The 55,991-nt window shown below is 72.9% G+C and carries 53 protein-coding genes and 1 riboswitch (2 of these 54 only partly in view); of the genes, 29 read left to right on the top strand and 24 right to left on the bottom strand.

The annotated features are described in order from the left end of the window. Positions 1–115: the 5' end (the start) of a sterol desaturase family protein gene (locus IF17_RS0121015; RefSeq protein WP_030568183.1), read on the bottom strand. Its footprint begins 800 nt before the window's first position; the window shows 115 of its 915 coding nt (coding positions 1–115); it begins with the start codon at positions 113–115; its stop codon lies beyond the left edge, outside the window. 272 nt (positions 116–387) lie between these two features. Here IF17_RS0121015 and IF17_RS0121010 point away from each other — a divergent pair, with 272 nt between their 5' ends. From IF17_RS0121010 to IF17_RS0120985, 6 genes are all read left to right on the top strand, one after another. Next, positions 388–2,976 carry an MXAN_6230/SCO0854 family RING domain-containing protein gene (locus tag IF17_RS0121010; RefSeq protein WP_030568181.1) on the top strand — a complete coding sequence of 863 codons (2,589 nt, stop codon included), beginning with the start codon at positions 388–390 and terminating at the stop codon, positions 2,974–2,976. A gap of 106 nt (positions 2,977–3,082) precedes the next feature. Further along, positions 3,083–4,114, top strand: a complete 1,032-nt coding sequence (locus IF17_RS0121005; protein ID WP_030568179.1) for a DEDDh family exonuclease — start codon at positions 3,083–3,085, stop codon at positions 4,112–4,114. A 63-nt stretch (positions 4,115–4,177) separates the two neighbouring features. Next, positions 4,178–4,411 (top strand): hypothetical protein, encoded by a 234-nt coding sequence (locus tag IF17_RS0121000; protein WP_076967598.1) that lies wholly within the window; start codon positions 4,178–4,180, stop codon positions 4,409–4,411. A 78-nt stretch (positions 4,412–4,489) separates the two neighbouring features. Then, entirely contained in the window at positions 4,490–5,296 is an 807-nt protein-coding gene (locus IF17_RS0120995) for an SURF1 family cytochrome oxidase biogenesis protein (RefSeq protein WP_030568175.1), read from the top strand. Between the two features lie 59 nt (positions 5,297–5,355). Next, the gene (locus IF17_RS0120990; RefSeq protein ID WP_030568173.1) at positions 5,356–7,149 is read left to right on the top strand and encodes a glycoside hydrolase family 15 protein; all 1,794 of its coding nucleotides are present in this window, start codon (positions 5,356–5,358) and stop codon (positions 7,147–7,149) included. Between the two features lie 4 nt (positions 7,150–7,153). Then, positions 7,154–7,909 carry an SDR family oxidoreductase gene (locus IF17_RS0120985; protein ID WP_030568171.1) on the top strand — a complete coding sequence of 252 codons (756 nt, stop codon included), beginning with the start codon at positions 7,154–7,156 and terminating at the stop codon, positions 7,907–7,909. A 92-nt stretch (positions 7,910–8,001) separates the two neighbouring features. Here the strand turns inward: IF17_RS0120985 and amaP are convergent, their stop codons facing one another. From amaP to IF17_RS0120960, 5 genes are read right to left on the bottom strand one after another with little or no spacing between them, the layout of a single operon-like run. Continuing rightward, positions 8,002–8,589 carry an alkaline shock response membrane anchor protein AmaP gene (amaP, locus tag IF17_RS0120980; RefSeq protein ID WP_030568169.1) on the bottom strand — a complete coding sequence of 196 codons (588 nt, stop codon included), beginning with the start codon at positions 8,587–8,589 and terminating at the stop codon, positions 8,002–8,004. Continuing rightward, positions 8,586–9,275, bottom strand: a complete 690-nt coding sequence (locus tag IF17_RS0120975) for a DUF6286 domain-containing protein (protein WP_030568167.1) — start codon at positions 9,273–9,275, stop codon at positions 8,586–8,588. The genes amaP and IF17_RS0120975 overlap by 4 nt, the downstream gene beginning before the upstream one ends. Then, positions 9,272–9,619: an Asp23/Gls24 family envelope stress response protein gene (locus IF17_RS0120970; RefSeq protein WP_030568165.1), complete on the bottom strand. Its 348-nt coding sequence runs from the start codon at positions 9,617–9,619 to the stop codon at positions 9,272–9,274. Before IF17_RS0120970 ends, IF17_RS0120975 begins: the two co-directional genes overlap by 4 nt. After that, the gene (locus IF17_RS0120965; protein WP_012381448.1) at positions 9,616–9,807 is read right to left on the bottom strand and encodes a hypothetical protein; all 192 of its coding nucleotides are present in this window, start codon (positions 9,805–9,807) and stop codon (positions 9,616–9,618) included. Before IF17_RS0120965 ends, IF17_RS0120970 begins: the two co-directional genes overlap by 4 nt. A 56-nt stretch (positions 9,808–9,863) precedes the next feature. After that, a complete protein-coding gene (locus tag IF17_RS0120960; protein WP_030568163.1) occupies positions 9,864–10,337 on the bottom strand; it encodes an Asp23/Gls24 family envelope stress response protein in 474 nt (157 codons plus the stop codon). A 95-nt stretch (positions 10,338–10,432) separates the two neighbouring features. On the opposite strand from IF17_RS0120960, the gene IF17_RS0120955 reads away from it, so the two are divergent. Further along, positions 10,433–11,245 carry a hypothetical protein gene (locus tag IF17_RS0120955; RefSeq protein ID WP_030568161.1) on the top strand — a complete coding sequence of 271 codons (813 nt, stop codon included), beginning with the start codon at positions 10,433–10,435 and terminating at the stop codon, positions 11,243–11,245. 36 nt (positions 11,246–11,281) lie between these two features. Here IF17_RS0120955 and IF17_RS0120950 read toward each other — a convergent pair whose 3' ends face one another. The 3 genes from IF17_RS0120950 to IF17_RS0120940 form a co-directional block, all read right to left on the bottom strand. After that, positions 11,282–12,073, bottom strand: coding sequence for an enoyl-CoA hydratase/isomerase family protein (locus IF17_RS0120950; RefSeq protein WP_030568160.1), 792 nt, complete (start codon positions 12,071–12,073; stop codon positions 11,282–11,284). 129 nt (positions 12,074–12,202) lie between these two features. Further along, positions 12,203–12,424, bottom strand: coding sequence for a helix-turn-helix domain-containing protein (locus tag IF17_RS0120945; protein WP_006123601.1), 222 nt, complete (start codon positions 12,422–12,424; stop codon positions 12,203–12,205). 342 nt (positions 12,425–12,766) lie between these two features. Beyond that, positions 12,767–14,365 carry an ABC-F family ATP-binding cassette domain-containing protein gene (locus IF17_RS0120940; RefSeq protein ID WP_030568158.1) on the bottom strand — a complete coding sequence of 533 codons (1,599 nt, stop codon included), beginning with the start codon at positions 14,363–14,365 and terminating at the stop codon, positions 12,767–12,769. Between the two features lie 202 nt (positions 14,366–14,567). Between IF17_RS0120940 and ypfJ the strand changes: the two genes are divergently transcribed. Together ypfJ and IF17_RS0120930 are read left to right on the top strand one after the other, a co-directional pair. After that, the gene (gene ypfJ / locus IF17_RS0120935) at positions 14,568–15,458 is read left to right on the top strand and encodes a KPN_02809 family neutral zinc metallopeptidase (RefSeq protein ID WP_030568156.1); all 891 of its coding nucleotides are present in this window, start codon (positions 14,568–14,570) and stop codon (positions 15,456–15,458) included. Positions 15,459–15,554: 96 nt separating this feature from the next. Next, positions 15,555–15,968 carry a VOC family protein gene (locus IF17_RS0120930; protein WP_030568154.1) on the top strand — a complete coding sequence of 138 codons (414 nt, stop codon included), beginning with the start codon at positions 15,555–15,557 and terminating at the stop codon, positions 15,966–15,968. Positions 15,969–15,999: 31 nt separating this feature from the next. Here the strand turns inward: IF17_RS0120930 and IF17_RS0120925 are convergent, their stop codons facing one another. From IF17_RS0120925 to IF17_RS0120915, 3 genes are all read right to left on the bottom strand, one after another. Continuing rightward, positions 16,000–17,334 carry a hypothetical protein gene (locus IF17_RS0120925; protein WP_030568152.1) on the bottom strand — a complete coding sequence of 445 codons (1,335 nt, stop codon included), beginning with the start codon at positions 17,332–17,334 and terminating at the stop codon, positions 16,000–16,002. Between the two features lie 185 nt (positions 17,335–17,519). Next, a complete protein-coding gene (locus IF17_RS0120920; RefSeq protein WP_030568150.1) occupies positions 17,520–18,647 on the bottom strand; it encodes an alpha/beta hydrolase in 1,128 nt (375 codons plus the stop codon). A gap of 77 nt (positions 18,648–18,724) precedes the next feature. Further along, on the bottom strand, positions 18,725–19,408 hold the full coding sequence (locus tag IF17_RS0120915; RefSeq protein ID WP_030568148.1) for a class II aldolase/adducin family protein: 684 nt from the start codon (positions 19,406–19,408) through the stop codon (positions 18,725–18,727). A gap of 276 nt (positions 19,409–19,684) precedes the next feature. Between IF17_RS0120915 and IF17_RS0120910 the strand changes: the two genes are divergently transcribed. The 7 genes from IF17_RS0120910 to IF17_RS0120880 all read left to right on the top strand — a co-directional run bounded on the left by IF17_RS0120910 (position 19,685) and on the right by IF17_RS0120880 (position 28,259). Then, the gene (locus tag IF17_RS0120910; RefSeq protein ID WP_030568146.1) at positions 19,685–20,950 is read left to right on the top strand and encodes an inorganic phosphate transporter; all 1,266 of its coding nucleotides are present in this window, start codon (positions 19,685–19,687) and stop codon (positions 20,948–20,950) included. Between the two features lie 12 nt (positions 20,951–20,962). Next, the gene (locus tag IF17_RS0120905; protein ID WP_030568144.1) at positions 20,963–21,193 is read left to right on the top strand and encodes a hypothetical protein; all 231 of its coding nucleotides are present in this window, start codon (positions 20,963–20,965) and stop codon (positions 21,191–21,193) included. 129 nt (positions 21,194–21,322) lie between these two features. After that, a riboswitch (cobalamin riboswitch) is annotated at positions 21,323–21,504 on the top strand. Between the two features lie 144 nt (positions 21,505–21,648). Continuing rightward, entirely contained in the window at positions 21,649–22,629 is a 981-nt protein-coding gene (locus IF17_RS0120900; RefSeq protein ID WP_030568142.1) for a cobalamin biosynthesis protein, read from the top strand. Next, a complete protein-coding gene (locus IF17_RS0120895) occupies positions 22,626–24,284 on the top strand; it encodes a cobyric acid synthase (protein WP_030568140.1) in 1,659 nt (552 codons plus the stop codon). The genes IF17_RS0120900 and IF17_RS0120895 overlap by 4 nt, the downstream gene beginning before the upstream one ends. Further along, positions 24,281–26,317, top strand: coding sequence for a putative cobaltochelatase (locus tag IF17_RS0120890; protein ID WP_030568138.1), 2,037 nt, complete (start codon positions 24,281–24,283; stop codon positions 26,315–26,317). The genes IF17_RS0120895 and IF17_RS0120890 overlap by 4 nt, the downstream gene beginning before the upstream one ends. Beyond that, a complete protein-coding gene (gene cobO, locus IF17_RS0120885) occupies positions 26,317–26,916 on the top strand; it encodes a cob(I)yrinic acid a,c-diamide adenosyltransferase (protein ID WP_018512216.1) in 600 nt (199 codons plus the stop codon). The genes IF17_RS0120890 and cobO overlap by 1 nt, the downstream gene beginning before the upstream one ends. Continuing rightward, a complete protein-coding gene (locus IF17_RS0120880) occupies positions 26,910–28,259 on the top strand; it encodes a cobyrinic acid a,c-diamide synthase CobB (protein WP_030568137.1) in 1,350 nt (449 codons plus the stop codon). The genes cobO and IF17_RS0120880 overlap by 7 nt, the downstream gene beginning before the upstream one ends. A gap of 34 nt (positions 28,260–28,293) precedes the next feature. Here the strand turns inward: IF17_RS0120880 and IF17_RS0120875 are convergent, their stop codons facing one another. After that, entirely contained in the window at positions 28,294–29,016 is a 723-nt protein-coding gene (locus IF17_RS0120875) for a ZIP family metal transporter (RefSeq protein WP_018512214.1), read from the bottom strand. Between the two features lie 209 nt (positions 29,017–29,225). Here IF17_RS0120875 and cobC point away from each other — a divergent pair, with 209 nt between their 5' ends. Next, entirely contained in the window at positions 29,226–30,806 is a 1,581-nt protein-coding gene (gene cobC / locus IF17_RS0120870) for an Rv2231c family histidinol phosphate aminotransferase CobC (RefSeq protein WP_078615978.1), read from the top strand. A 100-nt stretch (positions 30,807–30,906) separates the two neighbouring features. Here the strand turns inward: cobC and IF17_RS1000000139500 are convergent, their stop codons facing one another. Then, entirely contained in the window at positions 30,907–31,962 is a 1,056-nt protein-coding gene (locus IF17_RS1000000139500; RefSeq protein WP_030568135.1) for an SCO1860 family LAETG-anchored protein, read from the bottom strand. A 302-nt stretch (positions 31,963–32,264) separates the two neighbouring features. Further along, positions 32,265–33,341 carry an amidohydrolase family protein gene (locus tag IF17_RS0120860; RefSeq protein ID WP_030568134.1) on the bottom strand — a complete coding sequence of 359 codons (1,077 nt, stop codon included), beginning with the start codon at positions 33,339–33,341 and terminating at the stop codon, positions 32,265–32,267. 113 nt (positions 33,342–33,454) lie between these two features. Between IF17_RS0120860 and IF17_RS0120855 the strand changes: the two genes are divergently transcribed. The 6 genes from IF17_RS0120855 to IF17_RS0120830 all read left to right on the top strand — a co-directional run bounded on the left by IF17_RS0120855 (position 33,455) and on the right by IF17_RS0120830 (position 39,351). Beyond that, positions 33,455–34,561 carry a pyridoxal-phosphate-dependent aminotransferase family protein gene (locus tag IF17_RS0120855; protein WP_030568133.1) on the top strand — a complete coding sequence of 369 codons (1,107 nt, stop codon included), beginning with the start codon at positions 33,455–33,457 and terminating at the stop codon, positions 34,559–34,561. A 308-nt stretch (positions 34,562–34,869) separates the two neighbouring features. Continuing rightward, entirely contained in the window at positions 34,870–35,400 is a 531-nt protein-coding gene (ectA, locus tag IF17_RS0120850; RefSeq protein ID WP_076967583.1) for a diaminobutyrate acetyltransferase, read from the top strand. A gap of 168 nt (positions 35,401–35,568) precedes the next feature. Continuing rightward, positions 35,569–36,831 (top strand): diaminobutyrate--2-oxoglutarate transaminase, encoded by a 1,263-nt coding sequence (ectB, locus tag IF17_RS0120845; protein WP_030568131.1) that lies wholly within the window; start codon positions 35,569–35,571, stop codon positions 36,829–36,831. Positions 36,832–36,915: 84 nt separating this feature from the next. Next, complete coding sequence (locus tag IF17_RS0120840) at positions 36,916–37,314, top strand: ectoine synthase (RefSeq protein WP_018488170.1); 399 nt, start codon at positions 36,916–36,918, stop codon at positions 37,312–37,314. Positions 37,315–37,320: 6 nt separating this feature from the next. Beyond that, positions 37,321–38,214: an ectoine hydroxylase gene (gene thpD, locus IF17_RS0120835; RefSeq protein ID WP_030568129.1), complete on the top strand. Its 894-nt coding sequence runs from the start codon at positions 37,321–37,323 to the stop codon at positions 38,212–38,214. Between the two features lie 102 nt (positions 38,215–38,316). Next, positions 38,317–39,351 carry a VOC family protein gene (locus IF17_RS0120830; RefSeq protein WP_030568127.1) on the top strand — a complete coding sequence of 345 codons (1,035 nt, stop codon included), beginning with the start codon at positions 38,317–38,319 and terminating at the stop codon, positions 39,349–39,351. A gap of 10 nt (positions 39,352–39,361) precedes the next feature. Here IF17_RS0120830 and IF17_RS0120825 read toward each other — a convergent pair whose 3' ends face one another. After that, positions 39,362–40,432, bottom strand: coding sequence for an alkene reductase (locus IF17_RS0120825; RefSeq protein WP_030568125.1), 1,071 nt, complete (start codon positions 40,430–40,432; stop codon positions 39,362–39,364). 191 nt (positions 40,433–40,623) lie between these two features. On the opposite strand from IF17_RS0120825, the gene IF17_RS0120820 reads away from it, so the two are divergent. Continuing rightward, positions 40,624–41,130: a MarR family winged helix-turn-helix transcriptional regulator gene (locus tag IF17_RS0120820; protein WP_030568122.1), complete on the top strand. Its 507-nt coding sequence runs from the start codon at positions 40,624–40,626 to the stop codon at positions 41,128–41,130. Positions 41,131–41,146: 16 nt separating this feature from the next. Here the strand turns inward: IF17_RS0120820 and IF17_RS0120815 are convergent, their stop codons facing one another. From IF17_RS0120815 to IF17_RS0120795, 5 genes are all read right to left on the bottom strand, one after another. Continuing rightward, on the bottom strand, positions 41,147–42,214 hold the full coding sequence (locus IF17_RS0120815; protein ID WP_030568120.1) for an aminotransferase class V-fold PLP-dependent enzyme: 1,068 nt from the start codon (positions 42,212–42,214) through the stop codon (positions 41,147–41,149). An 88-nt stretch (positions 42,215–42,302) separates the two neighbouring features. Continuing rightward, positions 42,303–43,019, bottom strand: coding sequence for a DsbA family oxidoreductase (locus IF17_RS0120810; RefSeq protein ID WP_030568118.1), 717 nt, complete (start codon positions 43,017–43,019; stop codon positions 42,303–42,305). A gap of 234 nt (positions 43,020–43,253) precedes the next feature. Next, on the bottom strand, positions 43,254–43,526 hold the full coding sequence (locus IF17_RS0120805) for a chitin binding peritrophin-A domain-containing protein (protein ID WP_030568116.1): 273 nt from the start codon (positions 43,524–43,526) through the stop codon (positions 43,254–43,256). Positions 43,527–43,603: 77 nt separating this feature from the next. Next, complete coding sequence (locus IF17_RS0120800; protein WP_030568114.1) at positions 43,604–44,215, bottom strand: DUF1349 domain-containing protein; 612 nt, start codon at positions 44,213–44,215, stop codon at positions 43,604–43,606. Between the two features lie 101 nt (positions 44,216–44,316). Beyond that, the gene (locus tag IF17_RS0120795; protein WP_078615982.1) at positions 44,317–45,837 is read right to left on the bottom strand and encodes an aldehyde dehydrogenase (NADP(+)); all 1,521 of its coding nucleotides are present in this window, start codon (positions 45,835–45,837) and stop codon (positions 44,317–44,319) included. Positions 45,838–45,979: 142 nt separating this feature from the next. On the opposite strand from IF17_RS0120795, the gene IF17_RS0120790 reads away from it, so the two are divergent. The 5 genes from IF17_RS0120790 to IF17_RS0120770 all read left to right on the top strand — a co-directional run bounded on the left by IF17_RS0120790 (position 45,980) and on the right by IF17_RS0120770 (position 51,399). After that, positions 45,980–46,750, top strand: a complete 771-nt coding sequence (locus IF17_RS0120790; protein ID WP_030568110.1) for an IclR family transcriptional regulator — start codon at positions 45,980–45,982, stop codon at positions 46,748–46,750. Between the two features lie 87 nt (positions 46,751–46,837). Beyond that, positions 46,838–47,872 (top strand): hypothetical protein, encoded by a 1,035-nt coding sequence (locus IF17_RS0120785; RefSeq protein ID WP_209437773.1) that lies wholly within the window; start codon positions 46,838–46,840, stop codon positions 47,870–47,872. Next, complete coding sequence (locus IF17_RS0120780; protein ID WP_030568107.1) at positions 47,869–49,167, top strand: sensor histidine kinase; 1,299 nt, start codon at positions 47,869–47,871, stop codon at positions 49,165–49,167. Before IF17_RS0120785 ends, IF17_RS0120780 begins: the two co-directional genes overlap by 4 nt. Next, positions 49,167–49,835, top strand: a complete 669-nt coding sequence (locus IF17_RS0120775; protein ID WP_030568104.1) for a response regulator transcription factor — start codon at positions 49,167–49,169, stop codon at positions 49,833–49,835. Before IF17_RS0120780 ends, IF17_RS0120775 begins: the two co-directional genes overlap by 1 nt. A 112-nt stretch (positions 49,836–49,947) precedes the next feature. After that, positions 49,948–51,399: a peptidoglycan D,D-transpeptidase FtsI family protein gene (locus IF17_RS0120770; protein WP_030568102.1), complete on the top strand. Its 1,452-nt coding sequence runs from the start codon at positions 49,948–49,950 to the stop codon at positions 51,397–51,399. A gap of 63 nt (positions 51,400–51,462) precedes the next feature. On the opposite strand, the gene IF17_RS0120765 is transcribed toward IF17_RS0120770, so the two are convergent. The 3 genes from IF17_RS0120765 to IF17_RS0120750 all read right to left on the bottom strand — a co-directional run. Then, a complete protein-coding gene (locus IF17_RS0120765; RefSeq protein ID WP_030568100.1) occupies positions 51,463–52,950 on the bottom strand; it encodes an NCS2 family permease in 1,488 nt (495 codons plus the stop codon). Between the two features lie 786 nt (positions 52,951–53,736). Then, the gene (locus IF17_RS0120755) at positions 53,737–54,891 is read right to left on the bottom strand and encodes an LLM class flavin-dependent oxidoreductase (RefSeq protein ID WP_030568096.1); all 1,155 of its coding nucleotides are present in this window, start codon (positions 54,889–54,891) and stop codon (positions 53,737–53,739) included. A 23-nt stretch (positions 54,892–54,914) separates the two neighbouring features. Continuing rightward, positions 54,915–55,991 carry the 3' portion of an SfnB family sulfur acquisition oxidoreductase gene (locus IF17_RS0120750; protein WP_030568095.1) on the bottom strand. 96 nt of this gene lie beyond the right edge of the window, so only the last 1,077 of its 1,173 coding nucleotides appear in the window; its start codon lies beyond the right edge, outside the window — the gene reads right to left on this strand; it ends in the stop codon at positions 54,915–54,917.

The raw sequence follows: 55,991 nt of genomic DNA, 5'->3' as shown, positions 1-55,991 counted from the left end.
CGTATCCGGCCGCGTCCTCGTCCGGATGGAAGCGGTAGCTGACCATCTCGATCACGGTGAGCAGCACGAAGGCCGGTATTGACCACAGCACGACATCGGGCAGGTTCGGCTCCATGCGAGCACCGTAGGGCCGCCCGTCGGCGAGGGCTAGATGTTGTTACCCACAAGTATGCGAGATCTGGTGTCAGCAGCCTTTGGCACCTTCTGCCAAGGGACGGCGGGCCGATAAATCCATGGCGCGCCCCAACACACCCCCCTAAGCTCCCTCTTGCGCGGGGGCGGCTCCGTGGTGTGCTTCCTTCTCCACCTCTCCGAATCCCGTAGCGCGCCCACTCTCCGCCCCCGCCCCACACCTCCTCCCTCTCCTCCCCTGGGGCTTGTTTGTCCGTGTCGCCGTCGCTGTCGTCCGTGCTGCTCCGCCGTCTTCGGACGGTGTACGTCGGGGAGGCCGGGCACCGGCCCGGTGATCCGCCGACCACGACCGGGCTGGTGGCCCTGGAGGCCGAGCTCCTGGATCGCGGGTTCGTCCTCACACCGGCTCTGCACGCCGCCCTCGCGTGGCTCGGGCCCGCCGGGCTGGCCGATGCGGGGAAGCAGTTGGTGGGGCACATCGACGCCGAGCTCGGCGCGGACCGTACGCACATGCCGCTCTTCCGCAGCTTCCCGGCCTCCGTGCCGGACGACACGCTCCAGCTGTACGTGGACCGGGTGTTCACCCTGCTGCTCCAGTGGCCGCATCAGCCGTGCGTGCTCTGTTCCACGGTCGGCAGCGTGCACCCGGTCGCCCCCTGCGCCCACCTCGTGTGCCGGGAGTGCTGGGACGGCGCCGACTACTCCGGCTGTCCGATCTGCCACCGCCGCACCGCCGACGACGACCCGTTCCTGAAGCCCGCGCCGCCGCGCCGGCAGGTGGAGACGGCGGCCGGGCCGGTGCAGCCGTTGGTCCTCGGCACCGACGCGGCGGCAGACGCGGTCACGGCGCTGGGGCGGCTGCTCGCGCGGCGCACCCCGTTGCCTCCGCAGGACCGGGACGACGTCGTGGCGCTGCTGGCCCACACCCCGGCGGGGCTCGGCTGGCTGCCCGAGGAGATTCCCGTACGGGAGACGAAGGCGCTGGTCCTGGGCACGCTGCTGCGGGACCGGCGGACCCGGGACGCCGTGCGGGCGGTCCTGCCCGTCCGGCTGACCACCGCCACCGATGTGCTGCGGCTCCTCGCGGTCTGGTCGGGCGGCGGGGCGGACCTGCTGGACACGCCCCGGCACCGGTCCCTGCCGCGCGGGCTGCGGCGCGAACTCCTCGCCGTACTGGACGCGCTGGACCCCTCCTCGCTGGTCGAGGACGTCCTGCGGCGCCCCGAGCGGTGGAAGCGGGCGGCCGAGACGCTGCACCCGAACGAGCAGCACGCCCGCCACCCCCGGGCCGCCCTGGCCTTCGCGGTACTGCGGGCGACGCATGTGTCCACGGTGTCGGAGCCTCTCGCGGCGACCCTGGTGCGTACGGCGGCCGAGAACCCGCTCGCCGTACGGGCGGACGGGGCACTGTTCAAGGCCAACACCTGGACCGGGCGGGTCGAGCAGGCGTTCGCGGCGGGCGAGACCGGCACCGTGATCGCTCTCCTCGCCCAGCGCCCGGGCACCCTGCTGCGCCGGCTCGACCAGGTGCTGCGGATGGAGGGGGACGGGGTGCCTCCGGACGCGTTGCTGCACGTGCTGGAGCACGGGCTCGACGGTGCCGGGCCCGGTCCGCTGCTGGCCGCGCTGGGGCGGCTGAGGATCCGTGACGTTCCCGGCGGGCGGCGGGTCTTCTTCCCCCGGGGCCAGGTGACGCACTCGTACACCCTCGACGACACCCGTCCCCCGCTGCCCGCCCCGACCGTGGAGCGGGTCTGCGCGCTGCTGGAGCGCGAGGTGCTGCGGCGGCTCTCCACCTCCTCCCGCTTCGATCTGGCGGTGCTCGACGAGGGGCTGGCCGCGCTCGCCGTGCCCTCCGCCGAGAGCGCGGCGGCCAAAGCGCTGGTCGCGGTTCCCCGGGGCAGTACGCAGCCGTTGCCCGAGGGCGAGGTGCTGCGGATGTTCCTGCACTGGATGCAGCCGCCCGCCGAGATCGTCGACCTCGACCTGTCGGTGGCCTTCTTCGACGCCGAGTGGACCTACCTCGGGCTCTGCGACTACACGAACCTGGTGTACCGGAACCGGGTGGCCGTGCACTCCGGCGACCTGACCTCCGCGCCCGCACCTAGGGGCGCCAGTGAGTACGCCGACCTGGACCTGGACGGACTCACCCGGGCCGGGGTGCGGTTCGCGATGCCGGTGGTGTTCAGCTACAACAACGTGCCCTTCGAGCTGCTGCCCGACGCCTTCGCCGGGTTCATGGCGCTGCCGTCGGTGGACGGGCGCGTCGCGCACTTCGACCCGCGGACCGTCCGCCAGCGCTACGACCTGATCGGCCACTCCCGGGTCCATGTGCCGATGGTGGCGGACGTGGAGCGGCGCACCTTCCTCTGGACCGATCTGCATCTGCCGCCGTCGGAGGGCCACCACAGCGTGAGCCGGCACATCGACGAGCTGGGCCGGGCGGGCAGGGACCTGTACCAGTACTTCTCGGCGGGGCGTACGACGCTGTGGGACCTGGCGGTGTGGCACGCGGCGGCCCGGACCGACGAGGTGGCGGTCTCCCGCCGGGACGGGCTGATGCGCTACCGGCGCGGGGCCGGGGAGGACACGGCCGCCTTCGCGAGGCGGATACGCACGCTCCGCACCCCGGACACGGAGGAGCCGCACGGTACGGGGCCCGCAGACAGGGTCGCCGCGATGGAGCGGGCGGCGGCCGGGAAGCGAGTGTTCCTCGCGGTGGTGAACGGGGACGCGGCCCCGGAGAAGGTGAGCGGCACGGTCTACCGGCTGCTGCCCGGTCCGGTGGACGGCTGCGGGCTCGACCGGGTGGCCGCGGGCGACCTGGTGGCCGCGCTCGGCTGACCCGAAGGCGGCGCGCGGGGAACGGAGTTGAGGGTTCCGGTGCGGCACTCCGGGCCCTGCCCCGCCCGGCCGAATAGGGGTCTGTCAGTCCCGGCCCGTATTCTCTGTGACCATGCTCGACGACCGCCAGACAGCCGCACCGTGGCCGACCGCCTACCCCCAGGGGTACGCGGTCGTCGACGTGGAGACCACCGGCCTCGCCCGCGACGACCGGATAGTGTCCGCCGCCGTCTACCGGCTCGACGCCCTGGGCAATGTCGAGGACCACTGGTACACGCTGGTGAATCCGGAGCGGGACCCCGGTCCCGTCTGGATCCACGGGCTGACGAGCGACGTGCTGGAAGGCGCGCCGCTCTTCCCCGAGGTCGCCGCCGAGCTGTCGGCTCGGCTCGCGGACCGGGTGCTCGTCGCGCACAACGCGGCGTTCGACTGGTCGATGATCGCGCGGGAGTACGCGCGCGCCTCGGTGGTCGCCCCGGTCGAGCAGCGGCTCTGCACGATCGCGCTCGCCAAGGAGCTGCGGCTGCCGCTGCCCAACCACAAGCTGGCCTCGCTCGCCGCCCACTTCGGCGTCGTACAGCAGCACGCCCACCACGCCCTGGACGACGCCCGGGTGCTGGCCGAGGCGTTCCGGCCGAGTCTGCACGCGGCGGCACGGGGCGGGGTGCGGCTGCCGTTGCTGGAGTGCCGGCCGCTGACCGAGTGGTCGGACTCCCCCGTCGCCCCGCGCGTCGGGTATCAGCCCGCGCGGCAGCCGAACAGCTGGCGGCCCTCGCGGAAGCGGCCGGCCTGCCCGTATCCCAATCCGGGGCGGTACGAGAAGGAGAAGCCGCTCAAGCAGGGGATGCGGGTGGCGTTCTCCGGGGACACCTCGATCGACCGGGAGCTGCTGGAGGACCGGGCGGTGGAGGCAGGGCTGCATGTGGCGACCAGCGTGTCGCGGCTGACCAGTCTGCTGGTGACCAACGACCCGGACGCGGCGACGTCCAAGACGCAGAAGGCGAAGTCGTTCGGCACACCGATCCTGGAGGAGAGCGCCTTCACCCATCTGCTGCGCGATGTGGCGCCCGCCGAAGGCGCTGTGCTGCCGCACCAGGCACCGCCGCCACCGTCGGAGGCCACCCCGTCATCGGAGTGAACCGGGCGCGACTCGCCCGGCGTCCGCTCGCCCGTCGCCGCCCGGCGTCCCACCCTGTGGCGCATGGCACGTTGTGAGGTTTGCGGAAACGACTACGGCATGTCCTTCGAGGTGCACGCGCAGGGTGCGGTGCACGTCTTCGACTGCTTCTCCTGCGCCATCCACCGCATGGCGCCGATCTGCGAGCACTGCCGGGTCCAGGTGATCGGGCAGGGCGTCGAGGTGGAAGGGCACTGGTACTGCGGTGCCCACTGCGCCCGCGCCGAGGGAAAGGTAGGCATCGTGGACAAAGTGTGAGAGAAGATCTCATTGCCGGGCCTCCCCGGCGCCACCCCTGAGTGCCGCACCCCATGACCCCGGTTGTACGGTCATGGGGTGTACCGCTTCCTGTTGACCCGGCAGTGGGTTCTCCTCACCCTCCTCGCTCTTGTCCTGATGCCGACCATGGTCGAGCTGGGTTTCTGGCAGTTCCACCGCCATCAGCACCGGGTCGCGCAGAACGAGCTGATCTCGCGGAACCTGAAGGCCGATCCGCTCCCGGTCACCGATCTCACCTCCCCCGGGCACACCGTCCCGCGCGCCGACTACTGGCGGGCGGTGACCGCGACGGGCACGTTCGACAGCGAGCACGAGGTCGTGGTCCGTCGGCGCACGTCGGAGGACGACAAGATCGGCGTGCATGTGCTGACCCCGCTGGACCTCAGGGACGGGGGCACCGTCCTGGTCAACCGGGGCTGGGTGCCCGCCGCCCCGAACCAGACGTCGTACCCGGACGTGCCGCCCGCTCCCCGCGGCGAAGTGACCGTCACCGGGCGGCTCAAGGCGGACGAGACGACCGGCAGCAGCGGCATCAAGGACCTGGCGGGGCTGCCGGACCGGCAGGTGATGCTGATCAACAGCGAGCAGCAAGCGCATCTGCTCTCCCGCGAGGTCCTCGGCGGGTACATCGAACAGACCGCCCCGCAGACCGCGGGCGGGCTTCCCGAGCAGATCCCCGACCCCGACGACAGCTCGATCGGCGCGCACATGGCGTACGCCGTCCAGTGGTGGCTGTTCGTCGCCGCCGTTCCGGTCGGCTGGATCATCCTCGTACGGCGGGAGAAGCGGGACCGCGAGGAGGCCGCCGCGAAGGGTGAGCCGGCCGGTACCGCCGCCGGGCAGCCGGAGACCGCGAGCGCCTGAGAGCTCCGGCACACCGGTCGGCTGGTTGACGAGGGTCCTGTTCGGGAACACGCCAGAGCGTGACCCCACGCATCGAGGACTACGCCCTGATCGGCGATCTCCAGACCGCCGCGCTCGTCGGCAGGAACGGTTCGATCGACTGGCTCTGCCTGCCCCGCTTCGACTCCGGCGCCTGCTTCGCCGCTCTGCTCGGCACCGAGGAGAACGGCCACTGGCGCATCGCGCCTCAGGGCACGGACCCATCGGACACTTGTACCCGGCGCGGCTATGCGGGTGATTCGCTGGTCCTGGAGACGTACTGGGAGACCCGGACCGGCACGGTCAAGGTCATCGACTTCATGCCGCAGCGCGACAAGTCGCCCGATGTGATGCGGATCGTCGAAGGTGTCAGCGGGACCGTCGACATGAGCTCCGTGCTGCGGCTGCGGTTCGACTTCGGGTCCGTGGTGCCGTGGGTGCGCCGGTCGCACGGCCACCGGGTCGCGGTCGCCGGGCCCGACTCCGTATGGCTGCGCAGCGAGCCGCCGGTCAAGACGTGGGGCCAGCAGTTCTCCACCTGCTCCTCGTTCACCGTCGCCGAGGGCGAGAGCGTGGCGTTCGTCCTCACCTGGCACCCCTCGCACTCGCCACGCCCGAAGCTGATCGACCCGCACAAGGCGCTGAAGCACACGCTGCACGACTGGGCGAAGTGGACCGAGCGGTGTACGTACAAGGGGCCGTACCGCGAGGCCGTGCTGCGTTCGCTGATCGTCCTGAAGGCGCTGACGTACGCCCCGACGGGCGGCATCGTCGCGGCCCCGACCACCTCGTTGCCGGAGGAGATCGGGGGCGTACGGAACTGGGACTACCGCTTCTGCTGGCTGCGGGACGCCACCCTGACCCTCGGCGCGATGGTCTCGGCCGGTTATCTGGAGGAGGCGGCGGCCTGGCGCGACTGGCTGCTGCGGGCCGTGGCCGGGGATCCGGCGGACCTCCAGATCATGTACGGGCTCGCGGGCGAGCGCCGGCTCCCCGAGATGGAGCTGCCCTGGCTCGGCGGGTACGAGAACTCCCGCCCCGTACGTATCGGCAACGCGGCCGTCCGCCAGCGTCAGCTGGATGTGTACGGCGAGGTCATCGACGCGCTCCGGCTCGCCAAGGTCGCCGGTCTGGACGACAAACCGCACGCCTGGAACCTCCAGCTCAGCCTGCTCGGCTTCCTGGAGTCGTCGTGGCGGGAGCCGGACGAGGGGCTGTGGGAGATCCGCGGCGCGCGGCGCCACTTCGTGCACTCCAAGGTGATGGCCTGGGTCGCCGCCGACCGGGCGGTGTGCTCGCTGGAGGAGAACCCCGAGCTGCCCGGGGACGCGGACCGCTGGCGGGCGATGCGGGACGCCGTGCACGCCGAGGTGTGCGAGAAGGGGTACGACCCCGTGCGGAACACCTTCACCCAGTCCTACGGGTCCAAGGAGCTGGACGCGGCGACGCTGCTCATCGTGCGGACCGGGTTCCTGCCGCCCGACGACCCCCGGGTCATCGGCACGGTCGACGCGGTCCGCGACGAGCTGGGCAGCGACGGGCTGGTCCGCCGCTACAGCACCGAGGGGGTCTCCGTCGACGGGCTGCCCGGCGACGAGGGGGCGTTCCTCGCCTGTTCGTTCTGGCTGGTGGACGCCTTGCAGCGGATCGGCAGGCACGACGAGGCGCGGGAGCTGTTCGAGCATCTGCTGGAGCTCCGCAGCGATGTGGGGCTGCTGGCCGAGGAGTACGACGTCGCGGCCGGGCGGCAGCTGGGCAACTTCCCCCAGGCGTTCAGCCATATCGGACTGGTGAACTCCGCTGTCGACCTCGCGGGGGACGACCCGGCAGGATAGGGCCATGGATCTTGGACTGAAGGACCGCGTGTACATCGTCACCGGCGCGACCCGGGGCCTCGGCAACGCCACGGCCCGGGCCCTGGCCGCCGACGGCGCGAAGGTGATCATCACCGGCCGGGACGAGAAGGGCGCCGAGGAGGCCGCCGCCGAGCTGGGGCCGGACGCCGTGGGTCTCGCCGCCGACAACGCCGACCCGAGCGCCGCCCAGCGGCTGGTGGACACGGCCCGGGAGCGGTTCGGGCGGCTCGACGGGGTGCTGATCAGTGTCGGCGGGCCCGCACCCGGCTTCGTCGCCGACAACACCGACGACCAGTGGCAGACGGCGTTCGAGACGGTGTTCCTCGGTGCGGTCCGGCTGGCCAGGACGACCGCCGCCGCGCTGGGCGAGGACGGCGTCATCGGCTTCGTACTGTCCGGGTCGGTGCACGAGCCGATCGGCGGACTGACCATCTCCAACGGGCTGCGCCCCGGCCTCGCCGGTTTCGCCAAGTCGCTCGCCGACGAGCTGGGGCCGCGCGGCATCCGGGTCGTCGGGGTGCTGCCCGCCCGGATCGACACCGACCGGGTCCGCGAGCTGGACGCGCTGTCCGGGGACGCCGAGGCGGCCCGTACGGCCAACGAGGCGCGCATCCCGCTGCGACGCTACGGGACGCCGGAGGAGTTCGGGAAGACCGCGGCCTTCCTGCTCTCCCCCGCCGCCTCGTATCTGACGGGGATCATGGTGCCGGTCGACGGCGGGTCGCGGCGCGGTTTCTGAACCGCTGCCGTCTGTCCCGTACGCCCCAGGGCAGCTCTGAACCCCTGCTCTCTGTCCCGTACGTGCTCTCTGTCCCGTACGCTCACGGGCCGTCAGGACACCCGCTCCGCGCGGTGCTTGACGGCCCGCAGCCGTACCTCGGCCGGGAGCTCGTCCAGGCCCGCCGACTCGCGGGCGTGGGCCAGCGCTCCGTCGGCCACCGCGTTCAGCGCCTGCTCGGGGGCGGCGTGCGGCTCCATCAGCAGCCGGATGCGGGCCTGCGGGGCGGTCCGGCGGCCGGTCAGGGCCGCCTGGGCGCGGGCCACTCCGTCCACCTGGCCCGCCTCGTCGGCGAGCACGCCCTCCAGCGCCTTGCCCCGCACCTGCGCGCCCTCACCGTCGCCGCTGTCGACCAGCACGTCGGAGAGGCGGCCGCGCCGGAGCTGGGCGAGGAGCCACCACAGGGCGAGGACGACCAGGACGGCGAGGACCGCGATCACGGTCGGCCACCACCAGCCCTCGTCGCGCCAGCGGCCCCGGTCGGACGCGCTGAGCAGCACGTCGTTCTTGCCGTCCCAGGGCCACCAGGACGGCAAGGAGGCACCGAGGCCGACGGCGAGCGCCCCGCCGCCGACGACGATCAGGACGAGCCCGGCGAGGGCCAGCAGGACCCGGTTGACGGTGGAGCGCATGCCGCTCATCCCTTCTTCGCCGGCCGGTGCACCTGGACGGAGAGACCGGGCGGCTTCGCCAGGCCCAGTTCCCGGACGGCCGTGGTCAGTACGGAGTTCAGGTCGCCGCGTACGTCGTCGAGTTCCCGGAAGTGCGAGAGGGCGCGCACCTTGGCCTTGCGCCGTCCCATCCGGACCCGGACGGACTGCACCCCGGGCACCCGCACGGCCCGGTCCCGCAGGACGAGTGCGGCGGCGGTCCGGTCGAGTCCGGCGCGTACGCCGGCGCGGTCGCGGCGCATCGGCAGCAGGTCGCGCAGCCCGGGGGTGAGGGCGAGCAGGAGCAGCCAGAGGCCGATCAGTGCGGCGACCCCGGCACCGATGAGCACCGCGACGTCGTCGAGCTGCCGCTCCGCGAGGCCGTCGGCCAGCGAGCGCCGCCACTGCATGGCCGGGTGCCCGGCCCGTACGGCGGCGATGTCGTAGAGCAGCAGCCCGGCCGCGCCCAGGAGCACCAGGGCCAGCAGGGCGGCCGGGATCCGGCGCGCGGACCAGAAGCGGCCGGCCCGGCCGCCGCCCTGCTCCAGGGTGGGGACCCGGTCGTGGTCGGCGGGCGTGCCGGGGCCGGGGGTGTGCGTCCCGCCACCGTCCTGGTCCACCGTGGGCATCCGCCGGGTGGAGCCGGCGGGGTCGCCGTGGTCGCCGGGTTCGGTCATCGGATCCTCCCCTGTGCTCCGCTCGTGGCCGGGTGCAGCCGCTCGACCTGGACGGCCACTTCGGGCACCTCCATGCCCGCCAGCGTCTTGACCCGCTGGGCGACCCTGCTCCGTACGGCACCGCATTGGCGGCCGATGTCGCAGGGGTAGCCGAGCTCCAGGCTGACCCGTACGCGGGCGGCGTCGCCGTGGACGGTGACCGTGGCGCGCGGGGAGGCCCCGTCCGGGGGCGGATCGTCGACGGCTTCCTTCGCCGCCTGAGCGGCGATCTTGGCGACGACCCGGTCGGCGATCCGGGTCTCACCCCGTTCGGCGGCGGCGACCCGCCCGGTCACCGCCGTCACCGTCGCCGGTCGCCGCGCTCGCGACTCCGGAAGAAGTCGCCGGGTTCCAGGTCACCGTCCAGGAATCGGCCGGCGATGAAGCCGACCGCGCCCAGCGCGGCCACCAGTACGAAGGCTCCGAACCCGCCGAAATATCCGGCGAACCCGAGCGCCATGCCGGCCAGAAGACCGGCCACAGCCATGCTCATCGTCTCTCCTCAACTGCCTTGCGGCGCCAACTGTCCTTCGGCGGGGAACCCGGAACCTACTGGACGCGCTGCGACTCGCCGTCGTCCTCGTCGTCGTCCTCGTCGGGCAGCTTGACGTCGCTGACCGCGATGTTGACCTCGACGACTTCGAGGCCGGTCATGCGCTCCACCGCCGCGACGACGTTCTGGCGGACGTCGCGGGCCACGTCGGCGATGGCCACGCCGTAGTCGACGACGATCTCCAGGTCGAGGGCGGCCTGGGACTCGCCGACCTCGGCCTTCACACCGCGGGTGACGGACTTGCCGCCGCCGGGGACCCGGTCGCGGACCGCGCCGAAGGTCCGGGACAGGCCGCTGCCCATGGCGTGGACGCCGACCACATCGCGTGCGGCCATTCCCGCGATCTTCTCGACGACGCCGTCGGCGATGGTGGTGCGGCCGCGGGTGCCGGGATCGCCTCCGCCGCGCTTGCTCAGGGGGGACTTGCCCGAACCGCTGTCGGGACTGTTGCGCTGGGGTGTCTCAGTCATCGCCGCTCTTCCCTTCGGGGCGGGGTGGGGACTTCCTTCGCCCACGTTAAGTGCGCTTGCCCGGTCCCGCGCCGTGGATACGGCAGGCTGGGGCGATGACGACGGAGCGGAGCCCGCAGAGGGCCGACGGATGGACAGCCGCGGTACGGCAACGCCTGGGCCTCGGCAGACTGCTCCCCCTGGGTGGCGCGGTGGACGGCGCCTGGATCGCGGAGACGGCGGCGGCCTCGGTGCTGCGCGGGGCGGCCGTGGAGGGCGCGGTGCTGGGGACGCTGAGGATCGGGCCGGCCCGGGAGGCCACCGGTGTGGATACGGGGGCGGAGACGGGTCGTTCGGCGGGGGCCGGGGGCCCGGCGGGGGCAGGCGTCGTGGCGGAGACGGGCCTCGCCCTGCCTCCGGCGCCGCCGAGCGGTCTGCCGCCCGGGCCGCTGAGGATCGAGGCGGAGTTCCGGGCGGCCGGGGACCGCCCGCTGCCCGACTCGGCGGCCGCCCTGCGCGCGGCGCTCGTCACGGCGGCCGCAGCCCGGCTCGGCCTGGAGATCGCGGAGGTGGATCTGCGGGTGACGGCATTGCTCGACGACGCTGCGCCCGATCAGGTGACGGACCCGGCCGACGCACCCTCCCCGCCGGCCCCGGCCCCGGCCGCGAAGACGGATACGAAGGCGGAGGGGCCTGCGGGAGAGGCGGCTGCGGCGGTCCCCGGTGTCGTCTCGCTGACCCGCGTCCTCGGCGGTGCGGTGCACACCGCCGAGGACCACATCCGGGTCGAGGTGGCGACGGCCGGGGACCACCGGGCCCTCGATGTGGCCCGGTCGGTGCGCACGGCGGTGTCGGCGGCCACGGCGGACCGGCTGCCGGTGTCGGTGCTGGTCACCGACGTGGTCGAGGCATCCGGTGATACCCGTTAGCGCCCGGTGACACCCGCTGGTGTCCGGTGAGACGCGCTAGTCGGTGATGCCCGCGAGGTCGCGCAGCCTGCGGCCCTGGGCGGCCCGCTCGGCGGTGCGCTGCTCCTCGTAGTCACGGGAGAGGGCGCCGGCCAGCAGGGCCTTGGTCTCCACGACGGCGTCGCGGGGGGCGGAGACCAGGGCGGCGGCCAGGTCGCGGGCGGCCGCGTCCAGCTGGTCGGCGGGGACCACGAGGTTGGCGAGGCCGGTGCGCTCGGCCTCCTCGGCGTGGACGAACCGCCCGGTGGCGCAGATCTCGAGCGCGCGGGCGTACCCCACGAGGTTCACCAGGGGGTGGGTGCCCGTGAGGTCGGGGACGAGGCCGAGGCTGGTCTCGCGCATGGCGAACTGCACGTCCTCGGCGACGATCCGCAGATCGCAGGCGAGGGCGAGCTGGAAGCCGGCGCCGATGGCGTGGCCCTGGACCGTCGCGATCGACACGAGGTCGTTGCGGCGCCACCAGGTGAACGCCTCCTGGTACTCGGCGATGGTCGCGTCGAGCTCGGCCTCCGGGCCGCGCGCCATGTCGAGGAAGGACGGCTCGCCGTCGAACCCCTCGGGGGTGAACGCCTGCCGGTCGAGGCCCGCGGAGAAGGACTTGCCCTCGCCGCGGAGCACCACGACGCGGACATCGCCGGGCAGCACCCGTCCGGCCTCGGTCAACGCCCGCCACAGAGCGGGAGACTGGGCGTTGCGCTTGGCCGGGTTGGTGAGCGTCACCGTGGCAACCGCGTCTTCGACGGTGAGCCGTACGCCGTCCTTGTCGAGCACAGGGTCGAGCGAGGTCATGGGGCGCCTCCGGATCGGGTGCAGTCAGCACTCAGAAACTAAGTGACTGAACAGTAACCACCCGGACGACCTCGCGGTCAGCCGGGTGGCCACCCCGAATTCCGATGAGCCCTCACGCCTCCGGGGCACTCAGGCCGAAGCGGCCTTCTTGCCTCGTGTGGCTCCGCCGCGTCCCCGCAGCGTCACTCCGGACTCACTGAGCATCCGGTGGACGAACCCGTAGGAGCGGCCGGTTTCCTCGGCCAGCGCCCTGATGCTCGCACCGGAGTCGTACTTCTTCTTCAGGTCTGCCGCGAGCTTGTCACGCGCGGCGCCGGTCACCCGGCTGCCCTTCTTCAGAGTCTCGGCCACCCGTGCCTCCTCTATGGGAAGTGCGCTCTGGACTCTCATGATCACCCCTCCCGCGCTTCCTGGCCACCCATTCGGCAAGGTCGGTACGACCGGATTCCGGACCGGAGAGCGCCCGGACACGATCGGAATCCCGTATTCCGGCGGGCCACAGGGGCATACGGCCCCTACCGGCGAAAGAACCGGCAGGTCAGAGCCGTACGGGGAGCAAGACCCCGGAAAGGGGCGCGCGGCGGGTGAGCGCCGGGCGCACCACCGGGGTACGAGACGCCCTCACGCAGATGGTGGATCACGCGTAGGCCGAATGATCTATCCGGAGGGGGCCGGGGATCTGTCCGGAGGGGATCAGGCGAGGGCGACCAGGTCCCGGTAGTCGGCACCCCAGAGGTCCTCGACACCGTCCGGGAGCAGGATGATCCGCTCCGGCTGGAGCGCCTCGACGGCGCCCTCGTCGTGGGTGACCAGGACGACGGCGCCCTTGTAGGTGCGCAGCGCGCCGAGGATCTCCTCGCGGCTGGCCGGGTCGAGGTTGTTCGTCGGCTCGTCGAGCAGGAGCACGTTGGCCGAGGAGACGACCAGGGTCGCGAGCGCGAGCCGGGTCTTCTCGCCGCCGGAGAGCACCCCGGCCGGCTTGTCGACGTCGTCGCCGGAGAAGAGGAACGAGCCGAGCGTCTTGCGGACCTGGACGAGGTCGAGGTCGGGCGCGGCGGAGCGCATGTTCTCCAGGACCGTGCGGTCCGGGTCGAGGGTCTCGTGCTCCTGGGCGTAGTAGCCGAGCTTGAGGCCGTGGCCCTCGATGATCTGGCCGGTGTCGGGCTTCTCCGCGCCGCCGAGCAGCCGCAGCAGCGTGGTCTTGCCCGCGCCGTTGAGGCCGAGGATGACGACGCGGGAGCCCTTGTCGATGGCCAGGTCGACGTCGGTGAAGATCTCCAGCGAGCCGTAGGACTTGGAGAGGCCCTCCGCCATCAGCGGGGTCTTGCCGCAGGGCGAGGGGTCGGGGAAGCGCAGCTTGGCGACCTTGTCGGAGACCCGTACGGCCTCCAGGCCCGAGAGCAGGCGGTCGGCGCGCTTGGCCATGTTCTGGGCGGCGACGGTCTTGGTGGCCTTGGCGCGCATCTTGTCGGCCTGCGCGTTGAGCGTCGCGGCCTTCTTCTCGGCGTTCTGGCGCTCGCGCTTGCGGCGCTTCTCGTCGGCCTCGCGCTGCTGCTGGTAGAGCTTCCAGCCCATGTTGTAGATGTCGATCTGCGAGCGGTTGGCGTCGAGGTAGAACACCTTGTTGACCACGGTCTCGACGAGCTCGACGTCGTGGGAGATCACGACGAAGCCGCCGCGGTAGTTCTTCAGGTAGTCGCGCAGCCAGACGATCGAGTCCGCGTCGAGGTGGTTGGTGGGCTCGTCGAGGAGCAGGGTGTCGGCGTCCGAGAAGAGGATCCGGGCCAGCTCGACTCGGCGGCGCTGACCACCGGAGAGCGTGTGCAGGGGCTGTCCGAGCACCCGGTCGGGCAGGCTGAGCGCGGCGGCGATGGTGGCGGCCTCGGCCTCGGCGGCGTACCCGCCCTTGGTGAGGAACTCCGTCTCCAGGCGCTCGTACTTCTTCATCGCCTTCTCACGGGTGGCACCCTTGCCGTTCGCCATCCGCTCCTCGTTCTCGCGCATCTTGCGCAGGATCTCGTCGAGACCCCGGGCGGAGAGGATGCGGTCGCGGGCGAGGATCTCCAGGTCGCCGGTGCGCGGGTCCTGCGGGAGGTAGCCGACCTCGCCGGAGCGGGTGATGGTGCCGCCCGCGGGGGTGCCCTCGCCCGCGAGGCACTTGGTGAGGGTGGTCTTGCCCGCGCCGTTGCGGCCGACCAGGCCGATGCGGTCGCCCTTGGCGATACGGAAGGAGGCGGACTCGATGAGGATGCGGGCGCCGGCGCGCAGCTCGATGCCGGAGGCGGTGATCACGGAAAAACTCCAGGGCAGGATGGACGGCGGAGGGACGAGGGCGGAGGTCTCTCGACGCCGCTAATGCGCAAGGAGAATGGCCATAGGCCCCATTCTACTGGCGGTGTGCAACTGCTTTTCCGCGTGCCCGCCGGGGGTAACCGTCCGATACTCGGCGCAGGGTGCCACCCCGGTCCCCGCCCGAGCCGACGGAGGTGCGCCCGTGCAGTTCGACGACGACGCCGATCTGGACACATCCGAGGTCCAGGACGTGCGGGGCAGCCGGATCCCGGGCGGGCGGGCCACCGTGGGCGGCGGCATCGTGGGGGTGATCGCGCTGATCCTGGGGCTGCTGTTCGGCGTCGGCCCCGATCAGCTCGGCCTCTCGTCCGGCGATACGGAGCCCGGGGCGGCCTCCTCGTCGGCGGCGCAGGTGCAGGAGAGCTGCCTGAAGGGCCAGGACGCCAACAGCCGGGACGACTGCCGGACGGTGGCGGTGGTCAACAGCGTGCAGGACTTCTGGCGTCAGGAGTTCGAGCGGCGGCGCGGTAGTTACGGGGCCGCCCCGACGGTCCTGTTCAGCGAGCGGGTCGGTACCGCCTGCGGGGCGGCGACCTCGGCGGTGGGGCCGTTCTACTGCCCCGGTGACCGGAAGGTCTATCTGGACCTGGGCTTCTTCGACGAGCTGCGGACGAAGTTCGGCTCCAGCGGCGGGCCGTTCGCCCAGGCGTATGTGATCGCGCACGAGTACGGCCACCATGTGCAGAACCAGACGGGCACGCTGAGCCGGTCGCAGGACGGGCGGCAGGGGGCGGACAGCAACGCGGTGAAGGTGGAGCTGCAGGCCGACTGCTACGCCGGGGTCTGGGCGCACCACGCGACGACGACACCGGACGAGTCGACGGGCCGGCCGCTGATCACGGAGCTGACCCGGGCGGACATCCGGGACGGTCTGGACGCGGCGGCGGCGGTCGGCGACGACCGGATCCAGGAGCGGTTCCAGGGCCGGGTGACCCCGGAGTCCTGGACGCACGGCTCGTCCGCGCAGCGCCAGCAGTGGTTCTCCACCGGGTTCCGCAGCGGCGACATGGGGCGGTGCGACACCTTCGCCTGAGCCGTCCCCTGCCTGACCTGCGGGGATCTGCTCCAGGAAGGCATTGTCAGTACCCGGTGGAAGACTGAGACGCAGATCACAGGAGAGGTGAGGGCGATGGCAGGTGTGGCGGAGGGTGTCCCGACGATCTACCCGACGGTCCTCTACGACGACGCGAAGGCCGCGATCAGGACGCTGACGGAGGGCCTCGGCTTCACCGAGGAGGCGGTCTACGAGGGCGAGAACGGCAGCGTGGTGCACGCCGAGCTGTCCTGCGGCAACGGCAGGGTGATGCTCGGCTCCAAGGGCGGGGACGGCGCGTTCGCCCGGGCGATGGCGGGGGCGGGCCCGGCGGGGGTGTACGTGGTGGTGGACGAGGTCGACGAGCACTTCGCGCGGGCCCGGGATTTCGGGGTGGAGATCCTGATGGAGCCGACGGACCAGGACTACGGCTCGCGGGACTACATGGCGCGGGACGCCGAGGGCAACGTCTGGAGCTTCGGGACGTACGCCCCGGGGTCCGCCGGCTAGGGATGCCCGGCGGACCCCGGGCGCGCGGGGCTCAGGCTCCGCCGGTGTGGACCTGGAAGGCGGCCCGGCGGACCGCTTTGGCCAGGGCCGGGTCGGGGTGGGCGGCGGCCAGGGCGACCAGGACCTGGACCGTGCGCGGGTGGCCGACGGCTCTGACCTCGTCGAGGAGCGCCGGGACGGTGCCCTGGACGGCGGAGTCGAGGTGGCGCACCAGCAGGCCGGTCTCGCCGTGGTCGGCGACGGCGGCCGCGGTGTCGACCCAGAGCCAGGTGGCCTCCTCGCGGCTGAGGATCTCCTGCGCGTCGTCCGGGTCGGCCCCTTCGTACTCGGCGAGCCAGAGCAGCGCGTAGGGCCGCAGCGACGGGTGGGTGACCACCGCGCGGACCTCGGGCTCGGCGGGGGCGCCGACGACGCGGAGCGCCTCGAAGGCCAGGCCCCGCAGCAGCGCGTCCTCGCCCCGGGCGACGGCGAGGAGTTCGGCGACGGCGCTGCCGACCGTACGGGCAGCGAGCCAGGCGCGGTATTCGGCGCGGGCCGGTCCGGGGGTGAGCCGGGCGCAGCCGAGCAGCATGTCGGCGGCGGACTGCTCGATGTTCCCGGCCGGGCTCTGGGCGGCGACGCAGATCTGTTCCAGCTTGACCCAGACCGCCCAGTTGCCGAGCGGGGTGAGGGTGGCGTGCCCTTTGCCGAGGGTCAGGGCGCCGACGGCCGCGAGCCCCTCCAGGGCCCAGTCGAGCAGCAGGGCGTCGAGGTCGGCGCCGCGGTCGGGGGCGGGTGCGGGGCGTCCGGTGGTGGCCGGAGCGCTCTCGGCGGCCGAGCGGCCGGCCCCGTACGGCACTTCGCAGCGCTCCTCCTGGAGCTCGGCGATGCGCTGGGCGAGGAGGTCCAGGAGGGCGGGTACGGCGACGGGGCCCGCGGAGAGCTGGAGGAGGGAGAGCACCTGGGGCACGGCCTCGACGGCTTCGGCGACCGCTCCGGCCTCGATGCCCTCGGGGGCGGCGTGGACGAGCGACCAGGCGTCGAAGAGCGCGACCCAGCCGCGCAGGACGGCCGAGTCGTCCCGGTCCCAGGCACGCAGCCGCCAGCCGGGGCGGGCGGTGTCGCCGTGCAGCTCGATCAGGCCGGCCAGCCGGGCCCGGTCCCAGCCCGCACGGACCTGTGCCGGGGAGAGTTCCAGGGCCGTCGCGGCCCGTTCGAGGGCCTGGGTGGCGAGGGGTGCGGCGCTGCCGGGGGCGGGGGCGCCGGCGGCCCAGTGGGCGATGCGTACGGCGTCGGCGAGGACCGCCCTGGCCTGCCGGGCCAGTTCGGTGCGGGGCGGGGTGCCCTCGGGGGGCCGGGGGGCCGGCCGGGTGCGCCGGGTGGACACCGCCCTGCGGGCGGTGGCGAGGGGTCGCGGGCGGACAAGTCGCAGCCTGGAGTCGCGCGGGGTACGGGACGTCACGGGAGCAGTCTTGCCTCTGACGGCCCGAAAGCCCAAACGGAAGGCGTTTCCCCGGTCCCCGCCCGGTTGCCGGGGGTGCGGTGACCAAAGGGACCGATCCCCGCATCACCTCACATCAGGGGCGTGAGGAAGCGCCGGAGCGTCTCTTCGTAGCGGCCGGGATCCGCGTTCCACATCGACGCATGCGGAGCCTGCTGTACGGCGTGGAGGCTGACCAGGTCCGGGCGGCGGGCGGCGAGCGCCCGCGACCGGCCCCAGGGGGCGATCGTGTCGTCCGGGCCGTGCACGATCAGCGTCGGGGCGGGCAGCGCGTCGGCCAGGGAGGCGTCCAGGAGCGGGGCCGAGGTCATCCCGGTCCGGCCCTGGGCGGCGCGGACGGCCAGCGGCAGCAGGGCGGCGGGGACGCCGCGGGCGGCGGCCAGGGCGCGCAGGGTGGTCGGCCAGTCCAGGACCGGGGAGTCCAGGACGAGGCCGCCGACGCGCTCGCGCAGCGGGGAGTTGACGGCGGCGTGCAGGGCCATGGAGGCGCCGGTGGACCAGCCGTACAGGATCACGTTCCGGGCGCCGTAGCGGACGGCGAAGCGCATCGCGGCGTCCAGGTCGCGCCACTCGGAGGCGCCGAGGTGGCCGAGGCCGTCGGCGGGGCGGGGGGCTCCGGCGTCGCCCCGGTAGGCGAGGTCCAGCACGGGGAGCTGCTGGTCGCTCAGGAAGCCCATCAGGTTCATGGGGTGCTCGCGGGTGGTGCCGAGGCCGTGCGCGGTGATGACCCAGGTGTCGCGGTCGCCGGGGACCCACCAGGCGGGCAGTCCGCCGAGCTCGCCGGGGATCTCGACCTCCCGGTACTCCAGGCCGAGGGCGGCGCCGGGGTCCCCCCGGTACACCTCGGGGGTGAGCCGGACCTTGTCGCCCGGCTCCAGGATGCCGTGGGTGACCCGCTCCAGGGTGCGGACGACGGTGTCGGCGGTGGACTCGGCCCCTTCGACGACGGGGCCGACCACGGCGTGGACGCCGGGGCCCTCGATCCCGTACGTACCGGGGCGGAGCGCCGTGAGGGAGCGGGTCAGGGTGACCTGCCGGATCCCCGTGGCGTGCACGGTGAGTCTGCGGTCGGTGGGCAGGGGTCGGCCGGGCGCCGCCTTGAGGGCGGCGCCGCTGGCGTACCGGCCGGCCGCGACCGCTGCCGCACCGGCGCCGAGGATCGTGGTGACGGCCGTTGCCGTCGCAGTTGCCGGGCGCACCGCTTCAGTGTCGTGGGGCGGGCGGCGCGGTGCCAGTGGGCGGGGGCCGTCCGGTGCGGCGAGGGGGGCGCGCCGGGTCAGTCGGGCTGCGGTGCACCGGGTCGGCCGGGCTGCCCGTATCCCTGGAGCGCCTCGGTCACCTCGGCCAGCTGGGCCTCGCTGAGCAGGGACGGGGTGCGGCCCGGCAGCGCGCTCGCGGTGAGCCAGAGGCGGCAGAGCCACTCCAGCTGGGCGGTGCGCTCGTAGGCCTGGTCGAGGGTGGGTCCGTAGGTGACGGTGCCGTGGTTGGCCAGCAGGCAGCCGGTGCGGCCCCGGAGGGCGGTGACCATCGCGTCGGCCAGCTCCGGGGTGCCGTAGCGGGCGTAGGCGGCGGTGCGGACCGGGCCGCCGAGGATGGCGGCCGCGTAGTGGACGAGCGGCACCTCGGTGACGAGGGTGGAGACGGCGGTGGCGTGCACGGCGTGGGTGTGGACCACGGCGGCGGCGTCGGTCTCCGCGTAGACCGCGAGGTGGAGGGGGAGTTCGCTGGTCGGCCTCAGCTCCCCGAGGACCTGACGGCCGTCCAGGTCGACGCCGACGGCGTCCCCGGGTCCGAGCCGGTCGTAGGGCACCCCGCTGGGGGTCACCAGGACCAGGTCCCCGACGCGGGCCGACACATTGCCGGAGGTGCCGACGACCAGGCCGTCGGCAGCGCTCCGGCGGGCGGTCGCGACCACGTCCCGCCAGGTCAGGGCCACTGGTTCCGGCTGCTGCTCGCTCATGGGGCGAGCGTAGGGGCGGCGGCCGGAAACCGGAACGTCATCCCCCACGTGACCGGGATCTCTTCCGGGCCGAATGTGACCGTCAAAAACTTCGCCAACGAGGGGTAAAGGGCAGACCAGCCGGTGCCCCACCGGCCTTCCGCAGCCCCTCGCGCACACAAGCGGAATCACCGCACTCCGATTCGGGTCACCACAGCGCCCCGCCCAGTTCATCTTCCGTTCACCCAGGTTGCCTACGGTCCACGAGCCACTGACGTCGAACGATTGCCTGGGTAAATGGAACACATCACGCTGCTGCTCGCGATTGTGGTCGTGACAGCTCTCGTGTTCGATTTCACGAACGGTTTCCACGACACCGCCAACGCGATGGCTACGACCATCTCGACCGGCGCACTGAAGCCCAAGACAGCGGTGGCCATGTCCGCCGTTCTCAACCTCATCGGCGCGTTCCTGTCAGTGGAGGTCGCCAAGACGATCTCCGGCGGGATCGTCAACGAGAACGGCCTCAGAACAGAGGTCATCTTCGCGGCGCTCGTCGGCGCCATCCTGTGGAATCTGCTGACCTGGCTGGTCGGCCTGCCCTCCAGCTCGTCCCACGCCCTGTTCGGCGGCCTGATCGGCGCCGCGGTGATGTCGGCCGGCTGGTCCTCGATCAACGGCGGCACCGTCGTCACCAAGGTGCTGCTCCCCGCGATCGCCGCCCCGCTGGTCGCCGGTCTCGCCGCGATGCTGGCCACGAAGCTGACGTACCGGATCAACCGGAACGTCACCGACCCGAACCAGCTCAAGTCGACGGCCAAGGGCTACCGGGCCGGACAGATCGCCTCCGCCGGTCTCGTCTCGCTCGCCCACGGCACCAACGACGCCCAGAAGACGATGGGCATCATCACCCTGGCCCTGGTCACCGGCGGCGTCCTCGCCCCCGGCTCCAACCCGCCGATGTGGGTCATCGTCTCCGCCGGTGTCGCCATCGCGCTCGGCACCTACCTCGGTGGCTGGCGCATCATCCGCACCATGGGCAAGGGCCTCACCGACCTCCAGCCGCCGCAGGGCTTCGCCGCCCAGACCAGCGCGGCCACGGTCATCCTGGCCTCCTCGCACCTCGGCTTCTCGCTCTCCACCACCCAGTCCTGCTCGGGTGCCGTGATGGGCGCGGGCCTCGGCCGCAAGGGCGGCGTGGTCCGCTGGTCCACCGCCACCCGGATGTTCATCGCCTGGGGCCTGACGCTCCCGGCCGCGGGCCTGGTCGGCGCGGGTGCCGAGTTCCTCACCAAGCAGGGCCCGTGGGGCATCACCGCCACCGCGATCCTGCTGGTCGGCGGCTCCTTCGCCATCTGGGTGGCCTCGCGCCGGCAGCCGGTGGACCACACCAACGTCAACGACACCGAGGACACGGCGGACGAGCCCCAGGGTGTCGTCACCACCGCCATGGCCGCGGTCGCGGTGCCGCCCATCGGCGGTCCGGCCGCCGACCTCTCGACCACCATCCCGGCCCCGGCATCGGCGCCCGACGACACCACCCGCCCCGCGGCGACGGTGTAAGGACAGATCCGTATGAAAATCGACTGGGCAGCTCTCGCCTCCGTCTTCGGTGTCAGTCTCGTGGTCACCGTCGCGCTGGTCGGCGTCTTCACCCTGGGCATCGTCGCCCTCTCCAAGCTGTCGGCCACGGCCGCCGGCGGCGCCTCCGGCGGTTCGGCCGCACTGGCGCGCACCGGCGCGTACGCCTGCTTCGCGGCGTGCGTGGCGGCGGTCGCGTACGGGATCTATCTGATCGTCGCCTGACGCGCACCGACGCACTCCTTCAGCACTCCTTCGGGCCGGACACACCACCGTGTGTCCGGCCCGATGTGCGTCTGCGCACACTGGAGCTCCGCAGGTCAACAGCAAGTTGACGGCCGTTCTCGCAGCGTGGTGGACTGCCGGAGCCATTTACGGCGACAGAAGAGGAAGCCGGTGCGAATCCGGCGCGGTCCCGCCACTGTCACCGGGGAGCACTCCCCCACACCGGATGTCACGGCCCTCGCACCGCGGGCTGGAAGGCCGGGGGAACTGCGGATCCGGGGAGCCAGGAGACTCTTGTCGCCGGTCACGTCGAACCAGGGCGCGGACCCTGAGTGAGGACATACGCCATGCCCGGCCGCCGTGCGCCGCATCCTGTGCCGCTTCCCGTACCTCTCCGTGCGCCTCTTCCCGTACCTCTTCGTGCCGGAACGCCTCTGCCCGCGGCGGGCTGAACCGTGCGTGCCGATCGTGTCTTCGCGTACGGCGCCGTCGCCGGGCTGATCGCCGACGCGGCTCTCGGCGACCCGCGCCGGGGCCATCCCGTCGCCGGTTTCGGCCGGGCAGCCGCGCGGGTGGAGTCCCTGCTGTGGCGGGACGACCGGGGCCGGGGCGCGCTGCACACCCTGCTGTGCGCCGGAGGCGCCGTGGGGGCCGCCGCGCTGGCCGCCCGTGCCGTACGGGAGCGGCCCGCGCTCGCCGTCGCGCTGACGGCCGCCACCACCTGGTCGGTCGTCGGCGGTACCTCGCTGGGCCGGGAGGCCCGCGCCATCGGGGGCGCGCTGGCCGCCGGTGACCTGGAGGTGGCCCGGGAGCGGCTGCCGCATCTGTGCGGGCGTGATCCGCACTCCCTGGACGGGCCGCAGATCGCCCGTGCCGTGGTGGAGTCGGTCGCGGAGAACACCTCGGACGCCGTCGTGGGCGCGCTCGTGTGGGGCGCGATCGGCGGGGTGCCGGGGCTCGTCGGCTTCCGGGCCGTGAACACGCTGGACGCGATGGTCGGCCACAAGTCGCCCCGCTACCGCCGTTACGGCTGGGCCTCGGCCCGCCTGGACGATGTGGCGGGATGGCCCGGCGCCCGGCTGACGGCCGCGCTGGCCGTGGTGGGCGGCGGGCGGCCCTCGGAGGCCGTACGCGCCTGGAAGGCGGACGCGCGGCGCCACCCGAGCCCGAACGCGGGCCCGGTGGAGGCCGCGTTCGCGGGGGCGCTCGGCGTACGGCTCGGCGGGACGCTGGCGTACGCGGGGCGCGTCGAGCACCGGCCGGTGCTGAACGGGGAGTCGGGCCGGGAGGTCCGGAGCTCCGACATCGAGCGTGCGGTGCGGCTGTCGCGCCGGGTGAGTGCGCTGGCCCTCGGGGTGTGCGTGGTGGGCCGGATGGCTGTGGGCCGCGTGGTCGCGGGACGGTCGTCGACAGGACAGGGGCGGGGTCGGGCATGAGCGGTGGGCTGCTGGTCGCGGGGACCACATCGGACGCGGGCAAGAGCGTCGTCACGGCGGGCATCTGCCGCTGGCTGGTGCGCCGGGGCGTGAAGGTCGCGCCCTTCAAGGCGCAGAACATGTCCCTCAACTCCTTCGTGACGCGTGAGGGCGCGGAGATCGGGCGCGCCCAGGCCATGCAGGCGCAGGCCGCCCGGGTGGAGCCGACGGCGCTGATGAACCCGGTGCTGCTGAAGCCGGGCAGCGACCGGTCCAGCCAGGTCGTGCTGATGGGAAAGCCGGTGGGCGAGATGAGCGCCCGGGGGTACCACGGGGGGCGTCAGGAGGCGCTGCTCGGGACGGTGACGGACTGTCTGGAGCAGCTGCGGTCGACGTACGACGCGGTGATCTGCGAGGGCGCCGGGTCGCCGGCCGAGATCAACCTCCGGCGGACCGACATCGTGAACATGGGGATCGCGCGGGCCGCCCGCTTTCCGGTGCTGGTGGTCGGGGACATCGACCGGGGCGGGGTCTTCGCCTCCTTCTTCGGGACCACGGCGCTGCTGAGCGCGGAGGACCAGTCGCTGGTCGCGGGCTACCTGGTGAACAAGTTCCGGGGTGACGTCTCGCTGCTGGAGCCGGGGCTGGACATGCTGTACGGGCTGACCGGGCGGCGGACGTACGGGGTGCTGCCGTTCGCCCATGGGCTCGGCATCGACGAGGAGGACGGCCTGCGGGTGTCCCTGCGGGGTGCGGTGCGGGAGTCGGTCGTGGCGCCGCCCCATGGCGAGGACGTGTTGCGGGTCGCGGTCTGCGCGGTGCCGTTGATGTCCAACTTCACGGACGTGGACGCGCTGGCCGCCGAGCCGGGCGTCGTCGTGCGGTTCGTGGACCGGCCCGATGAGCTGGCCGACGCGGACCTGGTCGTCGTGCCCGGGACGCGCGGCACGGTGAAGGCGCTGGCCTGGCTGCGGGAGCGGGGGCTCGCGGACGCGCTGGTGCGGCGGGCGGCGGAGGGGCGTCCGGTGCTGGGGATCTGCGGGGGGTTCCAGGTGCTCGGGGAGCGGATCGAGGACGAGGTGGAGTCGCGGGCCGGGGTCGTGGACGGGCTGGGGGTCCTTCCCGTACGGGTGCGCTTCGAGCGGGCCAAGACGCTGGCGCGGCCGGTGGGTTCGGCCCTGGGTGAGCCGGTGGAGGGGTATGAGATCCACCACGGGGTCGCCGATGTGCGGGGCGGGGAGCCGTTCCTGGACGGGTGCCGGGTGGGGGCGGTGTGGGGGACGCACTGGCACGGGTCGCTGGAGAGCGATGGGTTCCGGCGGCGGTTCCTGGAGGAGGTGGCCCGGGCCGCCGGGCGGCGGTTCGTACCTGCGCCGGACACGAGCTTCGGGGTGTTGCGGGAGGAGCAGCTGGATCGGCTGGGGGATCTGGTGGAGGAGCATGCGGATACGGATGCGTTGTGGCGGTTGATCGAGGGGGGCGCGCCTGCGGGGTTGCCCTTTGTACCGCCGGGGGCGCCGCCGTTGGGGGCGGGTGCGGGTGCGGCGGAGAGGCGGGGCGCTGCCCCGGACCACGCTCCTCAATCGCCGGAGGGGCTTGAGTTTGCCGGGTCCGCTGGGTCACTGCCCGCCGGACTTGAGTCTGATGATGTTGACGTCAACGAGGAGGCCTCGTGAGTACGCCGTATCCCTTCACCGCGATCGTCGGGCAGGACGACCTGCGGCTCGGGCTGTTGCTGAACGCGGTCAGTCCGGCCGTCGGTGGTGTGCTCGTGCGGGGCGAGAAGGGGACCGCCAAGTCCACCGCCGTGCGGGCCCTGGCCGCGCTCATGCCCGAGGTCTCCGTCGTACCGGGGTGCCGGTTCTCCTGTGATCCGGCCTCGCCCGATCCGGCGTGTCCTGATGGGCCGCACGCGGAGGCGGCCGGTGTGTCGCGGGCGGCGCGGACCGTGGAGCTGCCCGTCGGGGCGTCCGAGGACCGGCTCGTGGGGGCGCTGGACATCGAGCGGGCGCTCTCGGAGGGCGTGAAGGCGTTCGAGCCGGGGCTGCTGGCCGACGCGCACCGCGGGATCCTGTACGTCGACGAGGTCAACCTCCTCCACGACCACCTGGTGGACCTGCTGCTGGACGCGGCGGCCATGGGTGCCTCGTACGTCGAGCGCGAAGGCGTCTCCGTACGGCATGCGGCGCGGTTCCTGCTGGTCGGGACGATGAACCCGGAAGAGGGCGAGCTGCGGCCGCAGTTGCTGGACCGGTTCGGGCTCACCGTCGAGGTGGCCGCTTCCCGGGACACCGACGAGCGGGTGGAGGTCGTACGCCGCCGGCTCGCGTACGACGACGATCCCGAGGGGTTCGCCGCGCGCTGGGCCGCGGAGGAGACGGCGCTCCGGGAGCGCATCGCCGCCGCGCGTGCCCTGCTGCCGCGTGTCGTGCTCGGTGACGGCGTGCTGCGGCAGATCGCCGCGACCTGCGCCGCGTTCGAGGTCGACGGGATGCGGGCCGACATCGTGATGGCCCGTACCGCGACCGCGCTCGCCGCCTGGGCCGGGCGCGAGGAGGTCACCGCCGACGACGTACGGCAGGCCGCCCTGCTGGCGCTCCCCCATCGGCGTCGCCGGAACCCCTTCGACGCGCCGGGTCTTGACGAGGACAAGCTGGATCAGACCTTGGACGAGGCCGCCGGGGACGAGGGACAGGGCGACGACGGCGATCCCGACCCCGGGCCCGATGGCGGTGGCGACGGTGGTGGGGGCGGTGGCGTGCCGCCGCAGGCCGATGGCGACCGCACCCCGCCGCAGGGCTCGGAGGGCGACGACACGCCGTCCCAGGCCCCCGACTCCGCCCCCGACGCGCCCGGGCGCTCCGCCGGGGCCGAGCAGCAGCCGGTGGCAGCCGCCGAGCCGTTCCGTACGAAGATGCTCAGCGTTCCGGGGCTGGGGGAAGGCGCAGCGGGGCGGCGCTCCCGGGCCCGTACGGCGCACGGTCGGACCACAGGGGCGGTCCGGCCACAGGGCGCTCTCACCAAGCTCCACCTCTCCGCCACCGTGCAGGCCGCCGCCCCCCACCAGCGGGCGCGCGGGCGTTCCGGGCGCGGGCTCGTGGTGCGGCGGGACGATCTGCGGCAGGCGACCCGGGAGGGGCGTGAGGGCAACCTCGTGCTGTTCGTCGTGGACGCCTCCGGGTCGATGGCGGCCCGGCAGCGGATGAGCGCGGTCAAGGGGGCCGTGCTGTCGCTGCTGTTGGACGCCTACCAGCGGCGGGACAAGGTCGGTCTGGTCACCTTCCGGGGCAAGGAGGCGGAGGTGGCGCTGCCGCCGACGTCGTCCGTGGACGCGGCCGCGGCCCGGCTGGAGTCGCTGCCGACCGGGGGCCGCACTCCGCTCGCCGCCGGGCTGCTCAAGGCCCATGACGTGCTGCGGGTGGAGCGGCTGCGCGACCCTTCGCGCCGGCCCCTGCTCGTCGTCGTCACGGACGGCCGGGCGACCGGCGGTCCTGAGCCGGTGGCGCTCGCGGGGCGGGCGGCGCGGCTGCACCAGGCCGAGGGGACGGCATCCGTCGTCGTGGACTGCGAGTCGGGGTACGTACGCCTCGGTCTCGCCGGGGAACTCGCCCGGGAGCTGGGAGGCACCGCCGTCACGCTCGACGAGCTGCGGGCCGACTCGATCGCCGGGCTCGTCAAGGACGTCACCGCAGCCGGGAGGGCCGCTTAATGCCGCAGGGACAGCCGACATCGGTGCCGGACGACGGGCTCACCACCCGTCAGCGGCGCAACCGCCCGCTCCTGTTCGTCCACACGGGCATAGGGAAGGGCAAGTCGACAGCAGCTTTCGGGCTCGCGCTGCGGGCCTGGAACCAGGGGTGGCCGATCGGGGTGTTCCAGTTCGTGAAGTCGGCGAAGTGGAAGGTCGGCGAGGAGAACGCGCTGAAGGTGCTGGGCGCGAGCGGCGAGGGCGGCACCGTCGACTGGCACAAGATGGGCGAGGGCTGGTCCTGGGTCCAGCGCGACGGCCAGCTCGACAACGAGGAGAAGGCCCGCGAGGGGTGGGAGCAGGTCAAGCGCGACCTGGCGGCGGAGACGTACAAGCTGTATGTGCTGGACGAGTTCGCCTACCCGATGCACTGGGGCTGGATCGACACCGACGAGGTCGTCGAGGTCATGCGGAACCGTCCCGGCACCCAGCACGTGGTGATCACCGGCCGCAACGCGCCGGACGCGCTGATCGAGGCCGCCGACCTGGTGACCGACATGTCGAAGGTCAAGCACCCGATGGACGCGGGGCAGAAGGGCCAGAGGGGCATCGAGTGGTGAGTACGCCCCGTCTGGTCATCGCCGCTCCGGCCTCCAACAGCGGCAAGACCACCGTCGCCACCGGCCTGATGGCCGCCTTCGCCGCGCGCGGGCTGGCCGTATCGCCGCACAAGGTGGGCCCGGACTACATCGATCCGGGTTACCACTCGCTGGCGACGGGCCGTCCCGGCCGCAATCTCGACGCGTACATGTGCGGGCCGGAGCTGGTCGCTCCGCTCTTCGCGCACGGGGCGGCGGGGTGCGACCTCGCCGTGGTCGAGGGGGTGATGGGGCTGTACGACGGTGCCTCGGGGCAGGGGGAACTGGCGTCCACCGCGCAGGTGGCGAAGTTGCTCAAGGCTCCCGTGGTCCTGGTCGTGGACGCCTCCTCGCAGTCCCGGTCGGTGGCTGCCCTGGTCCACGGGTTCGCCTCCTGGGACCCCGAGGTGCGGATCGGCGGGGTGATCCTGAACAAGGTGGCCTCCGACCGGCACGAGGCGCTGTTGCGCGATGCGTTGGACGAGTCGGGGCTTCCGGTGCTGGGCGTGCTGCGCCGGGCGCCTCAGGTGGCCACGCCCTCGCGCCACCTGGGGCTGGTGCCGGTGGCCGAGCGGCAGAGCGATGCGGTGGACGCCGTACGCGCCATGGGTGAGCGGGTGCGCGCCGGGTGCGACCTGGACGCGCTGATGGCGCTCGCGCGGACGGCGCCCGCGCTGGCGGACGAGGCGTGGGAGCCGGCGTACGCCCCTGCGGAAGGCCCCAGGCCCGTCGTCGCCGTGGCCGGCGGGGCGGCGTTCACCTTCGCGTACGCGGAACACACCGAACTGCTGACGGCGGCCGGTGCGGAGGTCGTGGTCTTCGATCCGCTGCGGGACGAGAAGCTGCCGGCCGGCACGGCGGGGCTCGTGATCGGCGGGGGGTTCCCGGAGATGTACGCCCCCGAGCTGTCGGCCAACGAGCCGTTGCGCCGGGCGGTGACCGAACTGGCCCTCAGCGGCGCCCCGGTGGCGGCCGAGTGTGCGGGGCTGCTGTATCTGGCGCGGGAGCTGGACGGGAAGCCGATGTGCGGGGTGCTGGACGCCACGGCCCGGATGTCGGAGCGGCTCACGCTCGGGTACCGGCAGGCGGTGGCGGTCTCGGACAGCCCGCTCGCGGCCGCCGGGACCCGGCTGCGCGGCCATGAGTTCCACCGGACGGTGCTGGAGCCGGGGGCGGGGCCGGTTCCCGCGTGGGGCATGCACCAGCCGGAGCGGCGGGTGGAGGGGTACGTCCAGCGGGGCGTGCACGCCAGCTATCTGCACACCCACTGGGCGGCCTCCCCCGAGGTGGCCCGGCGGTTCGTGGAGCACTGCCGGGCGCGGTGAGGCGTACAAGGGCGCGTAAAGGCGCGCGTACGGCTCACTCCGCGATGCCGACCACCAGCCAGATGAAGCCCACGCCCCCGATGGTGCAGAGAAGGGTGGAACGGGCGGGATGGGTGTGGTGTGCCTCGGGAAGAATCTCAGCGGCGGCCAGGTAGAGCAGGGCTCCGCCGAAGAAACCGAGATAGCCGCCGAGCAGTTCCTCCGGAAGGGTGAACAGCAGCGTCGTCGCGGCGCCCACGACCGGTGCCAGGGCGGCCGCGAACAGCATCAGGAGCGCCTTGCGGCGGGCGTTCCCGTAAAGACTGGTGAGGGTGTACGTGTTGAATCCGTCGGCGAAGTCATGACTGATCACCGCCAGCGCGACAGCCACGCCCATGGCTCCGCTGACCTGGAAGGCGGCGCCGAGCGCGATGCCGTCCATCAGGCTGTGGCCGACCATCGCGGCGGCCGCCGTGAGTCCCACCTGCGGCACGCGTTCACCGCTCGCCCCGTGTGCCACCTGGCGTACGGCGAGCAGCCCCTCGACCAGATGGGCCACCAGGAAGCCGCCGACGAAGAGCAGCAGGGCGGCGGGCACCCCGAACACCGGGGTCCCCGCGGCCTCCATCGCCTCCGGCAGGAGGTCCAGGCCGACCACGCCGAGCATCAGTCCGCCCGCGAAGCCGAGCACCAGGTGGCGGCGGTCCGTGACGCGTTGCGCGACCCAGCCGCCGGCCAGAGTCATCAGGAACGCGCCGAGCGCGACGAACACCGCCATGGGGTCTTGCTAGTCGATCGACCCCGCCGACCGCATCTCAGGGTGTCCTTACCTGTGTCCTCACCCGTGCCCTTATCCGTGTCCCTCCCCGTGGCGGCCTGGTCCGCCCGCACGAGGAGCCGTTCGACGAACCGTGCGACGGCCGGATCCGTGACCGTATACGGAACAGCTCCACCCCCCACCGCTTGATGTGAAAGGCAGGCTCCGCCATGACGCCCCCCACACCCGAGCCCGGCGCGCGGAACCTGGTCGTCGGGGTCGGTGCCCGCCGGGGAGCGCCGCTCGGCGAGGTGTACGGCCTGATCGAGGAGACCCTGCACGGGGCGGGGCTGCGGACCACCGATGTGGTGGAGGTGGCGACCGTCGACGCGAAGGCGGACGAGCCGGGGATCGTGGGGGCCGCCGCCCGGCTCGGGGTGCCGGTGCGGACGTATCCGGCGGCGGCGCTGGCGACCGTGCGCGTACCGAACCCGTCGGGTGCGGCGGACGGGGCGGTGGGCACGCCGTCGGTCGCGGAGGCGGCGGCGCTGATCGAGGCGGACGAGCTGGTGGTGGAGAAGTCCGTCGGCAAGGGGCTCGCAACCTGCGCCGTGGCACGCCGGTTTCCGGCCGTCCTCCCGTCATTCCCTGTTTCCGGCGAGAAAACTTCCACCCCACTCGTGACGGAAGGCCCCCGGCCATTCACCATGACAGCCATGAATCCCCCCACGCATCCCCCCACGCGAGACATCGAGAGCGCCGGGCCCGACCTGCGCCACCACGGCGACGCGGAGGTGCGCGGCGAGAATCTGACCGATCTCGCCGTGAACGTCCGTACCCACACACCACCGGAGTGGCTGCGCCAGCGGATAGCCGCGTCGCTGGTCTCGCTGGCCGCCTATCCGGACGGCACCCCGGCCCGGGAGGCGGTCGCCGAGCGGCACGGACTGCCGGTGGAACGCGTGCTGTTGACGGCGGGCGCGGCCGAGGCGTTCGTGCTGATCGCCCGGGCGCTGCCGGCCCGTTACCCGGTGGTCGTGCATCCGCAGTTCACCGAGCCGGAGGCGGCGCTGCGGGCGGCCGGGCACGGGGTGGGGCGGGTGCTGCTGCGGGAGGAGGACGGCTTCCGGCTCGATCCGGCGGCGGTGCCGGAGGAGGCGGACCTGGTGGTGGTCGGCAACCCGACCAACCCGACGTCCGTGCTGCACCCGGCGGCCCTGCTGGAGCGGCTGGCCAGACCCGGGCGGACGCTGGTGGTCGACGAGGCGTTCATGGACGTCGTGCCGGGCGAGCGCGAGGCGTTGTGCGGGCGGACGGACATCCCCGGGCTCGTCGTGCTGCGCAGCCTCACCAAGACCTGGGGGCTGGCCGGGCTGCGGATCGGTTACGTCCTGGCCCACCCGGAGACGATCGCGCTGCTCGCCGAGGCGCAGCCGCTCTGGCCGGTGTCGTCCCCGGCGCTGGCGGCCGCGCAGGCGTGCATGGAGCCGCGGGCGCTGGTGGAGGCCGCCGAGGCGGCGGACCGGATCACCGTGGACCGGGCCCATCTGCTGGCCGGGCTCGCGGAGTTCAGCGAGGTGCGGGCGGTCGAGGAGGCCCGGGGGCCGTTCGTCCTGGTCCGGCTGGAGCGGGCGTCGGAAATCCGGGAGCGGCTGCGGCTGCTGGGCTTCGCGGCCCGGCGCGGCGATACGTTCCCGGGGCTCGGGCCGCAGTGGCTGCGGCTGGCCGTACGCGACCGGGCGACGACCAACCGCTTCCTCCAGGCCTTGGACCAGGCCGTTCAGGCGCTGCCCGCGCGGACGGGGCGCTGAGGGGACCCTCGGGACCGCCCGTGGGGCGGCGGCGTCGCCTCGTACGGACGCCGCCGCCCCACGGTCCCGTGTGCGGGCGCGGATCGGCCCCGGGCGCGGATCAGGCCTGACTGCCGCCGCTGCGCCGGCGCGCGACCACCGTGGCGCCCGCGCCGATCGCCAGGAGGAGGGCCGCACCGCCCGCGATGTACGGGGTGGTGGAGCTGCCGCCGGTCTCGGCGAGGTTGGGCGTGGTGTCGGAGCCGGTCTGCGGCTTCGTACCGGCGCCGCCGTCGCCGCCGGTCGAGCCGGTGGAGCCGCCGTCCGAACCGCCCGTGGAACCGCCGGTGGAACCGCCCGTGGAACCGCCGGTGGAACCGCCCGTGTCACCGCCCGTGGAGCCTCCGGTGGAGCCGTTCGTGGCCCCGCCGTCGGTGGTGCCCGGCTCCTCGGGCTTCTTGGGCGGCTTCGGGGTCTCGCAGGTGGCCCCGGCGAGCGTGACCTCGCCGTTCACCTCGGCCACGTTCAGGTCGAGCGGGTTGACCGCGACCTTCAGCTGGAGCGCCGTCGCGGCGGCCGTACGCGAGGTGGTCTCCGTCTTCGACAGGTCGAGGCTCACCTCACCGACGCCCGGCACCACGACCCGGGTCGGGCCGCCCGCGGAGAGCGTCACCTTCTTGCCGAGCACCTTGACATGGCCGAGCACGTTCGATTCGGCGACGGGCTGCTTGCCGACCTCGCAGAGCGCCTTGGAGGTCACCTTCTCGACCTCGATGAGCGAGAGCAGCGGCAGACCGGGGACATGGACCCGGGCCTTGGCCAGGTTGGTGTATCCCTCGGCCTTGTGCTCGTCCACGGTGGCGTTCGCGGTGGCCACGTCGGCGCGCAGGACGCTGACCGGCTTTCCGCCCGCCACGCCGTCCAGGTTCACCGTGAGCGTGGTCCGCTCGGCGCTGGCCGGTGCCTGCACCTCGTTGAGCGTGACCTTGAGGGGCACCTGGACGGACTTGTTGAGGAGCGAGACGTCGAGCCCGGTACGGAGCACGACCGCGCTCGCCTTGCCCTCGCCGCCGGTGGCGGGCGTCGCCGGGGCTGCCTGCGCGGGGACGGCGGCAAACAGAGCGACGGGAGCGGCGGCGACCGCCAGGGCAGCGAGACGGAAGGTGTTGCTGTTCAAGATGGTGGAACCCCCACAAGAGACATGGAGCCACCGGCACAGTCCAATGGGGGACATCGCCTGCGCCGGTGGCCTCGACTCCGTGAATCTTTACGCACTGAGGGTGAACTGGCGGATACCTGACGTGAGTTCACCCCAAAGGGGGCTTTCCGCGCGCATATTCGAATCTTTCGGTACCTGTGTTCCCTCCTGCCTCGCTCCATCACCCGTTTCACACATCGCGAGCCGGGAGCGTCGATGAGTCGAGCCACTTCAACGAGCTAGGAACCGTATACGTCACTGCCGGTCAACCCACTGCGATCTCAGCCGACGACCCGCCCGTTCAGCACGATGTGGCGCGGGGCCGCCAGCACCCGGACGTCCGCGCGCGGATCCTCGTCGTAGACGACCAGGTCGGCCGGAGCGCCCTCCTCCAGACCCGGCCGCCCCAGCCAGCGCCTCGCCCCCCACGCGGTGGCGGAGAGGGCCTCCAGGGCCGGGATGCCCGCCTTCACGAGTTCGGCGACCTCACCCGCGACCAGGCCGTGCGCCAGCGAGCCGCCCGCGTCGGTGCCGACGTAGACCGGGATGCCGGCGTCGTACGCGGCGCGCACGGTGTCGTAGCGGCGCTCGTACAGCTGCCGCATATGGGCCGACCAGCGCGGGAACTTGGCCTCGCCGCCCGCCGCGAGGTCGGGGAACGTGGCGATGTTGACCAGCGTCGGGACGATCGCGACGCCGCGCTCGGCGAAGAGCGGAATGGTCTCCTCGGTGAGGCCGGTGGCGTGCTCGATGCAGTCGATGCCCGCCTCCACCAGATCGCGCAGCGCGGCCTCGGCGAAGCAGTGCGCGGTGACGCGGGCGCCCAGCCGGTGCGCCTCGGCGATGGCCGCCTCGACCTCGCCGCGCGGCCAGCAGGCGGTGAGGTCGCCCGCGTCCCGGTCGATCCAGTCCCCCACCAGCTTGACCCAGCCGTCGCCGCGCCGGGCCTCCTGGGCGACGTACGCGACGAGGTCGCCGGGCTCGATCTCATGGGCGTAGTTACGGATGTAGCGGCGGGTCCTGGCGATGTGGCGGCCGGCCCGGATGATCTTCGGCAGGTCCTCGCGGTCATCGATCCAGCGGGTGTCGGAGGGCGATCCGGCGTCCCGGATGAGCAGGGTCCCGGCCTCCCGGTCGGTGAGCGCCTGCTTCTCGGCGGTCGCCGCGTCGACCGGGCCGTGCCGGTCCAGGCCGACATGGCAGTGCGCGTCGACGAGGCCGGGCAGCACCCAGCCCGTGACGGTCTCCGCGCGGTCCGCGCCCGGCGGCCGGTCGAAGGTGATCCGCCCGTCGGCGGCCCACAGTCCGTCCCGCACCTCGTCCGGGCCGACGAGGACCCGTCCCTTCACCCGCAGCACCCGCTGCCCGTCCCGACCGCTCACCTGATCACTCATACGCGGCACTGTACGAGGCCCTCGGTAGGCTGCCATGACCTGTCGACCCGCCGACCGCATCCGAAGAGAGCCCCACCGTGACGCACCCCTTCCTCGACCTCCCCCCGCTGACCGCCGCGCACTTCGCGGCCATCGAGCGACGGGTGGCCTCGCTCCTCGCCACCGAGCAGGACGTCGTCATCACGCAGGGCGAGGCGCTGCTGCCGCTGGAGGGCTGCATCCGCAGCGGTGCCCGGCCCGGCTCGACCGCGCTGAACGTGGTCACCGGACCGTACGGGCAGACCTTCGGCAACTGGCTGCGGGACTGCGGCGCCGAGGTCGTCGACCTCACCGTGCCCTTCCACACCGCGGTGACCGCCGGCCAGGTGGCCGAGGCGCTCGCCGAGCACCCGGAGATCGACTTCGTCTCCCTGGTGCACGCCGAGGCGGCGACCGGCAACACCAACCCGGTCGCGGAGATCGGCGAGGTGGTCCGGGCGCACGGGGCGCTGTTCATGCTGGACGCGGTCGCCTCGGTGGGCGCCGAGCCGCTGCTGCCGGACGCCTGGGGCGTCGACCTGTGCGTGATCGGCGCGCAGAAGGCGATGGGCGGTCCGGCCGGGGTGTCGGCGGTGTCGGTGAGCGAGCGCGCCTGGGAGCGGATCACCGCCAACCCGGCCGCCCCGCGCCGCTCGTACCTCTCGCTCCTGGACTGGAAGGAGCGCTGGATCGACGGCGGCCGCACGGTGCTGCCGCACGCTCCGGCGCAGCTGGAGATGCTGGGCCTGGAGGCGTGCCTGGAGCGGATCGAGGAGGACGGCCTGGACGCGGTGATGGCCCGCCACGCCTCGGCCGCCGCGGCGACCCGGGCGGGTGCGGTGGCGCTGGGCGGCGGTCTGGAGCCGTACGTCCTTGAGGCGCGGGACGCCGCTCCGGTGGCCACGACGCTGCGCGCCCCGGCGGGGACCGACGCCTCCGCGCTGGTCGCGCGGGCACTGGAGCTGGAGCCCTCGCTGCCGCTCATCGCGGGCGGCGGGGCACTGGCCAAGGAGATGATCCGGGTCAATCACTACGGGGCGGATGCGACGCGGGGCGCGGTGCTGTCCTCGCTCGCGGCTCTGGGGGCGGCGCTGGGCGACGCGGGCCGACGGGTCGACTTCGAAGATGCCCGCCGTGCGGTGACGGAAACCTCGCCGGACCTCTGATATTCATAATGCGGGGAGCTGCTTTATCGTAAGCAGCTCCCCGCATTCTTCTGCCCGCTTTCCCGTTCCCTAAACGCGGAAGTTTTTTCGGGGCTCGAACTACATGATTCGGACTCGTCTCAGAGGAGTTACAACCCTGTGACCGACTCCACACCGGCGGCGTTATGCCCGAAAAATTCGGGACAAAGAGCGGGAAATCGTACCCGGATCATGGGGGGCCTCACGCACGCCTGATAACACAGACGGGCGCGTCACCCAACCCTTTGCCTCGATGCAATTTAGAAATTTGCTGGGTAAATTCAATTCGCATGACCGCCGCACCAGCAGATTTTGCCCGTGCCCGAAGCGAATTCCTGAGTATCGACACGCCACGAGTGGAGGACGGAGCCGCGATCTGGCGCATCGCCCGCGACTCCGAGGTCCTGGACCTGAACTCCTCGTACAGCTACCTGCTGTGGTGTCGTGACTTCGCCGCGACGTCCGCCGTCGCCCGTGGCGAGGACGGCGAGCCGATCGCCTTCGTCACCGGCTACATCAGGCCCGACCGCCCCGAGACCCTCGTCGTCTGGCAGGTCGCCGTCGACCAGGCACATCGGGGCAAGGGACTCGCCGCCACCCTGCTGGACGCGCTGACCGGCCGCGTCGCCTCCGACCAGGGGCTTTCCTGCGTCGAGACGACGATCACCCCGGACAACACCGCCTCCGACCGGCTGTTCACGTCCTACGCCCAGCGGCACGACGTCCCGCTGGAGCAGGAGGTCCTCTTCGACGGGGGGCTGTTCCCCGAGGGAACGCACCTGCCGGAGGTCCTCTACCGGATAGGCCCCTTCGCCGACTGAGCCGCCTGAGCGGACAGGCTCCGTTCCCGGCCCGGCGTACCTGACCCGTACGCCGGTTTTCCCACGACTTTTCGCGCCGGCCGACCACCCGGCGCGGTCCCGGCCGCCTCCGTGCGGCAGGGAGCACCGACCACTGCCCGTCACACCCCCTCACGCAGGAGATCCGCTGTGACCATCACACCGCCCGCACTGAGCGTCTTCGAGACCCTGGAGTCGGAGGTCCGTAGCTACTGCCGCGGCTGGCCCGCCGTGTTCGACCGCGCGCAGGGCGCCCGGCTGACCGACGAGGACGGCCACACCTACCTGGACTTCTTCGCCGGGGCCGGCTCGCTCAACTACGGCCACAACAACCCGGTGCTGAAACGAGCACTGATCGACTACATCGAGCGCGACGGCATCACCCACGGCCTGGACATGGCGACCACCGCCAAGCGCGCCTTCCTGGAGACGTTCCAGAACGTCATCCTGCGCCCGCGCGACCTCCCGTACAAGGTGATGTTCCCCGGCCCGACCGGCACCAACGCCGTCGAGTCGGCGCTGAAGCTGGCCCGCAAGGTCAAGGGCCGCGAGTCCGTCGTCTCGTTCACCAACGCCTTCCACGGCATGTCGCTGGGCTCGCTCGCCGTCACCGGCAACGCGTTCAAGCGGGCCGGCGCCGGCATCCCACTGGTGCACGGCACCCCGATGCCGTTCGACAACTACTTCGACGGCACCGTCCCGGACTTCCTCTGGTTCGAGCGGCTCCTCGAGGACCAGGGCTCCGGGCTGAACAAGCCCGCCGCCGTGATCGTGGAGACGGTCCAGGGCGAGGGCGGCATCAACGTCGCGCGCCCCGAGTGGCTGCGCGCGCTCAAGGAGCTGTGCGAGCGCCAGGACATGCTGCTGATCGTGGACGACATCCAGATGGGATGCGGCCGTACCGGCGGCTTCTTCTCCTTCGAGGAGGCCGGCATCGTCCCGGACATCGTCACGCTCTCCAAGTCCATCAGCGGCTACGGCCTGCCCATGTCGCTCTGCCTGTTCAAGCCGGAGCTGGACATCTGGGAGCCGGGCGAGCACAACGGCACCTTCCGCGGCAACAACCCGGCCTTCGTCACGGCCGCCGCCGCGCTGGACGCCTACTGGGCCGACGGCCGGGTGGAGCAGCAGACCAAGGAGCGCGGCCTCCAGGTCGAGCAGGCGCTGCTGGCGATCTGCGCCGAGGAGCCGACCGCACAGTTCCGCGGCCGCGGCCTGGTCTGGGGCATGGAGTTCGAGGACCCGGCGCGCGCCTCGGCGGTCTGCGCCCGCGCCTTCCAGCTGGGGCTCCTGCTGGAGACCTCCGGCCCGCAGAGCGAGGTCGTCAAGCTGCTGCCGCCGCTGACCATCACCACCGAGGAGCTGGACGAGGGCCTGCGCACGCTGGCCCGCTGCGTCCGCGAGACGGCCTGACCCGGCGAGTCCGGGGCAGGCGAGAAGTAGAGCCCCGGGCCTCGTAGGCCCGGGGCGGCATTCAAGAGAAAGGCACTGCTCACCGTGATCGTCCGATCGTTCAAGGACATCGAGAACACCGACCGGCATGTGAAGGCCGCGTCCGGCACCTGGGAGAGCAAGCGCATCGTGCTCGCCAAGGAGAAGGTGGGCTTCTCGCTCCACGAGACCGTGCTCTACGCGGGCACCGAGACCTCCATGTGGTACGCGAACCACATCGAGGCCGTCCTGTGCACCGAGGGCGAGGCCGAGCTCACCAACGACGAGACCGGCGAGACCCACTGGATCTCCCCGGGCACGATGTACCTGCTGGACGGGCATGAGCGGCACACCCTGCGGCCCAAGACCGACTTCCGCTGCGTGTGCGTCTTCAACCCTCCCGTCACCGGACGGGAGGACCATGACGAGAACGGTGTCTACCCACTGCTGACCGAGGAGGCCTGAACCACCATGACCACCGAAGTACGCGCCGATCTGTACCCCTCGCGCGGCGCCGCCGAGATGACCACTCCCCGCCAGGACCCGGTCATCTGGTCCGCGCCGGGCGCACCGGGCCCGATCGCCGCCAAGGATCTCCAGGGCTACGAGCACGACGGCTTCCTCACCGTCGACCAGCTCATCACCCCGGACGAGGTCGCCGTCTACGAGGCGGAGCTGAACCGGCTGATCACCGACCCGGCGATCCGTGCCGACGAGCGCTCCATCGTGGAGAAGCAGTCGCAGAACGTACGGTCCGTCTTCGAGGTCCACAAGATCAGCGAGGTCTTCGCCGGTCTGGTCCGTGACGAGCGGGTGGTGGGCCGGGCCCGCCAGATCCTCGGCTCGGACGTGTACGTCCACCAGTCCCGGATCAACGTGAAGCCGGGCTTCGGGGCCACGGGCTTCTACTGGCACTCGGACTTCGAGACGTGGCACGCCGAGGACGGTCTGCCGAACATGCGGACCGTCTCCGTGTCGATCGCGCTCACCGAGAACTTCGACACCAACGGCGGGCTGATGATCATGCCCGGTTCGCACAAATCGTTCCTCGGCTGTGCGGGCGCGACGCCGAAGGACAACTACAAGAAGTCGCTCCAGATGCAGGACGCCGGCACCCCGTCCGACGAGGCGCTGACGAAGATGGCCGACCGCCACGGCATCAGGCTCTTCACGGGCAAGGCCGGTTCGGCGACCTGGTTCGACTGCAACGCCATGCACGGCTCGGGCGACAACATCACCCCGTACGCGCGCTCGAACGTCTTCATCGTCTTCAACAGCGTGGAGAACGAGGCGCAGGAGCCGTTCGCGGCACCGATCCGCCGCCCCGAGTTCATCGGGGCGCGGGACTTCACCCCGGTGAAGTAGCGCCGCGCGGAGACAGCTTCAGGGCCCGGGACGGTACGCCGTCCCGGGCCCTGCCGCGTAACTCGCTGGACCCGGCACCGGCCACCGGTCAGGGTGGCGGCCATGACTTCTCACGTACGGCACATCACCGTCGGCTGCGCCGACGCGTACACGCTCGGCACCTTCTGGTCCCAGGTGCTCGGCGCCCCGCTCGCCGACGACGACTTCCCCGGCGATCCGGAGGCCCTGCTCGAAACCCCCGGCGCGGCGATCCTCTTCGTGCAGGGGCCCGACGCGAAGACCGTCAGGAACCGGGTCCACCTCGACATCCAGCCGCAGGACCGCACCCGGGACGAAGAGGTCGAGCGGCTCCTCGCGCTCGGCGCCACCCTGGTGGAGGACCACCGCAAGGCGAACGGGCGGGGGTGGGCGGTGCTGGCGGATCCCGAGGGAAACGAGTTCTGCGTGGAGTGCTCCGCCGCCGAGCGGGCCGCGCTGACCGGGACCCGGCTGCCGGTCACCGCCGACGACGTCACGACCGCCGTCCGGCTCGCGGTGGACACGCTGGCCGGGGCCCCGGCGGACCGCTGGGACACGCCCGCCGGGACGCTGGAGTGGACGTGCTGGGAGACGGTGGAGCACCTGGGCGACGACCTGTTCGCGTACGCCGTCCAGTTGGGCCCGCGGACGCCCCCGCTCGACCGTGAGGTGCCCTACCGGTGGACCGCCGACCGGCAGGGCGCCCCGGCCAACTCGGTCTTCGCCGACCGGGCGGCCGGGCCCGCCGGGCTGCTGGCGACCCTGGAGGCGAGCGGGGCGCTGCTGGCCGCGATGGCCAGGACCACCCCGCCCGAGGTGCGCTCGTACCACGTGTTCGGGGTCTCCGACCCGGAGGGCTTCGCCGCGATGGGTGTGGTGGAGACCCTGGTGCACACCCATGACCTGGCCGTGGGCCTGGGCCTTGACTGGGCGCCGCCCGCCGCGCTCTGCGACCGGGTGCTGGCCCGGCTCTTCCCCGACGCCCCGGCGGGCGGCGACCGGTGGACCGTCCTGCTCTGGGCGACCGGCCGCGCCGAACTGCCGGACCACCCGCGCCGCACGGAGTGGCGGTGGGACGGGCGGCCCCTGGAGGATCAGACGGCGTCGAGCGCCGGGTAGCGCGGACCGGTCAGACGGCGTCGAGCGCCGGGTAGTCGGTGTAGCCCTTGGCGTCGCCGCCGAAGAAGGACGACGGGTCGGGGGTGTTGAAGGGGCCCCCGGCCCTGAGCCGGGCGGGCAGGTCCGGGTTGGCGAGGAAGAGCACGCCGTACGAGATCAGGTCGGCGATCCCGTCGTCGATCACGGTGTGGGCGTCCGGCCCGGTCGGCCCGTCGGAGTGCACGTTGATCAGGACGGTGCCGGTGAACACCTTCCGCAGGGTGAGGGTCAGCTCGCGGATCGGGGCGCCCTCCAGGATGTGGAGGTAGGCGAGGCCGAGCGGCTCGATCTCCTGGACCAGCGCGGTGTAGACGGCCTCCGGGGCGGGCTCGTCGATGTCGTTGTAGACGTTCGAGGGCGAGATGCGCAGTGCGGTGCGCGCCGCGCCGATCTCGGCCGCGACCGCCTTGACGACCTCCACGGCGAACCGGGTGCGGCCGGTCTCCGAGCCGCCCCACGCGTCGGTGCGCAGGTTGGTGTTGGGCGCGAGGAACTGGTGGATGAGGTAGCCGTTGGCGCCGTGCAGCTCCACGCCGTCGAACCCGGCCTCGATCGCGTTGCGGGAGGCGGAGACGAAGTCGGCGATGGTCTGCCGGATCTCGGCGTCGGTCAGCTCGTGGGGCTCCACGAAGTCCTTGGGGCCCTCGTGGGTGTAGACCTGTCCCTCGGCCCTGACCGGGGAGGGACCGACCGGGACCAGGCCGTCGGGGAGCAGGACCGGGTGGCCGATGCGGCCCGCGTGCATGATCTGGGCGAAGATCCGGCCGCCCTCGGCGTGCACCGCGTCGGTGACCTTGCGCCAGGAGGCGACCTGCTCGGCGCTGTGCAGCCCCGGCGTGAAGGGGTAGCCCTGGCCGACGACGGAGGGCTGGATGCCCTCGGTGATGACGAGGCCGGCCGAGGCGCGCTGGGCGTAGTAGGCGGCTGTGAGCTCGGTGGCCGTACCGCCCTCGCCCGCCCGGCTCCGGGTCATCGGGGCCATCACGATGCGGTTGGCCAGCGGGGTGCCGGACAGGTCGATCGGGTCGAATGCGGTGGTCATGCGGGCTCTCCAAAGAATATGCGGCAAGGAGTACGAGACCGGCCGGGCAAAGTATGTGGTCGGCCAATCATTGGCACTGGCGTCACTGTAGCTCATTACTTGGCCGACCAAGGTAAAGTGTGGGCAAGAGCCGCCGGGCATCATCGAAGCCCCACCTGAGCCCCACCGGAGCAGCACCGAGGAGCCCCGACATGGACACCGGCCACGCCGCCACCGCAGACGTCCCCTGTACCGACGCGCTGCCCGGAGCAGCGCTCGGCGGGCCCGTCAGCCACGCCGTCTCGCGCGTCGCCCGGCTGCACCGGATCGCGGCGGGGAAGCTGCTGAAGGGGCTGGGCCTCTACCCCGGTCAGGAGCTCCTGATGATGCACCTGTGGGACTCGGGGCCGGTCCGCCAGTCCGAGCTGATCCGGACCCTGGACCTGGACCCGTCCACGGTCACCAAGATGCTCCAGCGCCTGGAGCAGACCGGGCACGTACGCCGCCGCCCCGACCCGGACGACCGGCGGGCCGTGCTGGTCGAGGCGACCGACGAGAGCTGCGCGCTGCACGCGGCGGTGCGGGACGCGTGGGGCAGCCTGGAGGAGCACACGCTCGCGGGCCTGGAGAGCGATGAGCGTGCGGAGCTGACGCGGCTGCTGGCGAAGGTGGAGGCCAACCTCTGCCAGGAGACGGAGGGGTGCCCGGAGCGGGGCTGAACCACCACCGCACCTCTCAGCCCGGCACGTCCAGCACGTCCAGCACCCGGTCCACATCCGCCTCCGTGTTGTAGAGGTGGCAGGAGATCCGCAGGTTCCCGGCCGGGGCCGAGACCGCGATCCCGGCCCGGGTGAGCTCGTCGTGGCGGCGCTCCAGCCCCGGCACGGAGACGATCGCCGACTCCCCCGGCACCACCTCGTGCCCCAGCTCCGTCAGTCCCGAGCGCAGCCGGGCGGCGAGCGAGGTGGCGTGCGCGTACAGCGCGTCGGTGCCGATCTCCGCGAGCAGCGCGAGGGAGTGCTCGGCCCCGTGGTACGAGAGGAAGGCGGGCGGCTCGTCGAACCCCCGGGCGCCGGGGGCGAGCCGCTCCAGCGGGCCGTAGTTGTTCGTCCAGGGCGCACCGGCGGAGACCCACCCGGCGAAGAGCTTCGGCAGGGTGTCCTGCGCCTCCTCGGTCACAGTGAGGAACGACGTACCGCGGGGGCAGAGCAGGTACTTGAACCCGCCGGTGACGGTGTAGTCGTACGCCCCGGCGTCCAGCGGGGACCAGCCCGCCGACTGGGTGGCGTCGAGCAGCGTCCGGGCCCCGTGGGCGGCGGTCGCCGCGCGGACGGCGGCGAGGTCGGCGACCCGGCCGTCGGCCGACTGGACCGAGGAGAAGGCTACGAGCGCGGTGGTGGGCCGTACGGCACCGGCGAGGTCCGCGAGCGGGACGTACCGCATCCGCAGGTCGCCGCGGAGCGCGAACGGGCTGACGACGGAGGCGAACTCCCCCTCCGGCGCCAGGACTTCGGCGCCCGGCGGGAGCGAGGCGGCGATCAGCCCGACATGGACGGTGACCGAGCTGCCGGTGGCGACCCGGTCCGGCCGGACCCCGGCGAGCCGGGCGAAGCCGGTCCGGGCCGCCTCCACCGCGTCGAAGCTGCCCGCGCCGATCCGGCGGCCGGCGGCGTTCTCGTCGGCGAGGGCCTTGACGGCGGCGATGGTGCGGCGGGGCAGCAGCCCCCAGCTGGAGGTGTTGAGGTACGTGACCTCGGGCGCGAACTCGGCGGCGGCCACCTGGCTGAGCGGAGAGATCGTCATGCGCCCAGCCTGGAGCCCCCGCGACTCATAGTCAATTGCCGGAATTCGCGGGGCGCACCCAAGAAATACTTATGACCGAGGCTGGCACTCAGCCCTTCGGAACCTCACAGGCGCCGTCCGTGTCGCAGGCCGCCGCGTCACCGCCGACGGTGGTCAGCGCGGTGGCCGGGCGGTCCTTCCACGCCTGCTCCAGCGCCTGGACGAAGACCTCGGAGGGCTGGCCGCCGGAGATCCCGTACCGCCGGTCGAGCACGAAGAACGGCACCGCGTCGGCGCCCAGCTCGGACGCCTCGCGCTCGTCGGCCCGGACCTCGTCGGCGTACGCCTCGGGGTCGGCGAGCACCGCACGCGCCTCGTCGGCGTCGAGCCCGGCCTCCACGGCGAGGGCGAGCAGCACGTCGTCGTCGAAGACGGACCGCACCTCGGCGAAGTTGGCCCGGTAGGCGAGGGTCAGCAGCTCGTCCTGGCGGCCCCGGGCCTTGGCCAGGTGCAACAGCCGGTGGATGTCGAAGGTGTTGCCGTGGTCCCGGCCCTCGGTGCGGTATCCGAGCCCCTCGGCCTGCGCGTTGGCCGCGACGTTGGCCTCCATCGAGGCGGCCTCCTCGCGGGTCCGCCCGTACTTGGCGGCCAGCATGTCGATGACCTGCTCGGTCTCCCCCTTGGCCCGCCCGGGGTCCAGCTCGAAGGAGCGGTGCACGACCTCGACCTGGTCCCGGTGGGCGAACTCGGCGAGGCCCTTCTCGAAGCGGGCCTTGCCGATGTAGCACCAGGGACAAGCGATATCGGACCAGATCTCGACGCGCATGACTCTTCTTCTCTCCAGGGTGACGGGGGTCGCGGACAGGCGTGCGGAGGCCGCCCCACAGGGCGGGCCTCTCGGTCGAACACCGGACCTGACCTGGTCATTCCCGAGGCCAAAACGACGAAAGCGCGCACGTCCGGCCGCATCGGGCGGCTGGACGTGCGCGCGACACGGCCCCCGTGGGGCGGTCAGGAACGCATCCGCGAAGTTCCCCGGTTCGCACCCGGGGCGGGCACGTCAGGAGGGAGGCATCTGCCACGGGTGGACACACGTCACCAGCTCGGGGTGGTACATCGTGCCGGGCCCGCACTGGAAGTCGAAGCGGGTGAACTCCTCGCCCTCACCCGAGAAGTCCACACAGCGGTAGAAGCGGGTCTTGTCGTCCGGGTTGGGGTGGAACCCCTCCTCGGTGCAGGCCGGAGGCTCGTCGGCAGCCTGCGCGGGGGCTGCATAGGTGAGGCCGGCGAGGGCGAGCAGCAGGGCCGCTGCGATACGGCGCGTACGATTCATGATCTGGAAACGATCTTCACGTGTTCGGGCTACGGCCCGTACGGGTGATCCGCCCGCCGCTCGACAGCCCCCGTACGTCACCGCCCGTCGCGCAGGTCCTCCACTCCCCCGGCCAGGAACGCGATCCGGTCGAAGACCGCGCCGCAGCCCTGTCCCGTGGGCGACTGCACCAGGAAGCCCGCCCGGGCGGCCGCCCGTTGCCCGGCCGTGCCCAGGGTGAAGACGCGGACGAAGGTCCAGGTCTCGCCGTCGGCGGAGGCGTGGAAGGCGTAGGCGTTGCCGGTGCGGCTGAGCCGGAGCCAGTAGCTGTCCTCCTCCACCACGAAGGCGTTGGCGTCGTCGGAGTGGCCCCGGGTGACGACGCTGCACACGGTCGCCAGGCCCGAGGAGTGCTCCAGGCAGAGCTTGGCCCACGCGCGGTCCCCGAGGTGGAGGTGGAGCGCCCCGGCGTCGCCCGCCGCGACCAGGCCGGGGCGGACGCGGGCGAGGAGGCGGAAGTCGCCGTCGCCCACCGCACCGAGCAGGCGTGGCGTGTCGGCCGCCGGGTCCAGGGCGTCACCGGACGGCGGTACGAAGAGGTCCTGGCCGGGGCCCGCGCGGCCGGTCAGGACGGAGCCGGCGTGGGTCCAGCGGCCGTCGGGGCCCTCCGGGGCCAGGGCGAAGGGGAGGCCGTCCAGGTGCAGGGTCATGCGCGGGATCCGATCAGGTGCGGGTTCAGGGTCATGGGCGGAATCCGATCAGGTGCGGGTCCAGGGTCATGCGCGGAATCCGATCAGGTGCGGGTTCAGGCTCACGCGCGGCGTCCGTCCACGCGGCGGGGCAGGTCCAGGGGGTTGGCCTCGCGCAGTTCCGGCGGGAGGAGCGGGTCGGGGGTGTTCTGGTACGTCACCGGGCGCAGCCAGCGCTCGATGGCCGTCGCGCCGACCGAGGTGGAGGGGGAGGTGGTGGCCGGGTAGGGGCCGCCGTGGTGCTGGGCGGGGGCGACGGCGACGCCGGTCGGCCAGCCGTTGACCAGGATGCGCCCGGCGAGCGGGGTGAGGGCGGCGAGGAGCCCGGCCGCCTCGGGGTCGTCGCCCTCCGTCGCGGTCTGGAGGGTGGCGGTGAGGTTGCCGGGGAGCCGGGCGAGTACGGCGGCGACCTCGTCCTCGGATCCGTACCGCGCGATCACGGTGACCGGGCCGAAGCACTCCTCCAGGAGCGCGTCGTGCGGGCCTTCGGCGGTCAGGGCGGCGGCCGGGACGGTCAGGAAGCCGGCGGAGACGGTGTGTTCGCCGCCCGCGCCGGGGGTGACGGGGGTCTCGACGTCCGGGAGGGCGGCCCGTTCGCGTACGCCTGCGAGGAAGGCGTCCCGCATCCGGTGGTCCAGCATCACGCCGGAACCGGCGGAGCTGACCGTCTCGGTGAGGGCCTTCACCAGCCGGTCGCCCGTGTCGCCGGACGGAGCGAGGACGAGGCCGGGCTTCGTGCAGAACTGGCCGACGCCCAGGGTCATCGAGGCGCCCAGCCCGGCGCCGATCTCCGGGGCACGCTCGGCGGCGGCCGCCTCGGTGACGACGACCGGGTTGAGCGAGCCGAGTTCGCCGTGGAAGGGGATGGGGGCGGGGCGGGCGGCCGCCGCGTCGAACAGGGCGCGGCCGCCGCGTACCGAGCCGGTGAAGCCCGCCGCGCTCACCAGCGGGTGGCGGACCAGCTCGACGCCCGCGTCGAAGCCGTGCACCAGGGTCACCACGTCCTCGGGCAGGCCGGTGCGGGCGGCGGCGCGGCGGAGCACCGAGACGCAGAGTTCGGAGGTGGCCGGGTGGCCCGGGTGCGCCTTGACGACGACCGGGCAGCCCGCCGCTAGGGCGCTGGCGGTGTCGCCGCCGGGGACGGAGAAGGCGAGCGGGAAGTTGCTCGCCGCGTAGACGGCGATGACCCCGAGCGGGATCTTCCAGCGGCGCAGGTCGGGCCAGGGCGGGGTGCGGGAGCCGTCCTCGTGGTCGATGCGGATGTCGAGGTAGGCGCCCTCGTCGACGACCTCCGCGAAGGCCCGCAACTGGGCCGCGGTGCGCGCGAGTTCCCCGGTGAGCCGGGCCGGGCCGAGGGCGGTCTCCGCGTCGGCGGCCTCGATGATGTGCGGGCCGGACTTCTCCAGCAGCTCGGCCGCGGCGCGCAGGAAGGCGGCGCGTGCCGTGCGGTCGGCGAGGGCGTCGCGTACGGAGTGGGCCGCCCGGACCACCCGGTCGACCTCCTCGGCGGTGGCCTCCACGGCCACCTGCTCGCGCGGGTTCCCGCTGCGGGGGTCGACACTCCAGACTGGTGCTGCACTCACCGTGATTCCCCTCGGGTCCTGGAACACCGGCCAGAGACGTTCGGTATTCTGAACAGAGTTCCTGATCGTGAATGTGCTCGGACTCTATTTCCGGGCCTTCCGTGTTGGCAATGGCCGAAGGCCGAAGAAGGAGCGTGGGGCGATGTCGGTCGCCGAGTCCGGTGGGGCACAGGTCAAGTCCGCGGTGCGCACGGTGGAGCTGCTCGAATACTTCGCGGGGCGCCCCGGCATGCACTCGCTCGCCGCCGTCCAGGAGGCCGTGGGCTACCCCAAGTCCAGCCTCTACATGCTGCTGCGCACCCTGGTGGAGCTCGGCTGGGTGGAGACGGACGCGACGGGCACGCGGTACGGGATCGGGGTGCGGGCCCTGCTGGTGGGCACCTCCTACATCGACGGCGACGAGGTCGTGGCGGCCGCCCGGCCCACCCTGGACCGGCTCTCCGACGACACCACGGAGACCATCCACCTGGCCCGGCTCGACGGGACGAACGTGGTCTACCTCGCCACCCGGCAGTCCCAGCACTATCTGCGCCCCTTCACCCGGGTCGGCCGCCGGCTGCCCGCGCACTCCACCTCGCTCGGCAAGGCGCTGCTGGCCACCCACAGCGACGAGCAGGTCCGCAAGCTGCTCCCCGAGACGCTCCACGCGCTGACCGAACACACCATCACCGACCGCGAGAAGCTCATCGAGGAGCTGCGCCTGGTCCGGGAGCAGGGCTACGCGGTGGACCGCGAGGAGAACACCCTCGGCCTGCGCTGCTTCGGCGTGGCCATCCCCTACCGGACGCCCGCCCGCGACGCGGTCAGCTGCTCGGTGCCGGTCGCCCGCCTCACCCCCGGCCACGAACAGACGGTGAAGGACGCCCTGCTGGACGCCCGCGACCGGCTCACGCTCGCCACGCGGAGGCTCTGATCTCTCCCGCGTTCTCCCCCGTGCGGCGGAGGCGGATCGTCGCCGGGCAGGAGGCGCGGACGGCGTCCGCACGGGAGCGTTGTCGTCATGACGACAACGAACCGGGCCCCCGCCCCGCCTCCGAAGGCCCCGTACCGCATCGGCCGGGTCCGGACCGTGGCGCGGGCGCTCGCCGTCGCGGCCTGCGTGCCCTACGCCGGCCTCAAGCTCGCCTGGCTGGCGGGCAGCCGGGCCGGTATCCCGGACGGGAGCCCGCTGCTGGACGGGGGCGTCGTGCTGGCCGTCGGCAATGCGGCCACGGTCCTGATGGCCGGCTGCGTCGCCGTCCTCGCCCTGCTGCTCACCCGGCCCTGGGGCCTGCGGGTGCCCGCCTGGCTGCTGGTGGTGCCGATGTGGGTGGCGAGCGGTCTGCTGCTGCCGGTCATGACGGCCTATCCGCTGCAGATGGCCGTCCGGCTCCTCGGCGGCGACGGCGGGCAGACTTCCGGAGGGGCGGGCGATCCCTTCCTCGACTCGTGGGTCTTCGGCGTCGTCTACAGCGGCTTCATCGTCCAGGGGATCGCGCTGGGCACCCTCTTCGCGCTGTACGCCGAGGAGCGCTGGGGCCACCTCTGGCAGGGCCGGCTGCGGGACCTTCCCCGTACTCCCTCCTCCCCCGTCCTGCGGGTCACCGCCGTGGCCGCCGCCCTGGTCGCCCCCGCGCCGGGGCTCGCCCATCTGCTCTGGGCGGCCGGCTCGACGGCCGGGCTCGACGAGGGGCGCGTGGCGGGGCGTACCAGCGACTTCCACGTGCTCGAAGCCGTCAACGCGCTCTTCGTGGCGGTCGCCGTCGCCGGGGTGCTGCTGCTCGCCTTCCGGCGCGGGGGCCGGCTCCCGTTGCGGGTGCCGCTCGTCCTGGTCTGGGCCGGTTCGGCGCAAGTGGCCTGCTGGGGAGGGTGGTTGAGCCTCGCCGCGCTGGTGGGTGCGGGTGACGTCACCGATCGGCCGACGACGGCGATGGTGCTGATCTACGCTGGGCAGATGCTGGTCGGAATCGTCATCGCGCTGCCGGTCGCGCACCTCCTCGCGGAGCGCGCGGCGGCCTCCAGGCCTTCCGAAACCCGTTCCGGCACCCGCGCGTGAGGCTGTTCGCCCCGCTGATCGGGCGGCGGGCGCGGCTGCGCTGGCTGCATCTGATCGTCGGCGGCGCGCTGTTGATGCCGTACTTCCTGGTCGGCACGGTCCTGGTCAGCATGGCGGGCGGCGGGGCGGGGCTCTTCTCCTCCGTGCCCGCCCAGTTGGCCGCGTTCGCCTGTGCCCTGCCGATGGTGGCGGTCAGCGGCTTCTTCCCGCTCGTCCGGCCGCTGTCCGTGGCCGCGGCCCGGGCCCTGTGCGGGGTCCCGCCCGCCCTGCTGGCCGACGGGCCCGCGCGGACCCGGCAGGCCCGGGTGCGGACCACCGCCTGGTTCACGCTGCACCTGGGCCTCGGCGGGATCGTCAGCGGGATCACGCTGGCGCTGACGCCGTTCGCCCTCGCGGTGGCGGGGCTGCCGTTCTCGGCGGCGCTGCGCGAATCCTGGCTGGCGGCCGGAAGCGGCGTGCTGGTGGAGCCGTGGGCCCTGGCCCTCGCGCCGTTCGCCGGGCTCGCGATGCTGGTGGCGATGGCGCTGGTGGCGGCGGGCGCCGGGGAGCTGCTGGCCCGGCGGGTGCCGGTGCTGCTCGGGCCGACGCCCGAGGACCGGCTGGCCGCCGCCGAGCGCCGGGCGGCGGACCTGGCCGTGCGCAACCGGCTCGCCCGGGAGCTGCACGACTCGGTGGGCCATGCCCTGAGCGCGGTGACCCTCCAGGCGGGGGCGGCCCGGCGGGTCCTGGACCGGGATCCGGAGTTCGTCCGCCGGGCGCTGACCGCGATCGAGGAGACGACGCGGCGGACGGTCGGCGAGCTGGACGCGGTGGTGGGGCTGTTGCGGCGGGACGAGGAGCCGGGGAGCGGGGATCCGGGGGATGAGGGGACGGCGTACGGTCCTGGGCTCGACGCGCTCGACGGGCTGCTGGCGCACTGCGGGGTGCCGGTGGCGTACGAGCGGGAGGGCGACCCGGGCGACCTGCGCGTGGTGGTGCCGGTGGTCTCGCGGGAGGCGTACCGGATCGTGCAGGAGGGGCTGAGCAACGTCCTGCGCCACGGCGGGGGCAGCACGCCCACCGCACGGCTGCTGATCGCGGTACGGGAGAGGGAGCTGGAGATCGTGATGGAGAACCCGCCGGGCGACCGGCCCGCCGTGGTGCGGCCCGGGGGCGGCCGGGGGCTGCGCGGTATCGAGGAGCGGGCCGCGCTGCTGGGCGGCCGGAGCGAGGCGGGACCGTACGACGGCACCGACGGCTCCACCTGGCGGCTGGCCGTCCGGCTGCCGCTGACGGCGCACGGCGAGGAGCGGTGATGAGCGGGGCGCCGACGCCGGTGCGGGTCGTGGTCGCGGACGACGAGGAGATGGTGCGTACGGCGCTGCGCGCGATCCTGGACGCGGAGCAGGGCATCGAGGTGGTCGGGGAGGCCGCCACCGGGGCGGAGGCCGTCTCCGTGGTGCGCGCGCTGCGGCCCGATGTGGTGCTGATGGACGTACGGATGCCGGAGATCGACGGCATCCGTGCGACCGAGCAGATCCTCGCCACGCTGGAGGACCCGCCGAGGATCGTCGTCGTCACGACCTTCGAGAACGACGCGTACGTGTACGACGCCCTGCACGCCGGAGCCGCCGGGTTCCTGCTGAAGCGGTCGGCGGCCGAGGAGCTGGTGCAGGCGGTGCGGCTGGTGGCGTGCGGCGACTCGCTGCTGTATCCGGCGGCGGTCCGCACCCTGGCCGGCCGGCACACCCGGCGGCGGGAGACCCCTGACCCGGCGTGGGTGGCGCGGCTGACCGGGCGGGAGGCGGATGTGCTGCGGCTGATGGCGGCGGGGCTGACCAACGCGGAGATCGCGGGGCGGCTCGCGGTCGGTCCGGCGACGGCGAAGACCCATGTGGCGGCGGTCCTCGCGAAGACCGGCGCCCGGGACCGTACGCAGGCGGTCATCGCGGCGTACGAGTCCGGGTTCATCACCCCGGGCTGAGCCCGAGGCCCTCGGAACCCGGCCTTCACAGCCCGGCGGGCCGCGTGAGAAATCGGTGAGAAGCGGCACAACCGGGAACGGGCGGAACGCCCCCGCTCGTCCCTCCAGCGGGATGAACAAGACAATCAGGCGCGCTTCGGTCTTCTGCCTGCTCATGGTGCTCGCCCTGCTGGTGCGGGCGACGTGGGTGCAGGGCTACCAGGCCAAGGCGCTCGCAGACGACGAGCACAACCGGCGGAACACCATCGCGCAGTACGCGCATCCGCTCGGGGACATCATCGTGGCCGGTTCGCCGGTCACCGGATCGAAGGGGACCAGTGGTGGCGACCTCCGGTACAAGAGGACCTACACGCAGGGCGAGCTCTACGCGGCCGTGACGGGCTACAGCTCGCAGGCGTACGGGGCGACCCAGCTCGAAGGCATCTACAGCGACGTCCTGGACGGCACGGACGACCGCCTGAAGAACCCGGCCGACCTGATCACCGGCGAGCAGGCCGCCCCGGGCAACGTCCTCACCACGATCGACCCGGGCGTCCAGAAGGCGGCGTACGAGGCGCTCGGCGACGACAAGGGCGCGGCCGTGGCCATCGACCCGAAGACCGGCCGCATCCTGGGCATGGTCTCCACGCCCTCGTACGATCCCTCCGCCATCAGCGGTACGAACGACGGCGACGCCTGGAAGAAGCTGCTGGACGACCAGGAGAAGCCACTGGTCAACCGGGCACTGCGGCAGCCGCTGGCGCCGGGTTCCACGTTCAAGCTGGTGGTCGCGGCGGCGGCGCTGGAGAACGGTCTGTACGGCTCCGTCGACGAGGCGACCGACAGCCCCGACCCGTACACGCTCCCCGGCACCCGTACCGTCCTGCGCAACGAGAACGCCTCCGCCCCCTGCGAGAACGCGACCCTGCGCACCGCCCTCCAGTACTCCTGCAACAACGTCTTCGCCAAGGTGGCCGCCGACCTCGGCCAGGACAAGGTGAAGAAGATGGCGGACGCCTTCGGGTTCGACACCAAGAAGCTGGACGTCCCGGTGCGGGCGGCCGAGAGCGTCTACCCGACCGGTATGGACAAGGCGCAGACGGCGCTGACGGGCATCGGCCAGTTCGAGGTCACCGCGACCCCGCTGCAGATGGCGATGGTCACCGCGGCCCTCGCCAACGGCGGCGAGCTGGCCGCGCCGCACATGGTCTCGTCGGTGACGGACGGGGACGGTTCCACGCTGGAGGAGACCGGAGACGGGGAGAACGAGCGGGTGGTGGAGGAGAAGACCGCCGAGCAGCTCCGCAGCGCGATGGTGACCGTCGTCGAGGAGGGCACCGGCACCAACGCGAGGATCGCCGGGGCCGAGGTCGGCGGGAAGACGGGGACCGCGCAGAACGGCGTGGACAACAGCAACACCCCGTACGCCTGGTTCACGTCGTACGCGAAGGACGACAGCAGCGGCAAGGAGGTCGCCGTCGCGGTGATCGTCGAGGACTCCGGCTCGGCGCGCTCCGAGGTCAGCGGCAACGGCCTGGCGGCGCCGATCGCGCAGAAGATGATGAAGGCGGCGCTGGAGCGGTGAGCCGGTCACGGGGGCCGGTGACCGCGCGCCGACCGCGCGCACCGGCCCCCGTACGGCGTCCCGCTACTTCACGCCGAGCAGCTGCTCGACCGGGTCGATCGCGAAGTAGAGGGCGAACAGCGCCGAGGAGGCCCAGAGCAGCCAGTGGACCCGGCGGGCCCGGCCCAGGGCGGTCTGAATGACGACGTACGCGAGGAATCCGGCCCCGATGCCGTTGGTGATCGAGTACGTGAACGGCATCACCGCGATCGTCAGGAACGCCGGGATCGCGATCTCGTACCGCTCCCAGTCGATGTGCCGCACCTGCGCCATCAGCAGGAAGCCGACGGCGACGAGCGCGGGGGCGGCGGCCTGGGCGGGGACGACGGTGGCAAGCGGGGTGAGGAAGAGGGCGACGGCGAAGAGGCCGCCGGTGACCAGCGAGGCGAACCCGGTCCTGGCGCCTTCCCCGACCCCGGCGGCGGACTCGATGTAGGAGGTGCTGGAGGAGGCGGAGGCCGCCCCTCCGGCGACGGCGGCGGCCCCGTCGATGAGCAGCACCCGGCCGAGGTTCGGCACCTTGCCGTCCTCGTCGAGCAGTCCGGCCTCGCTGGAGACGCCGACAACGGTGCCCATCGTGTCGAAGAAGTCGCTGAGGAGCAGGGTGAAGACGAGCAGGACGATGGTGATGATCCCGACCTGCTGGAACGCGCCGAAGAGGCTGAAGGCGCCGAGCAGCCCGAAGTCGGGGGCGGCGACGATGTCGGCGGGTACGGCCGGGACGGTCAGTCCCCAGGCGGCGGGGGCGATGCCGGCGATCTCGTTGATGACGATCGCGACCACGGTCATGGCCACGATGCTGATGAGCAGCGCGCCCCGGACCTTGCGGGCCAGCAGGGCGACCGTGAGCAGCACCCCGAGGCAGAAGACCAGGACCGGCCAGCCGGAGAGGTGGCCGGTGGCACCGAGCTGGACGGGGACGGAGCCGGTCTCGCCGGGGATGCGGGTGGCGAATCCGGCGTCGACGAAGCCGATGAACGCGATGAAGAGGCCGATGCCGACGCTGATCGCCTGCTTGAGGGCGGGCGGGATGGCGTGCATGACCGCCTCGCGGAGGCCGGTGACGACCAGGACGCAGATCAGCAGCCCTTCCAGGACGATCAGGCCCATGGCGTCGGGCCAGCTCATCAGCGGGGCGATCTGGTACGCGACCACGGCGTTCAGGCCGAGTCCGGCGGCGAGGGCGAGCGGCAGGTTGCCGCCGACGCCCATGATGACGGTCATCACGGCGGCCACCAGGGCGGTGGCGGTGACCAGTTGGGGGCCGGAGAGCTGCGCCCCGAACTTGTCCTCGGCCGAGCCGAGGATGATCGGGTTGAGCACCAGGATGTAGGCCATCGTGAAGAAGGTGGCGAACCCGCCGCGTATCTCGCGCGCGAAGGTGGAGCCCCGGGCGGTGATGGCGAAGAAGCGGTCGACGGCGCTGCCCGGGGGAACGGCTTTCCCCGGAGGAGTGGCCGCCCCGGGGGTGGTCGGCTCGTCCGGCGGGGTGGTCGGGGACGGTTCGGGCATGGCGCTCCTCGGTGACGGACATCCGGTGGTGATGGGTAGCTGGATTGTTCCGTCAGGGAGGGGAGTTCAGGTTTTCGCCGTGTTACGCCTTGCCGGGAAGCGAGGAGCCTCCCGTCGGTCGGCCGTCGGCCCGCTGAACTACCAGCGGCTGGCGGGCCCGGCCGGAGCGGGGACAGTGCCCACCGTGATCTTCGAGGGCGGGCGGCCGGGCGCTCGTGCTGGGCCCCCGTACAGGCCGCGCTCGCCGATGTCGCGCCGACGGTGGTGTACGACCGCAGCGGTCTGGGCCGCAGCCCCGCGCCCCGGCCGGGGTCTCGCGCCGGCCGGGGTCTCGCGCCGGCTGCCCGCCCTCGCCGACGACCTGGGCGATCTGCTGGCCCGGCTCGGGCTGCTGGGCCGCGCCTACCGCTCCCTCACCGCCGCCCTGCCGCCCGACGCCGCCGCCGACATGCGGGCGGAGGGGTACACCGTCGCCATGACCCGCACCCGGGGCCGCGAGCTGGAGGACGCGGCGGGCGACCTGCGGGCGCTCCTGGAGAACCCGCCGGGGCTCGCGGGGCTGCCGGTGACGGTGGTGTCGGCGGGGCGGTTCTCCCCCGGTATGCCGAAGGCCGTACGGGAGCGGGCCACGGTCTCGCGCGCGTACCGGGCCCGGCAGTCGCCGCACGGACGGCATGTGGTGCTGCCGGAGGCGGACCACATGGTGCTGACCTCCTCGGCGGCGGAACTCGCGGAGGAGGTACGGCGGTCGGTGGTCCGCCTCCAGCTCCGGCGGCCGACAGCCCCTTACCGCGCCCCGCCGGCGAACGGGATCTCCGTGGCGGGCGCCGGCCGGACCGGTCCCGCCGGGTGCGTCCAGAGCCCCGCATCGTCCAGCCGGGGCAGGACGCCCTCGCCGAACCAGTACGCCTCCTCCAGGTGCGGGTAGCCGGAGAGCACGAACTCGTCGATGCCCAGGGCGTGGTACTCCCGGATCCGGTCCGCGACCTCCGCGTGGCTGCCGACCAGGGCGGTGCCCGCGCCGCCCCGGACGAGGCCGATGCCGGCCCACAGGTTGGGGTGGATCTCCAGACCGTCCCGGCCGCCGCCGTGCAGCTCCAGCATCCGCCGCTGGCCCTCCGACTCGCTGCGCCGCAGACCCTCCTGGACCGAGCGCACGGTCGCCGGGTCGAAGCCCGCGAGCAGCCGGCCCGCCTCCGCCCAGGCCGCCGCGGAGGTGTCGCGGGTGATCACGTGCAGCCGGATGCCGAACCGTACGGTACGGCCCTGTTCGGCGGCGAGCGACCTGATCCAGGCGATCTTCTCCGCGACCTGGGCCGGGGGCTCGCCCCAGGTGAGGTAGACGTCCGCGTGGCGGGCGGCGACGCGTCCGGCGGCCGGGGAGGAGCCGCCGAAGTAGACCTCGGGGACGGGGTCGGGGAGCTGGGTGAGCCGGGCCTGCTCGACGTGCAGGTGGTCGCCGTCCAGGTCGACGGTCTTGCCGTCCCACAACTGCCGGACGATCTCGAGGAATTCGCCGGTGCGGGCGTACCGGGCGTCCTTGTCCAGGAAGTCCCCGTAGGCGCGCTGTTCATGGCTCTCGCCGCCGGTGACGACGTTGAGCAGCAGCCGGCCGCCGGTCTGCCGCTGGTAGGTGGAGGCCATCTGGGCGGCCAGCGTCGGCGAGATGAAGCCGGGGCGGAAGGCGACCAGGAACTTCAGCCGCTCGGTGTGCTGGCTCACCATCGCGGTGGTCAGCCAGGCGTCCTCGCACCAGGCCCCGGTGGGGGTGAGCACCCCGGTGAAGCCGACGTCCTCGGCGGCGCGGGCGATCTGGGCGAGGTAGCGGACCGTCGGCGGCCGGTCGCCGCCCGCCGCCGTGACCGGGGTGCCGTGGCCGCCGCCGACGACATGGCGGCTGTCGCCGTTGGTGGGCAGGAACCAGTGGAAGGTGAGGGACATCGTGTCTCCGGATGGGTGGTGAGTCAGAGGAGGCCGTGGCGGGGCGGGCGGGTGCCGTTGAGGACGTAGCGCCCGATGTGCTGGATCTTCCAGCGCGCCGGGTCGTGCAGGGTGTGGGTGCGGGCGTCGCGCCAGTGCCGGTGCAGGTTGAGGCTGTCGAGGGCGGCGCGCGTCCCGGAGACCTCGAAGAGCGCGTCCGCGATCTCCAGCGCCGCACCCCCGGCGTACGCCTTCGCCGCCGCGACGGCGATCGACGCCTCGGCCGCGCTGTCGTCGTCCAGGCCTGCCCGTGCCGCGTCCACCGCCCGGGCCGCGGTGGCCAGCAGGGCGTCGGCGGCCCGGCGGCGGAGGTCGAGTTCACCGAAGCGCTGGATGAGGAGGGGGTCCTCGGCTGCGGTGTCGTACCCGCTCTCGAACCAGGGCCGGCTCCGGGTCGTCACGAACTCCACCGCCTCGGCCAGCGCGCCCGCCGCGATCCCCGCGTCGATGGCGGTGTGCAGCAACTGGGCTATCGCGCCGTGGAGTTGGGGGCCGATGAAGGTGAGGTGGTGGGGTACGACGTGGGCTGCGGGGACCACGACATCCGCCAGTTCGACCGTGCCGCTCGCGGTCGTCCGCTGGCCCATGCCGTCCCAGTCGTCGGTCACCGTGAGGCCGGGCGCGTCGGCGGGGACGTACGCGACGTGGAGCAGGTCGTCCTCGGCGCGGGCGAGGACGGGGATCCAGTCGGCGAAGAGGGCCCCGGTGGAGTAGTTCTTCACCCCGGTCAGGAGGTACGAGCCGTCCTCGGCCGTGATGAGCCGGGTCCGGATGTCCTGGAGGTGCTTGGTCCCGGCCTCGGACTGGGCGTTGCCGAAGCGGCGGCCGGCCAGCACCTCGGCGAAGAAGAAGGCCTGCTGCTCCGGACTCCCCTGCTGGCGCAGGACGTTGACGTACGCGAAGTGGCTCTGCGGGATCTGCGCCAGGCTGGCGTCGGCGGAGGCGAGCAGCCGGAAGACCTCCGCGAGGGTGGCGGCGGAGACATCGGCCCCGCCGTGCTCGGCAGGCACGGTGACGGCGAGGAGGCCGGTGGCGGTGAGGCGGTCGAGTTCGGCGCGGGG

Origin of the sequence: Streptomyces cyaneofuscatus (assembly GCF_000718135.1) — a bacterium.
Taxonomy (GTDB): Bacteria; Actinomycetota; Actinomycetes; order Streptomycetales; family Streptomycetaceae; genus Streptomyces; species Streptomyces cyaneofuscatus.
This window is presented reverse-complemented; position numbering and strand designations above follow the sequence as displayed.

What these genes read in the sequence shown, in the direction of transcription:
- IF17_RS0121000 (WP_076967598.1), top strand. Translation starts at nt 4,178, where the DNA reads ATGGCACGTTGTGAGGTTTGCGGAAACGACTACGGCATGTCCTTCGAG.
- IF17_RS0120985 (WP_030568171.1), top strand. Translation starts at nt 7,154, where the DNA reads ATGGATCTTGGACTGAAGGACCGCGTGTACATCGTCACCGGCGCGACC.
- amaP (WP_030568169.1), bottom strand. Translation starts at nt 8,589, where the DNA reads ATGAGCGGCATGCGCTCCACCGTCAACCGGGTCCTGCTGGCCCTCGCC.
- IF17_RS0120975 (WP_030568167.1), bottom strand. Translation starts at nt 9,275, where the DNA reads ATGACCGAACCCGGCGACCACGGCGACCCCGCCGGCTCCACCCGGCGG.
- IF17_RS0120965 (WP_012381448.1), bottom strand. Translation starts at nt 9,807, where the DNA reads ATGAGCATGGCTGTGGCCGGTCTTCTGGCCGGCATGGCGCTCGGGTTC.
- IF17_RS0120960 (WP_030568163.1), bottom strand. Translation starts at nt 10,337, where the DNA reads ATGACTGAGACACCCCAGCGCAACAGTCCCGACAGCGGTTCGGGCAAG.
- IF17_RS0120955 (WP_030568161.1), top strand. Translation starts at nt 10,433, where the DNA reads ATGACGACGGAGCGGAGCCCGCAGAGGGCCGACGGATGGACAGCCGCG.
- IF17_RS0120950 (WP_030568160.1), bottom strand. Translation starts at nt 12,073, where the DNA reads ATGACCTCGCTCGACCCTGTGCTCGACAAGGACGGCGTACGGCTCACC.
- IF17_RS0120930 (WP_030568154.1), top strand. Translation starts at nt 15,555, where the DNA reads ATGGCAGGTGTGGCGGAGGGTGTCCCGACGATCTACCCGACGGTCCTC.
- IF17_RS0120915 (WP_030568148.1), bottom strand. Translation starts at nt 19,408, where the DNA reads ATGAGCGAGCAGCAGCCGGAACCAGTGGCCCTGACCTGGCGGGACGTG.
- IF17_RS0120910 (WP_030568146.1), top strand. Translation starts at nt 19,685, where the DNA reads ATGGAACACATCACGCTGCTGCTCGCGATTGTGGTCGTGACAGCTCTC.
- IF17_RS0120905 (WP_030568144.1), top strand. Translation starts at nt 20,963, where the DNA reads ATGAAAATCGACTGGGCAGCTCTCGCCTCCGTCTTCGGTGTCAGTCTC.
- IF17_RS0120895 (WP_030568140.1), top strand. Translation starts at nt 22,626, where the DNA reads ATGAGCGGTGGGCTGCTGGTCGCGGGGACCACATCGGACGCGGGCAAG.
- cobO (WP_018512216.1), top strand. Translation starts at nt 26,317, where the DNA reads ATGCCGCAGGGACAGCCGACATCGGTGCCGGACGACGGGCTCACCACC.
- IF17_RS0120875 (WP_018512214.1), bottom strand. Translation starts at nt 29,016, where the DNA reads ATGGCGGTGTTCGTCGCGCTCGGCGCGTTCCTGATGACTCTGGCCGGC.
- cobC (WP_078615978.1), top strand. Translation starts at nt 29,226, where the DNA reads ATGACGCCCCCCACACCCGAGCCCGGCGCGCGGAACCTGGTCGTCGGG.
- ectA (WP_076967583.1), top strand. Translation starts at nt 34,870, where the DNA reads ATGACCGCCGCACCAGCAGATTTTGCCCGTGCCCGAAGCGAATTCCTG.
- thpD (WP_030568129.1), top strand. Translation starts at nt 37,321, where the DNA reads ATGACCACCGAAGTACGCGCCGATCTGTACCCCTCGCGCGGCGCCGCC.
- IF17_RS0120830 (WP_030568127.1), top strand. Translation starts at nt 38,317, where the DNA reads ATGACTTCTCACGTACGGCACATCACCGTCGGCTGCGCCGACGCGTAC.
- IF17_RS0120825 (WP_030568125.1), bottom strand. Translation starts at nt 40,432, where the DNA reads ATGACCACCGCATTCGACCCGATCGACCTGTCCGGCACCCCGCTGGCC.
- IF17_RS0120820 (WP_030568122.1), top strand. Translation starts at nt 40,624, where the DNA reads ATGGACACCGGCCACGCCGCCACCGCAGACGTCCCCTGTACCGACGCG.
- IF17_RS0120815 (WP_030568120.1), bottom strand. Translation starts at nt 42,214, where the DNA reads ATGACGATCTCTCCGCTCAGCCAGGTGGCCGCCGCCGAGTTCGCGCCC.
- IF17_RS0120810 (WP_030568118.1), bottom strand. Translation starts at nt 43,019, where the DNA reads ATGCGCGTCGAGATCTGGTCCGATATCGCTTGTCCCTGGTGCTACATC.
- IF17_RS0120805 (WP_030568116.1), bottom strand. Translation starts at nt 43,526, where the DNA reads ATGAATCGTACGCGCCGTATCGCAGCGGCCCTGCTGCTCGCCCTCGCC.
- IF17_RS0120800 (WP_030568114.1), bottom strand. Translation starts at nt 44,215, where the DNA reads ATGACCCTGCACCTGGACGGCCTCCCCTTCGCCCTGGCCCCGGAGGGC.
- IF17_RS0120790 (WP_030568110.1), top strand. Translation starts at nt 45,980, where the DNA reads ATGTCGGTCGCCGAGTCCGGTGGGGCACAGGTCAAGTCCGCGGTGCGC.
- IF17_RS0120785 (WP_209437773.1), top strand. Translation starts at nt 46,838, where the DNA reads ATGACGACAACGAACCGGGCCCCCGCCCCGCCTCCGAAGGCCCCGTAC.
- IF17_RS0120775 (WP_030568104.1), top strand. Translation starts at nt 49,167, where the DNA reads ATGAGCGGGGCGCCGACGCCGGTGCGGGTCGTGGTCGCGGACGACGAG.
- IF17_RS0120770 (WP_030568102.1), top strand. Translation starts at nt 49,948, where the DNA reads ATGAACAAGACAATCAGGCGCGCTTCGGTCTTCTGCCTGCTCATGGTG.
- IF17_RS0120765 (WP_030568100.1), bottom strand. Translation starts at nt 52,950, where the DNA reads ATGCCCGAACCGTCCCCGACCACCCCGCCGGACGAGCCGACCACCCCC.
- IF17_RS0120755 (WP_030568096.1), bottom strand. Translation starts at nt 54,891, where the DNA reads ATGTCCCTCACCTTCCACTGGTTCCTGCCCACCAACGGCGACAGCCGC.